This is a genomic window from Microbacterium sp. SSM24, assembly GCF_025989145.1.
In the GTDB taxonomy this organism is placed as follows: domain Bacteria; phylum Actinomycetota; class Actinomycetes; order Actinomycetales; family Microbacteriaceae; genus Microbacterium.
Genome location: NZ_JAPDNQ010000002.1, coordinates 57672 through 113060 on the forward strand (window position 1 = coordinate 57672; position 55389 = coordinate 113060).

At 69.5% G+C, this 55389-nt stretch carries 56 protein-coding genes, 2 tRNA genes and 1 other RNA gene (2 of these 59 running past the window's edge); 42 read left to right on the forward strand and 17 right to left on the reverse strand.

Annotated features, from left to right (window positions below):
- The 4 genes in view from OL358_RS12215 to OL358_RS12230 are tightly spaced (at most 42 nt apart) and all read left to right on the forward strand, a layout consistent with a single transcriptional unit that may run on beyond the window.
- Nucleotides 1-415, forward strand: partial view of an ATP-binding cassette domain-containing protein gene (locus tag OL358_RS12215; protein WP_264710342.1) — the 3' end only. Its footprint begins 959 nt before the window's first position; only the last 415 of its 1374 coding nucleotides appear in the window; the start codon falls outside the window, past its left edge; it ends in the stop codon at nt 413-415.
- Nucleotides 391-1758: a hypothetical protein gene (locus OL358_RS12220; RefSeq protein ID WP_264710343.1), complete on the forward strand. Its 1368-nt coding sequence runs from the start codon at nt 391-393 to the stop codon at nt 1756-1758. Before OL358_RS12215 ends, OL358_RS12220 begins: the two co-directional genes overlap by 25 nt.
- On the forward strand, nt 1758-1958 hold the full coding sequence (locus OL358_RS12225; RefSeq protein ID WP_264710344.1) for a hypothetical protein: 201 nt from the start codon (nt 1758-1760) through the stop codon (nt 1956-1958). Before OL358_RS12220 ends, OL358_RS12225 begins: the two co-directional genes overlap by 1 nt.
- 42 nt (nt 1959-2000) lie before the next feature.
- Nucleotides 2001-2264 (forward strand): DUF3039 domain-containing protein, encoded by a 264-nt coding sequence (locus tag OL358_RS12230; protein ID WP_264710345.1) that lies wholly within the window; start codon nt 2001-2003, stop codon nt 2262-2264.
- A gap of 3 nt (nt 2265-2267) precedes the next feature.
- On the opposite strand, the gene OL358_RS12235 is transcribed toward OL358_RS12230, so the two are convergent.
- On the reverse strand, nt 2268-3599 hold the full coding sequence (locus tag OL358_RS12235) for a nicotinate phosphoribosyltransferase (protein ID WP_264710346.1): 1332 nt from the start codon (nt 3597-3599) through the stop codon (nt 2268-2270).
- Between the two features lie 30 nt (nt 3600-3629).
- Here OL358_RS12235 and murI point away from each other — a divergent pair, with 30 nt between their 5' ends.
- From murI to OL358_RS12255, 4 genes are all read left to right on the forward strand, one after another.
- Nucleotides 3630-4520, forward strand: a complete 891-nt coding sequence (gene murI / locus OL358_RS12240) for a glutamate racemase (RefSeq protein WP_413631534.1) — start codon at nt 3630-3632, stop codon at nt 4518-4520.
- Nucleotides 4517-5269, forward strand: coding sequence for a ribonuclease PH (gene rph, locus OL358_RS12245; protein WP_264710348.1), 753 nt, complete (start codon nt 4517-4519; stop codon nt 5267-5269). The genes murI and rph overlap by 4 nt, the downstream gene beginning before the upstream one ends.
- A gap of 8 nt (nt 5270-5277) precedes the next feature.
- Complete coding sequence (gene rdgB / locus OL358_RS12250; protein WP_264711012.1) at nt 5278-5880, forward strand: RdgB/HAM1 family non-canonical purine NTP pyrophosphatase; 603 nt, start codon at nt 5278-5280, stop codon at nt 5878-5880.
- A 109-nt stretch (nt 5881-5989) separates the two neighbouring features.
- Nucleotides 5990-6904 (forward strand): cation diffusion facilitator family transporter, encoded by a 915-nt coding sequence (locus tag OL358_RS12255; RefSeq protein ID WP_264710350.1) that lies wholly within the window; start codon nt 5990-5992, stop codon nt 6902-6904.
- A 6-nt stretch (nt 6905-6910) separates the two neighbouring features.
- On the opposite strand, the gene OL358_RS12260 is transcribed toward OL358_RS12255, so the two are convergent.
- Entirely contained in the window at nt 6911-9484 is a 2574-nt protein-coding gene (locus tag OL358_RS12260; protein WP_264710351.1) for an ATP-dependent DNA ligase, read from the reverse strand.
- 46 nt (nt 9485-9530) lie between these two features.
- Between OL358_RS12260 and OL358_RS12265 the strand changes: the two genes are divergently transcribed.
- A complete protein-coding gene (locus OL358_RS12265) occupies nt 9531-10475 on the forward strand; it encodes a Ku protein (protein ID WP_264710352.1) in 945 nt (314 codons plus the stop codon).
- A 9-nt stretch (nt 10476-10484) separates the two neighbouring features.
- On the opposite strand, the gene OL358_RS12270 is transcribed toward OL358_RS12265, so the two are convergent.
- The 3 genes from OL358_RS12270 to OL358_RS12280 all read right to left on the reverse strand — a co-directional run bounded on the left by OL358_RS12270 (nt 10485) and on the right by OL358_RS12280 (nt 11663).
- Nucleotides 10485-11255, reverse strand: a complete 771-nt coding sequence (locus OL358_RS12270) for a DedA family protein (protein ID WP_264710353.1) — start codon at nt 11253-11255, stop codon at nt 10485-10487.
- Between the two features lie 57 nt (nt 11256-11312).
- Nucleotides 11313-11394: transfer RNA gene (locus OL358_RS12275), tRNA-Leu, on the reverse strand.
- Nucleotides 11395-11447: 53 nt separating this feature from the next.
- Nucleotides 11448-11663 carry a PLDc N-terminal domain-containing protein gene (locus OL358_RS12280; protein WP_264710354.1) on the reverse strand — a complete coding sequence of 72 codons (216 nt, stop codon included), beginning with the start codon at nt 11661-11663 and terminating at the stop codon, nt 11448-11450.
- A 113-nt stretch (nt 11664-11776) separates the two neighbouring features.
- On the opposite strand from OL358_RS12280, the gene OL358_RS12285 reads away from it, so the two are divergent.
- The 8 genes from OL358_RS12285 (at nt 11777) to OL358_RS12320 (ending at nt 16772) form a co-directional block, all read left to right on the forward strand.
- Complete coding sequence (locus OL358_RS12285) at nt 11777-12919, forward strand: CpaF family protein (protein ID WP_264710355.1); 1143 nt, start codon at nt 11777-11779, stop codon at nt 12917-12919.
- Entirely contained in the window at nt 12916-13773 is an 858-nt protein-coding gene (locus OL358_RS12290; RefSeq protein WP_264710356.1) for a type II secretion system F family protein, read from the forward strand. Before OL358_RS12285 ends, OL358_RS12290 begins: the two co-directional genes overlap by 4 nt.
- Entirely contained in the window at nt 13761-14702 is a 942-nt protein-coding gene (locus OL358_RS12295) for a type II secretion system F family protein (protein WP_264710357.1), read from the forward strand. The genes OL358_RS12290 and OL358_RS12295 overlap by 13 nt, the downstream gene beginning before the upstream one ends.
- A 22-nt stretch (nt 14703-14724) precedes the next feature.
- On the forward strand, nt 14725-14928 hold the full coding sequence (locus tag OL358_RS12300) for a hypothetical protein (RefSeq protein WP_264710358.1): 204 nt from the start codon (nt 14725-14727) through the stop codon (nt 14926-14928).
- A gap of 12 nt (nt 14929-14940) precedes the next feature.
- Nucleotides 14941-15342, forward strand: coding sequence for a TadE/TadG family type IV pilus assembly protein (locus OL358_RS12305; RefSeq protein WP_264710359.1), 402 nt, complete (start codon nt 14941-14943; stop codon nt 15340-15342).
- Nucleotides 15317-15805 carry a TadE family protein gene (locus OL358_RS12310; RefSeq protein WP_264710360.1) on the forward strand — a complete coding sequence of 163 codons (489 nt, stop codon included), beginning with the start codon at nt 15317-15319 and terminating at the stop codon, nt 15803-15805. The genes OL358_RS12305 and OL358_RS12310 overlap by 26 nt, the downstream gene beginning before the upstream one ends.
- Complete coding sequence (locus OL358_RS12315; RefSeq protein WP_264710361.1) at nt 15802-16227, forward strand: pilus assembly protein TadG-related protein; 426 nt, start codon at nt 15802-15804, stop codon at nt 16225-16227. Before OL358_RS12310 ends, OL358_RS12315 begins: the two co-directional genes overlap by 4 nt.
- Before the next feature lie 95 nt (nt 16228-16322).
- Complete coding sequence (locus OL358_RS12320; protein WP_264710362.1) at nt 16323-16772, forward strand: hypothetical protein; 450 nt, start codon at nt 16323-16325, stop codon at nt 16770-16772.
- 113 nt (nt 16773-16885) lie between these two features.
- Here OL358_RS12320 and OL358_RS12325 read toward each other — a convergent pair whose 3' ends face one another.
- Entirely contained in the window at nt 16886-20722 is a 3837-nt protein-coding gene (locus OL358_RS12325; protein WP_264710363.1) for a S8 family serine peptidase, read from the reverse strand.
- A gap of 107 nt (nt 20723-20829) precedes the next feature.
- On the opposite strand from OL358_RS12325, the gene OL358_RS12330 reads away from it, so the two are divergent.
- A complete protein-coding gene (locus OL358_RS12330) occupies nt 20830-21789 on the forward strand; it encodes a transcriptional regulator TrmB (protein WP_264710364.1) in 960 nt (319 codons plus the stop codon).
- Nucleotides 21790-22164: 375 nt separating this feature from the next.
- Here the strand turns inward: OL358_RS12330 and OL358_RS12335 are convergent, their stop codons facing one another.
- Entirely contained in the window at nt 22165-23478 is a 1314-nt protein-coding gene (locus tag OL358_RS12335; protein ID WP_264710365.1) for an MFS transporter, read from the reverse strand.
- A 20-nt stretch (nt 23479-23498) separates the two neighbouring features.
- Between OL358_RS12335 and prfB the strand changes: the two genes are divergently transcribed.
- From prfB to smpB, 4 genes are all read left to right on the forward strand, one after another.
- The gene (gene prfB / locus OL358_RS12340; RefSeq protein ID WP_264710366.1) at nt 23499-24608 is read left to right on the forward strand and encodes a peptide chain release factor 2; all 1110 of its coding nucleotides are present in this window, start codon (nt 23499-23501) and stop codon (nt 24606-24608) included.
- Between the two features lie 78 nt (nt 24609-24686).
- Entirely contained in the window at nt 24687-25964 is a 1278-nt protein-coding gene (gene ftsE, locus OL358_RS12345; RefSeq protein ID WP_264710367.1) for a cell division ATP-binding protein FtsE, read from the forward strand.
- Nucleotides 25961-26875, forward strand: coding sequence for a permease-like cell division protein FtsX (gene ftsX / locus OL358_RS12350; protein ID WP_264710368.1), 915 nt, complete (start codon nt 25961-25963; stop codon nt 26873-26875). Before ftsE ends, ftsX begins: the two co-directional genes overlap by 4 nt.
- 102 nt (nt 26876-26977) lie before the next feature.
- Complete coding sequence (gene smpB / locus OL358_RS12355; RefSeq protein ID WP_264710369.1) at nt 26978-27454, forward strand: SsrA-binding protein SmpB; 477 nt, start codon at nt 26978-26980, stop codon at nt 27452-27454.
- A 33-nt stretch (nt 27455-27487) separates the two neighbouring features.
- Here the strand turns inward: smpB and OL358_RS12360 are convergent, their stop codons facing one another.
- Complete coding sequence (locus tag OL358_RS12360) at nt 27488-28162, reverse strand: SIMPL domain-containing protein (protein WP_264710370.1); 675 nt, start codon at nt 28160-28162, stop codon at nt 27488-27490.
- A gap of 294 nt (nt 28163-28456) precedes the next feature.
- Here OL358_RS12360 and OL358_RS12365 point away from each other — a divergent pair, with 294 nt between their 5' ends.
- The 6 genes from OL358_RS12365 (at nt 28457) to OL358_RS12390 (ending at nt 34409) form a co-directional block, all read left to right on the forward strand.
- Nucleotides 28457-30025 (forward strand): glycosyltransferase family 2 protein, encoded by a 1569-nt coding sequence (locus OL358_RS12365; RefSeq protein WP_264710371.1) that lies wholly within the window; start codon nt 28457-28459, stop codon nt 30023-30025.
- Nucleotides 30018-31433, forward strand: a complete 1416-nt coding sequence (locus tag OL358_RS12370) for a glycoside hydrolase family 26 protein (protein ID WP_264710372.1) — start codon at nt 30018-30020, stop codon at nt 31431-31433. Before OL358_RS12365 ends, OL358_RS12370 begins: the two co-directional genes overlap by 8 nt.
- A 35-nt stretch (nt 31434-31468) precedes the next feature.
- The gene (locus OL358_RS12375; RefSeq protein ID WP_264710373.1) at nt 31469-32878 is read left to right on the forward strand and encodes a UDP-glucose dehydrogenase family protein; all 1410 of its coding nucleotides are present in this window, start codon (nt 31469-31471) and stop codon (nt 32876-32878) included.
- 40 nt (nt 32879-32918) lie between these two features.
- Complete coding sequence (locus tag OL358_RS12380; protein ID WP_264710374.1) at nt 32919-33401, forward strand: nitroreductase family deazaflavin-dependent oxidoreductase; 483 nt, start codon at nt 32919-32921, stop codon at nt 33399-33401.
- Nucleotides 33402-33527: 126 nt separating this feature from the next.
- Nucleotides 33528-33896: a transfer-messenger RNA gene (gene ssrA, locus OL358_RS12385) on the forward strand.
- A 240-nt stretch (nt 33897-34136) separates the two neighbouring features.
- The gene (locus tag OL358_RS12390) at nt 34137-34409 is read left to right on the forward strand and encodes a hypothetical protein (RefSeq protein WP_264710375.1); all 273 of its coding nucleotides are present in this window, start codon (nt 34137-34139) and stop codon (nt 34407-34409) included.
- Nucleotides 34410-34458: 49 nt separating this feature from the next.
- Here OL358_RS12390 and OL358_RS12395 read toward each other — a convergent pair whose 3' ends face one another.
- The 5 genes from OL358_RS12395 to OL358_RS12415 form a co-directional block, all read right to left on the reverse strand.
- On the reverse strand, nt 34459-36201 hold the full coding sequence (locus OL358_RS12395) for a SulP family inorganic anion transporter (protein WP_264710376.1): 1743 nt from the start codon (nt 36199-36201) through the stop codon (nt 34459-34461).
- A gap of 107 nt (nt 36202-36308) precedes the next feature.
- Nucleotides 36309-36536, reverse strand: a complete 228-nt coding sequence (locus OL358_RS12400) for an RNA-binding S4 domain-containing protein (protein ID WP_264710377.1) — start codon at nt 36534-36536, stop codon at nt 36309-36311.
- Between the two features lie 9 nt (nt 36537-36545).
- Nucleotides 36546-37883 (reverse strand): flavin monoamine oxidase family protein, encoded by a 1338-nt coding sequence (locus tag OL358_RS12405; protein ID WP_264710378.1) that lies wholly within the window; start codon nt 37881-37883, stop codon nt 36546-36548.
- Nucleotides 37884-37939: 56 nt separating this feature from the next.
- On the reverse strand, nt 37940-38785 hold the full coding sequence (locus tag OL358_RS12410; protein ID WP_264710379.1) for a helix-turn-helix transcriptional regulator: 846 nt from the start codon (nt 38783-38785) through the stop codon (nt 37940-37942).
- 58 nt (nt 38786-38843) lie between these two features.
- Nucleotides 38844-39782, reverse strand: a complete 939-nt coding sequence (locus OL358_RS12415) for an SDR family oxidoreductase (protein ID WP_264710380.1) — start codon at nt 39780-39782, stop codon at nt 38844-38846.
- A 211-nt stretch (nt 39783-39993) separates the two neighbouring features.
- On the opposite strand from OL358_RS12415, the gene OL358_RS12420 reads away from it, so the two are divergent.
- Together OL358_RS12420 and OL358_RS12425 are read left to right on the forward strand one after the other, a co-directional pair.
- Nucleotides 39994-40497 carry an SRPBCC family protein gene (locus OL358_RS12420; protein ID WP_264710381.1) on the forward strand — a complete coding sequence of 168 codons (504 nt, stop codon included), beginning with the start codon at nt 39994-39996 and terminating at the stop codon, nt 40495-40497.
- On the forward strand, nt 40494-41954 hold the full coding sequence (locus tag OL358_RS12425; protein ID WP_264710382.1) for a phytoene desaturase family protein: 1461 nt from the start codon (nt 40494-40496) through the stop codon (nt 41952-41954). The genes OL358_RS12420 and OL358_RS12425 overlap by 4 nt, the downstream gene beginning before the upstream one ends.
- A 26-nt stretch (nt 41955-41980) precedes the next feature.
- Here OL358_RS12425 and OL358_RS12430 read toward each other — a convergent pair whose 3' ends face one another.
- Together OL358_RS12430 and OL358_RS12435 are read right to left on the reverse strand one after the other, a co-directional pair.
- The gene (locus OL358_RS12430) at nt 41981-42565 is read right to left on the reverse strand and encodes a hypothetical protein (protein WP_264710383.1); all 585 of its coding nucleotides are present in this window, start codon (nt 42563-42565) and stop codon (nt 41981-41983) included.
- 39 nt (nt 42566-42604) lie between these two features.
- Entirely contained in the window at nt 42605-43432 is an 828-nt protein-coding gene (locus OL358_RS12435) for an inositol monophosphatase family protein (protein WP_264710384.1), read from the reverse strand.
- Between the two features lie 94 nt (nt 43433-43526).
- Between OL358_RS12435 and OL358_RS12440 the strand changes: the two genes are divergently transcribed.
- From OL358_RS12440 to OL358_RS12465, 6 genes are all read left to right on the forward strand, one after another.
- A tRNA-Lys gene (locus OL358_RS12440) sits at nt 43527-43602 on the forward strand.
- Between the two features lie 200 nt (nt 43603-43802).
- Nucleotides 43803-44660 (forward strand): hypothetical protein, encoded by an 858-nt coding sequence (locus tag OL358_RS12445; protein ID WP_264710385.1) that lies wholly within the window; start codon nt 43803-43805, stop codon nt 44658-44660.
- Nucleotides 44661-44711: 51 nt separating this feature from the next.
- Nucleotides 44712-45566: a hypothetical protein gene (locus OL358_RS12450; protein ID WP_264710386.1), complete on the forward strand. Its 855-nt coding sequence runs from the start codon at nt 44712-44714 to the stop codon at nt 45564-45566.
- Nucleotides 45567-45841: 275 nt separating this feature from the next.
- Entirely contained in the window at nt 45842-47296 is a 1455-nt protein-coding gene (locus tag OL358_RS12455) for an HNH endonuclease signature motif containing protein (RefSeq protein ID WP_264710387.1), read from the forward strand.
- A gap of 198 nt (nt 47297-47494) precedes the next feature.
- The gene (locus OL358_RS12460) at nt 47495-48250 is read left to right on the forward strand and encodes a 3-hydroxybutyrate dehydrogenase (RefSeq protein ID WP_413631545.1); all 756 of its coding nucleotides are present in this window, start codon (nt 47495-47497) and stop codon (nt 48248-48250) included.
- Between the two features lie 47 nt (nt 48251-48297).
- Entirely contained in the window at nt 48298-49164 is an 867-nt protein-coding gene (locus tag OL358_RS12465; RefSeq protein WP_264710389.1) for an alpha/beta fold hydrolase, read from the forward strand.
- Between the two features lie 139 nt (nt 49165-49303).
- On the opposite strand, the gene OL358_RS12470 is transcribed toward OL358_RS12465, so the two are convergent.
- A complete protein-coding gene (locus OL358_RS12470) occupies nt 49304-50098 on the reverse strand; it encodes an IclR family transcriptional regulator (protein WP_264710390.1) in 795 nt (264 codons plus the stop codon).
- 103 nt (nt 50099-50201) lie between these two features.
- Between OL358_RS12470 and OL358_RS12475 the strand changes: the two genes are divergently transcribed.
- The 4 genes from OL358_RS12475 (at nt 50202) to OL358_RS12490 (ending at nt 53328) form a co-directional block, all read left to right on the forward strand.
- Nucleotides 50202-50975 (forward strand): CoA transferase subunit A, encoded by a 774-nt coding sequence (locus OL358_RS12475; RefSeq protein ID WP_264710391.1) that lies wholly within the window; start codon nt 50202-50204, stop codon nt 50973-50975.
- A 1-nt stretch (nt 50976) separates the two neighbouring features.
- On the forward strand, nt 50977-51630 hold the full coding sequence (locus OL358_RS12480; protein ID WP_264710392.1) for a CoA transferase subunit B: 654 nt from the start codon (nt 50977-50979) through the stop codon (nt 51628-51630).
- Nucleotides 51627-52811, forward strand: a complete 1185-nt coding sequence (locus OL358_RS12485; protein WP_264710393.1) for an acetyl-CoA C-acetyltransferase — start codon at nt 51627-51629, stop codon at nt 52809-52811. Before OL358_RS12480 ends, OL358_RS12485 begins: the two co-directional genes overlap by 4 nt.
- Before the next feature lie 76 nt (nt 52812-52887).
- Nucleotides 52888-53328: a GNAT family N-acetyltransferase gene (locus tag OL358_RS12490; RefSeq protein WP_264710394.1), complete on the forward strand. Its 441-nt coding sequence runs from the start codon at nt 52888-52890 to the stop codon at nt 53326-53328.
- On the opposite strand, the gene OL358_RS12495 is transcribed toward OL358_RS12490, so the two are convergent.
- Nucleotides 53325-53588 carry a hypothetical protein gene (locus OL358_RS12495; RefSeq protein ID WP_264710395.1) on the reverse strand — a complete coding sequence of 88 codons (264 nt, stop codon included), beginning with the start codon at nt 53586-53588 and terminating at the stop codon, nt 53325-53327. The two genes, OL358_RS12490 and OL358_RS12495, sit on opposite strands and share 4 nt — an antisense overlap.
- Before the next feature lie 137 nt (nt 53589-53725).
- Between OL358_RS12495 and OL358_RS12500 the strand changes: the two genes are divergently transcribed.
- Nucleotides 53726-55168: an alpha,alpha-trehalose-phosphate synthase (UDP-forming) gene (locus OL358_RS12500; protein ID WP_264710396.1), complete on the forward strand. Its 1443-nt coding sequence runs from the start codon at nt 53726-53728 to the stop codon at nt 55166-55168.
- Nucleotides 55165-55389, forward strand: the start of a protein-coding gene (gene otsB / locus OL358_RS12505) for a trehalose-phosphatase (protein WP_264710397.1). 570 nt of this gene lie beyond the right edge of the window; 225 of the gene's 795 nt are visible here — the first part of the coding sequence; its start codon is at nt 55165-55167; its stop codon lies off the right edge, out of view. Before OL358_RS12500 ends, otsB begins: the two co-directional genes overlap by 4 nt.

Sequence of the window (55389 nt, forward strand, 5' to 3'; positions counted from 1 at the left end):
GGCCGACCTCGCGCGGGCGTTCGACCTCACGGACGCCCTCGGGCGCGTCGTCTCCGACTACTCCGCCGGCATGGCCAAGAAGGTCATGCTCGCCGGTGCGCTCATCCACTCTCCGCGCGTGCTGGTGCTCGACGAGCCCTTCGAGGCGGTCGATCCAGTCTCGAGCGCGATCATCCTCGACATCCTCTCCACCTATGTCGCCCACGGCGGCACGGTGATCCTGTCCAGCCACGGCATGGAGCTGGTCGAGCGCGTGTGCACGCGGGTCGCGGTCATCGTCGCGGGCCAGGTGCTCGCCGAGGGGACCGTCGATGAGGTGCGCGGCGAGCTGAGCCTCGAGCAGCGGTTCATCGAGCTGGCGGGCGGACTCAGCGACGTGGAGGGTCTCGAGTGGCTGCACACGTTCTCCGACTGAGGATCGCGCTGCTGTTCGGCGCCCTCCGCGGTGACCGTGGACAGGTCGTGCGCACCACCCTCGCGCTCGTCGGCGTCGCGGCGGCGACCGTCGCGGCGTGCTGGGCGCTGCTGACGCTGGCGGATGCCGACACCGGCGTCGTGCTCGCCGTGACCGTGCTCGGCGGCTCGGCGGTCACGCTGGGGTTCGCCCTCGCGCCCCTGATCGGCGCGGCGAACGACCCCCTCGATCCTCGGCGGTTCGCGCTGCTCGCCTTGCCGCGGTTGCCGCTGACCGCCGTTCTGGCGGTCGCCGGGCTGATCAGCGTGCCGATCTTCGCGCTCCTGGCCATCGCGATCACCGACGCGATCGTGTGGGGCGAGCACGGGGTCGGCTGGCCCGCAGGGGCGGCCGGAGTCCTTCTCGGCGTCCTCACGTGCGCGCTGCTGGCGCGCGTGTGCATGGCCGTCGCGTCGCTGTTCCTGCGCGAGCGGCGGTCCCGCGAGCTGTCCGGCCTCTTCCTGCTCGGCATCCTCGTGGTCGTCGTCCCTGTCGGGGTGTTCCTCGCGTCGCTCGAATGGAAGGGGACGGTGCCGACGCAGCTCGCCGAGGCGGTGTCCGCTCTCTCGCTCACGCCCGTCGGCGCGGCGTGGGCGTTCCCCGGACTCTTCGCACTCGGGGACGACCGCGCGTGGATCTCGCTGCTCGTCGCGATCGGCACGCTTGCCGTGCTCGGCCTGCTGTGGACCTGGGTGGTCAAGCGTCTGCTCACGACGACCGAGCGTCCGGCCTCGGTCCGCGAGCGCGCCGGGCTCGGCTGGTTCGCCGTCGCCCCCGGCACCCCCGGGGGCGCAGTGGCAGCCCGCAGCCTCGTCTACTGGTTCCGCGATCGCCGCTACGTCGTGAACGTGCTCGTGATCCCGATCGCGGCCGTCGTCACTGTCGTGCCCCTCATCATCGCCGGAGTGCCGCTCGAACTCGCCGCACTCGTCCCCGTGCCGTTCGCCGCGCTGCTGCTGGGCTGGCTGCCGCACAACGATCTCGCCTACGACTCCACCGCCGTCTGGATGCACATCGCCAGCGGGATGCGCGGCGTGTCCGACCGCGTCGGCCGCCTCGTGCCGGTGCTGCTCATCGGCATCCCGCTGCTCGCCGTCGCGGTGCCCGTCGCGATCTCGTTCCACGGCCGTGGGCTCTCCTGCCGGCGATGGTCGGTGTGTGCGCGTCGCTGTTCTTCGCCGGCCTGGGGCTGTCGAGCGTGTCGTCCGTCGTCGCGCCCTACGCGGTCTCCCGCCCGGGAGAGAGTCCGTTCCAGCAGCCGCAGCGCACCGGTGCGGGAGGTGCGATCTCGCAGGGTCTGGTGATGCTCGGGGCGGTCGTGGTGAGCGCGCCCGCGCTGTGGTGCGCGTGGATCGCGCTGACGACCGACATCGACGCCGCCATGCCGGCGCTGTGGGCCGGCCTCGCTGCGGGGATCGGTGTGCTCCTGGTGGGCGTCACGGCGGGGTCGATGATCTTCACCCGTCGCGGAGGACGGCTGATGGAGTTCGCCGAGTCGACCTGACGCCGGTGCCGGCATCCGATCCGCGGGCTAAACTGACTCACCATGAGCACCCCTCTCGAAGGCCCGGACCAGGGCGGTCTGGCCACCCTCGACCGAGAGCTCGAAGAGCTCATCCGTGAAGAGAACATCGAACCGGGCGACCACGAGCGCTTCTCGCACTACGTCAAGAAGGACAAGATCCTCGAATCTGCCCTCACCGGCAAGCCGGTGCGTGCGCTGTGCGGCAAGAAGTGGACTCCGGGGCGCGACCCCGAGAAGTTCCCGGTGTGCCCCACGTGCAAGGAGATCTACGACTCCCTGCAGTGACCGCTACCGCGCGTCCCGGTAGACCGTCGGGATCGCCGGATCGGACTTGCTGAGCGCCAGACCGCGCACGGGGAGTTCCTCCCGAGCGTAGGCGTGGTGCTCCCGCGCGGCCTCGACGCCCGCATGTCCCTCGAAGGCGGCATCCGGAATGCCGTCGGTGACGAGCGTCACCTGGAGAGCGCGTGCGTCGGGATGCGCAGCCGCGGTGTCGACGTCCTCGAAGCCGTCGGACACCACGATCAGCTCGCTGGTCGCGGTCCCGCGGTCGAGGGTGCGGAACGCCGCTTTGCGGCCCCCCTTCGAGCCCTTGTCGGTGGAGGCCTTCGCCACCGCGACCCAGCCGCCGCCGGCGTCCTGGCGCGCGACGAGCTTGTAGACCATTCCGGCTGTCGGGGTCCCGGAACCAGTGACGAGAGAGGTTCCCACGCCGTAGGCGTCGACGGGGGATGCCGCGAGAGCCGCGATCGCGTACTCGTCGAGGTCGCTCGTCACGGTGATCCTGGTCGCCGTCGCACCGAGTTCGTCGAGCTGGGCGCGCACCTCCGCGGCGACCGACGGCAGGTCGCCGGAGTCGATGCGGACCCCGCCGAGGCCGGTACCGGCGACGCGCACGGCCGTCTCGACGCCCGCGCGCGTGTCGTATGTGTCGACGAGGAGGGTCGTGTCCACGCCCAGCGCTTCGATCTGCGACCGGAAGGCGTCCTCCTCGGTGTCGTGCAGCAGCGTCCAGGCGTGCGCCGCCGTGCCCATCGTCGGGATGCCCCAGCGGCGGCCGGCCTCCAGGTTCGAGGTCGCGCCGAATCCCGCGATGTACGCCGCACGCGCGGCGGCGACCGCGGAGCCTTCGCCCGCGCGCCGGGATCCCATCTCGGCGAGCGGTCGATCTCCCGCCGCGACGCTCATGCGGGCGGCGGCCGTCGCGATGGCCGAGTCGTGGTTGAGGACACTGAGCGCGAGGGTCTCGAGGACGACCGCCTCCGCGAAACTCCCCTCGACGGTGAGGATCGGCGAACCCGGGAAGTACAGTTCGCCTTCGCGGTAGCCCGTGATCGTGCCCGTGAACCGGTATTCCTCGAGGAAGTCGAGGGTCGCGGCATCCACCACCTTCTCGTCACGCAGCCAGCGCAGCTCGTCGTGCCCGAAGCGGAAGTCGCGGATCAGACCCAGCAGGCGGCCGGTGCCGGCGACGACGCCGAAGCGCCTTCCGCCGGAGAGACGGCGGCCGAACAGCTCGAACTCGCAGCGCCGGTCGGCGGTGCCGTCGCGCAGCGCGGCGTCGAGCATCGTGAGCTCGTAACGATCGGTGTGCAGTGCGGTGCTCCGGAGGTCGCTCATGCGGGTCAGCCTAGTGACGGGCGTGACGGGATGCGCCCTGGCGTAGGCTGGACGATCGTGACCCTTCGACAGGCTCAGGGCGGCGCCGACTTGCCGATCGGAATCTTCGACTCCGGTGTCGGCGGACTCACCGTGGCCCGCGCCGTCTCGGCCCAGCTGCCGCGCGAATCGATCCTCTACATCGGCGACACCGCCCGCTCGCCGTACGGCCCGAAGCCGATCGCCGACGTGCGGCGGTATTCGCTCGAGATCCTCGACACGCTCGTCGACCAGGGTGTGAAGATGCTCGTGATCGCGTGCAACACGGCTTCGGCGGCGATGCTGCGCGACGCGCGGGAGCGCTACGACGTGCCGGTCGTCGAGGTGATCGGCCCGGCCGTGCGCACCGCGATGTCGACGACCCGCAACGGACGCATCGGCGTCATCGGCACCGCGGGCACCATCTCGTCGGGCGCGTACCAGGACATGCTCGAGGTGAACGAGCGTCTCACCGTCTTCGCGCAGGAGTGCCCGCGATTCGTGGAGTTCGTCGAGGCCGGGGTGACCGATTCCCCCGAAGTGCTCGCGATCGCCGAGGAGTATCTCGCGCCGCTGCGGCACGCGGCCGTCGACACGCTCGTGCTGGGGTGCACGCACTACCCGTTCCTCGAAGGCGCCATCAGCTACGTCATGGGACCCGAGGTGTCGCTCGTCTCGAGCGACACCGAGACCGCGAAGGACGTCTACCGTCAGCTGGTCTCCCGTGACCTTCTGGCGGGCCCGGATGCCGCCTCCCGCCACGTCTACGAGGCCACCGGCGATTCCGCCGACGACTTCCTGCGACTCGCGCACCGCCTGATGGGGCGCGAGGTGACCGACGTCCGTCTCGTGCAGACCGGCGCGATAGACCTTCCCACCCGAACTGAGGAGCACCCTCGATGACCGAACTCGTCCGCGCAGACGGCCGATCCGCCGACCAGCTGCGTCCCGTCACCATCGAGCGGGGGTGGAGCAGCCAGGCCGAGGGCTCGGCGCTCATCTCGTTCGGCGGCACCAAGGTGCTGTGCACGGCATCGTTCACCAACGGCGTGCCGCGCTGGCTCACCGGCAAGGGCAAGGGCTGGGTCACCGCGGAGTACGCGATGCTGCCGCGTGCGACCAACAGCCGCAACGACCGCGAGAGCATCAAGGGCCGCGTCGGCGGACGCACGCACGAGATCTCGCGGCTCATCGGCCGCGCGCTGCGCGCGGTCGTGGACACCAAGGCCCTCGGCGAGAACACCATCGTGATCGACTGCGACGTGCTCCAGGCCGACGGCGGCACGCGCACCGCGGCGATCACCGGCGCCTACGTCGCCCTCGCGGACGCGATCGAGTGGGGCAGGGAGAAGAAGTTCATCGCCCAGCGGTCGCAGGTGCTGCTCGACTCCGTGGCCGCGATCTCGGTCGGTATCGTCGACGGCGAGCCGCTGCTCGATCTCGCCTACGTCGAGGACGTGCGCGCCGAGACCGACATGAATGTCGTCGTCACCGGACGCGGCCTGTTCGTCGAGGTGCAGGGAACCGCCGAGGGGGCTCCGTTCGACAAGCGGGAGCTCGATGCTCTGCTCGAGCTCGGTGTCGCCGGCTGCGCTTCGCTGCGCGCCGCGCAGCTCGCCGTGCTCGCCCCCGCGGAAGTGCCCGCTCCGTGACGGACGCGCTGCGCAAGATCGTCCTGGCGACTCACAATCCGCACAAGGTCGAGGAGTTCCAGGCGATCGTCGCTGAGACCCGGCCCGACCTTCAGGTGGTGGCGTACGACGGACCCGAGCCCGTCGAGGACGGCGTGACCTTCGCGGAGAACGCGCTCATCAAGGCGCGCGCTGCCGCCGCGCACACGGGGCTCCCTGCTCTCGCCGACGACTCCGGCATCTGCGTCGACGTGCTCGGCGGAGCGCCGGGGGTGTTCTCGGCCTATTGGGCGGGCCACGCGAAGGATGCCGCGGCCAACCTGACCCTCCTCCTCGATCAGCTGTCCGACGTCCGCGATCCGCATCGCACCGCCCAGTTCGTCTCCACGATCGCGCTGGTCGTCCCCGGCGACGCATCGCGGGAGAGCGTCGTGGAGGGTGTGTGGCCGGGGCGGCTCGCTGCCGCCGCGTCCGGCGGCGGCGGCTTCGGCTACGACCCGATCTTCGTCCCCGACGGTCAGGAGCCCGACGCGGAGCGCACCGTGGGGGAGTGGACGGCGCACGAGAAGAACGCGGCATCCCACCGTTCCCGGGCGTTCCGCTCGCTCGTGCCGCTGCTCGAGACGCTCTAGCCCTCGTCGCCTCTCGTCGCCGCGGCCACCCGGGCAACTGAGAATCAGACTCATTCCCGACTAGCGGGATAGAAGACCTCAGCCGGGAATCCGGGCCTAGCCTGGGCTCATGCACGACCACGCGCCCGCTGGCGGCATTCGCGGAGCGAGCAGCCGACGGCTGCTCGCGATCTCGCTCGCGATCACGAGTGTCGTGATGATCGTGCAGGTCGTCGGGGCGCTCCTGTCGGGGTCGCTCGCGCTCCTCGCGGACGCGGTGCACATGTTCACGGATGCCGCGGGCCTGGTCATCGCGCTCATCGCTGCCGCCGTCGCCGCCCGGCCGGCGAACGACCGCCGCACCTTCGGCTACCAGCGCGCCGAGGTGTTCGGGGCGCTGGTGAACGGTGTCATCCTCATCGCGCTCTCCGTGTGGATCGCGATCGAAGGCGTGCAGCGGCTGCTGAATCCCGGCGAGGTCGAGGTGGCGGGCGGGCTCATGCTCGTGGTCGCCGTGGTCGGGCTGGTGGCGAACGGCGCGGCGATGTGGCTGCTGAGCTCGGCGCAGCGCCGCAGCATGAATGTCCGGGGCGCCTACCTGGAGGTCCTGGGAGACCTGATCGGATCGGCGGCCGTGATCGTGGCGGCCATCGTGATCGTGACGACGGGCTGGGTGCAGGCCGACGCGGTCGCCTCGCTGCTGATCGCAGCCATGATCGTGCCACGCGCCGTCGGGCTGCTGCGCGAAGTGGTGTCGGTCCTGTCCGAGTCGGTCCCGGTCGGCACGCACGTTCACGACATCCGCGAGCACATCCTGCAGACTCCCGGCGTCGTCGACGTGCACGACATCCATGTCTGGCAGCTCACGCGCGGAGCGCCCGTCTTCACCGCCCATGTCGTGGTGGATGGAGCAGCGATGGCGGACGGGCGGGCGAGCAGCATCCTGAGCCAGCTCCAGTCGTGCCTCTCGCAGCATTTCGACGTCGAGCACTCGACCTTCCAGCTCGAGCCGGCGGGTCACGTCGAGCACGACGCACACGCCTAGCGCGGGTCAGTCCTCGCGCTGCACCTCGGCAGGGCTCTTGTCGGGGCGCAGTCCCCGCCAGCGCGGATGGCGGAGGATCCCGCCGGGTGTGAACTCGCCGTACTCGACCTCGCCGACGAGTTCGGGCCGCACCCACAGGGCGTCGCGCGCATCGAGCGCGGGAACGCCGACGAGGGGGTTCTCATCGATGCGCAAGGGGGTCAGCGTGCGCAGGAGCGACGCGAGAGTCTTGTCGCTGAAGCCGCTGCCGACGCGGCCGGCGTACTGCAGCCCATCGTTCGTCGGGATGCCGAGGAGCAGCGACCCGAACGTATCGCTGCGCCCGCCTTTGCCGGGACGGATGCCGGCGATCACGACTTCCTGCGTGCGTGTGTGCTTCACCTTCAGCCAGGACTCCGAGCGGGCGCCGCGCACGTAGCGCGATGCCGGATCCTTCACGACGACGCCCTCGAGCCGCAGCTTCTCGCTCGCGTCGAGTGCGGCATCGACGTCGTCGAAGACCGGCGGAACCGAGATCGGCGCGATCGCATCGCAGGCAACCGTCTCCAGGATGCTGCGCCGCTCGCTCAGCGGCAGACCGGCCACGTCGCGGCCGCCGTGGGAGATGATGTCGAACAGGTAGTACCGCACGGGGATGCGGCGTGCTTCGCGGGCGATCTCGCCCGGCTTCTCGAGGTTCATGCGGCTCTGGAGGAGCGGGAAGCTCGGACGCCCGTCCGGCTCGAGCGCGACCAGCTCGCCGTCCACGACCGCGGGTTCGGGGCCGAGGCCGGCGTCGATGCCGGTGAGCTCCGGGTAGCGATGCGTGATGTCGTTGCCGCTGCGCGCGTACAGGCGCAGGCGCGCGCCGTCCCACACGCCGACGGCCCGGATGCCGTCCCACTTGCCTTCGACCCAGGGTGTGCGCCACCGTGCCGCGGCCTGGCGTGCGAGTGCCGGGGTCGCCGTCGTCGAGAGCATGGGGCGGAGGTCGTGCACGTCGCCGGTCGCCGCCTGCGCAGTGCCGTCCGATCTCTCGTGTGAATACGCGCTCACACGACCCTGGCGTGGTGCGGCGCTGCTGTGTGAGCCCGAACTCACATGCGCTTTCGGCGAGGGATCGAGCTCGGACGCGTCACGAGCCGGCTCACGATCGGCCTGCGGACTCGGCTCGACGGGGTCTCCGTCGGGCTGCGGCCGGCCCGCGGCATCCGTCTTCATGCGATGGAGGAGCCACGACGACTTCTCGCCCTCGCCCTCGGTGCGGATCAGCGCGAGGCGCACGCGCCCGAGCGGACCGCCGGGCCGGCCTTCGAGGGTCGCGATGATCTCGTCGTCCCGCCACTTCTCGAGGTCGTAGCGGCCGTCGTCCCAGATCGTGACCGTGCCGCCGCCATACTCGGCGGCGGGGATCGTGCCCTCGAAGGAGGCGTACTCCATCGGATGGTCCTCGGTCATCACCGCGAGATTGTTGCGCGTGTAGCTGTGCGGGACGCCGCGAGGGACGGCCCAGCTCACGAGCACGCCGTCCCGTTCGAGGCGGAAGTCCCAGTGCAGCCGGCTGGCGTGATGCTCCTGGATGACGAACGTCGGACGTTCGCCGTGCGGCTGCGCCCCGAGCGGGTTCGCGGGTACGGGCTCGGGGGTCTTCGACGCGGTGCGCTTGGCGATGTACGCCGAGAGCGGGCCGGCTTCCGCGTCGCGTCCGCCGGCATGGAATCCGAGCGGCGCCATCGGGTCGCCGAGCTGCTCCGCTCGCTCCAGCACCTCGTCGAATCGCAGATGCCGCAGGTCCGGATCGTCGAGCTCGTCCCAGTCCCTGGGTGCGGCCACGGTCGGCTGCATCCGGCCGCGCAGCGAGTAGGGCGCGATCGTCGTCTTCGCGCCGTTGTTCTGGCTCCAGTCGATGAGCACTCTGCCGTGTCGCTCGGCCTTCTTCATGCTGCTGACGACGAGATCCGGGTGATCGGCTTCGATGGCGCGCGCCAGCTCCTTCGCGATCGCCGACGCCTGCTCGGTCGTCTGCCCGTCCGGAAGCGCCGTGTAGAGGTGGATGCCCTTGCTCCCGCTGGTCACGGGGAACGGTTCGAGCCCCATGTCGGTCAGCAGGGTCCGCGCCCATCCGGCGACGACGGCGCACTCGGCCAGGCCGGCGCCCGGTCCGGGATCGAGATCGAGCACCAGACGATCGGCGAATCCGCGCTCTCCCGCCGGCGTGAAGCGCCATTGCGGCACGTGCAGCTCGAGGCTGGCGACCTGCGCCAGGTAGACGAGGGTGGGGATGTCGCCCACCAGCGGATACTCCTTGGTGCCGGTCGAGTGCGGGATCGGCATCCGCTTCACCCACGACGGAGCGCCGCGCTCGAGATCCTTCGCGAAGAACACCATGCCGGGGTCGTCGTCGGTGCCGACGCCCTCGGGCCAGCGCTTGCGTGTCACGGGCCGGCCGATGACATGCGGGATCAGCAGCGGCGCGATGCGCGTGTAGTAGTCGATCACCTCGCCCTTCGTGGTCCCCGTCTCGGGGTACAGCACCTTGTCGAGGTTGGTGATGCGCAGACGCCGGCCGCCGACGCTCACCATGCTGGGGCCGCCGGACATGGGTTCAGGCTAGCCGTGACGGGCGTGGCCGGTGTGTACTGGTGTGATGAGAGCGATCTGGAAGGGTGCGCTGACCTTCGGACTGGTCAACGTGCCGGTCAAGGTGTATTCGGCGACCGAGGACCATGACGTGTCGCTGCACCAGGTGCACGCCGCGGACGGTGGGCGCATCCGGTATCAGCGCATCTGCGAGATCGACGGCGAGGTCGTGCCCTTCCAGGACATCGACAAGGCGTACGACGACGGTGACAAGACCGTCGTGCTGACGAAGGAGGACCTCGCGTCCCTGCCGTCGGAGAAGAGCCGCGAGATCGACGTCGTGGAGTTCGTGCCCAGCGAGCAGGTCGACCTGCTCACGCTCGACAAGGCCTACTACCTCGAACCGGACTCGGCCTCGCCGAAGGCCTACGTGCTGCTGCGCAAGACCCTCGAGCAGACCGATCGCACCGCGATCGTCCGGTTCTCGCTGCGCCAGAAGACGCGCCTCGCCGCCCTGCGCGTGCGCGGGGACGTGCTCGTGCTGCAGACGCTGCTGTGGGCCGACGAGGTGCGAGAAGCCGCGTTCCCGTCGCTGGATGAGACGGTGCGGATCTCGGCGAAGGAGCTCGAGCTGTCGGCATCCCTCGTCGAGAGCTTCGCGAGCGACTTCGACCCGACCGAGTTCGCCGACGAGTACCAGGAGGAGCTGCGCATCCTCATCGACGCGAAGCTCGAGAAGGGCGACGCCCTCGACACCTCCGAGACGTTCGGCGATCGCGAGGAGGAGGAGTCCGGCGGCGAGGTCATCGACCTCATGGCCGCGCTCCGGGCGAGTGTCGAGCGCTCGCGCGCCGCGCGCGAGGGCAAGGGGACGGATGCTGCGCCCGCCGACAAGCCGGCGGCGAAGAAATCCGCCGCGACGTCATCGGGCGCGAGCGCGGCAAAGAAGCCCGCTGCGAAGAAGCCGGCCGCGAAGAAGCCCGCGGCCAAGAAGACCGCGAAGGCCTCCTGACGCGGTCGGTCAGACGCGGGGCGCGTCGCCCTCGTGGTGACCGTGCTCCGGGCCGCGGTCGAACACGTCGGCATCGAGCACGAGGGCTTCGGCCTCCTGGTGGTCGGTGACGACGTCCTTGCCCGCTGCGGCGGCCTTCTTGGCCTTGCTGCGCTCGCGGAGGTAGTGCCACAGCGTGACGAGGGCGGTGCCGCCGACGGCGACCAGCAGGATCAGGTCGATATAGTTCTCGACGAAGTGGGCGACCGGCGGGATGAATCCGAGCAGGTAGCCGAACATCGTGAGTCCGAAGCCCCACAGCACGGCGCCGATGAAGTTGTAGAGCGTGTACTTCCACTTGTTCATGTGACCGACCCCGGCGGCGACGGGGGCGAACGTGCGCACGATCGGGACGAAGCGGGCGAGGATGATCGTCAGGCCGCCGAAGCGCTCGAAGAACGCGTTCGTGCGCTCGACGTTCTTGACGCTGAAGACGCCGGATTCCTTCTTCTCGAAGACGGACGGGCCGCCCTTGTGGCCGATGTAGTACCCGACCTCGCCGCCGATGAAGGCCGAGAGCCCGATCAGCAGCGAGACCAGCCAGATGTTGACGCCGAAGATGTTGCTGGTGTGCGTCAGCAGCCCAGAGATGACGAGCAGGGTGTCGCCGGGGAGCAGGAAGCCGACCAGCAGCCCGGTCTCGGCGAACACGATGAAGCACACCACCAGGAGTGCCCAGGGACCGGCCCATTCGATGATCGCGGCAGGGTCGAGCCAGGGGATGAGGGCGATGGAGTGCAAGGGGTCGTTCCCGTCGGTCGGAGCGGTCGGCGAGGAGTCAGCGCGATGGATGCCTCGTGCGGAAGGTGGGACTTGAACCCACACGCCCGGAGGCACAGGAACCTAAATCCTGCGTGTCTGCCAGTTTCACCACTCCCGCGGGTGGGTTCAGTCTACTGACGGGTCTGGGCGGTCGCTGTGGGGCTGACCCGGTCAGCGGCGGATGCCGAAGAGGAAGTAGCTGGCCGGTCCGACCCAGTTGACGAGGATCGCCGGGATCCACACCGGCTTCGGTCCGCGCACCTCGTCGGGGTCGCGGTGGGCGAGATCCCAGAACGCGAGGAAGGCGAACGCGACCTGCACGAGGCCGATCAGTCCGAACACCGCCTTGCCCGCCGCGGGAAGTTCCTTCTTGTCGCCTGCCATCATGCCTCCGCGCTCGTTGGTGTCAGCTGCTCCTCCCCATCCTGCCTCGCACGGGAGCCTTCCGCACCTGTGGATAACTTCGGGATGACGCTTGCCCGACTTGCGAGGATGCTTGCGTGTCCGGTTCCACCGCCCCCGTCGCTCTCGTCGCAGAGCGCGTGCGGGAGCGCCTGCGGGCCGAACGTGCCGATCCGGCCCGCGATCCGGAGTTCGCCGCCCATATCGCCCGGACCGAGGTTCGTCGTCACAACGACTTCGCGCTCGCCCGCGGTCTCACGCCGGTCGACGACGAGGCGGCGTGCGTGCGCGAGGTGCTGGCGTCTGTCGCGGGCTACGGTCCGCTCCAGCCGTATCTCGACGATCCCACGGTCGAGGAGCTGTGGATCAACGCGCCCGATCGCATCTTCGTGGCGCGCGGCGGGGTACCCGAGCGCACGCCGCTCACCCTGTCGGACTCGGCCGTGCGCGACCTCGTCGAGCGGATGCTGCAGTCCACGGGGCGGCGCGTCGATCTGAGTCAGCCCTTCGTCGACGCATCGCTGCCGGACGGCTCGCGACTGCACGTCGTGATCCCCGACATCACACGGCGGCACTGGGCGGTCAACGTCCGGAAGTTCCTGCCGGCGTTCCGCGACCTCGAACGGCTCGTCGCGGTGGGTTCGCTCACGCGCGGTGCCGCCGAGCTCCTCCGCGAGGCGATGGCGCACGGCGCGTCGGTACTCGTGTCCGGTGCGACCCACGCCGGGAAGACCACGCTGCTCGGCGCGCTCATCGCGGCCTGCCCGCCCGACCACCGCATCGTCACGGTCGAGGAGACGTTCGAGCTCGCCGTCGAGTCGACGGATATCGTCTCTCTGCAAGGCCGCCAGCCCAGCCTCGAGGGCACCGGCGAGGTGACGCTGCGACGGCTCGTGAAAGAGGCTCTCCGCATGCGTCCCGACCGGCTCGTGGTGGGGGAGGTGCGCGATGCCGAGGCGCTCGATCTCGTCCTGGCGCTGAACACCGGGGTGCCCGGTGCCGGCACGATCCACGCGAACTCCGCGCGGGAGGCATTGGGCAAGCTCGCGGCGCTTCCGCTCCTCGCCGGGCGCAACATCGATGCGGCGTTCGTGCTGCCGGCGGTCGCGGCATCCGTCGACCTCGTCGTGCACTGCGAACGCGATGCCTCCGGGGCGCGCCGCGTCGCCGAGATCGTCGCCCCCACCGGCGTCGAGAACGGCGTGATCACCGCACGCACCCTGTCTGGGGGCACGGCGTGACGTTCGTGTGGGGAGCGGTGCTCGCCGCGGGGATCCTGCTCGCCATCTCGCCGTGGGTGTGGCCGCCGCGACCGTCCGCACGCCGCGCGGAGGAGCCCGGCCGCCTCGCACGCCTCCTCGAGGCTGCCGGGCTGGCCAGGCTCTCACCGGGCTCCGTCGTGATCGTCGCCCTCTGCTGCGCGCTGGTCGCCGCCGCGACTGCGTGGCTCGTGGCGCAGGTCGCCGCGCTGAGCCTCGTTGCGGCGGTAGCGGGCGCGTCGGTGCCGTTCGTGTGGCTGCGCGCGCGGCGCTCACGCCTCCTCCGTACGCGTCGCGCACTGTGGCCCGACGTGTGCGACCTGTTGATCGCTTCGGTGCGGGCGGGGATGTCGCTCCCCGACGCCGTGGCGAGTCTCTCCGAGTCCGCGCCCGCCGATCTGCGCCCGGCCTTCTCCGCGTTCGCACGCGACTTCGCGGCATCCGGTCACTTCGATTCGAGCTCGAAGCGGTTGAAGATCGCTCTCTCCGATCCGGTGGCGGATCGGATCGTCGAGACACTGCGCATGGCGCGGCAGGTCGGGGGCACAGAGCTCACGCCGGTGCTGCGGGCGCTCGCGGCGTCGGTGCGGGCGGATGCCGCGCTGCGCGCCGAAGTGGAGTCCCGGCAGTCGTGGATCCGCGGTGCCGCTGTGCTGGGGGTCGCGGCACCGTGGGTGATCCTCGCTCTGCTCGCCATGCGGCCCGAAGGCGCCAGCGCGTACGGCAGCCCGGAGGGCATCGTGCTGATCCTCGCGGGCGCGATCGTCTCGTTCGTCGCCTTCCGCATCATGCTGCGACTGGGTCGGCTGCCGGAGCCTCGGCGGTGGTTCGGGTGATCCCGGTCCGTCTCGACGACGTCGCGTCCGCGGTCGTGCTCGGCTGCGCCCTCGGCGGCGGTGTGTGCCTCGCGTTGTCGACGGCGCCGCGCTGGGGTGCGCCGTCGCTCGCTCGGCGCATCGCGCCGTACATCCGTGACGTCACCGATCCGCGGGGGACCGGCCTCATGCCGACGGTCGCGCCGCACGACGTCTCGCTGGTGTGGCACGCCGCGCAGCGCCGCTTCGCCGGCCTGCTGGGCGGCGACGAATCCCTCCGGCGGCGATTGCGTCAAGCGGGGTCGCGGAGGGACGCGGCGGCCTTCCGAGGGCGCCAGCTCGCGGGAGGAATCGCCGGTCTCGCCGTCGGCGGGCTCGTCGTCGTCGCCGCCGTGCTGCTCGGCCGCGGCTCGACCGCCCTCGCGCTTCTTCCGCCGCTGTTCGCGGTGGTCGCCACGCTGATGCAGGACGCCTGGCTGACGCACCGGGCGCGGGCGCGGGTCGCGCGCATCCAGGACGAGCTGCCCACGGTGCTCGAATTCCTCGCACTGTGCCTTTCGGCGGGTGAGGGCATCCTCGATTCCCTGCGGCGGGTGAGCGATATCGGGGCGGGCGAGCTCACGGCCGAGCTGGGTGAAGTGGTCGTCGCCGTCGGCACCGGGTCCCCGTTGCCCGAGGCGCTGGCGAAGCTCTCCGACCGGCTGCACATCCCCGCGCTCTCCCGTACCGTCGACCAGCTCGTGGCTGCGATCGATCGGGGGGCTCCACTCGCCCATGTGCTGCACGCGCAGGCGCTGGACGCGCGGGAGGAAGCCAAGCGCACGCTCATCGAGCGCGCCGGCCGCAAGGAGATCTACATGCTCGTGCCGCTCGTGTTCCTCATCCTCCCGCTGAGCGTGCTCTTCGCCGTGTTCCCGGGAATCTTCATGCTCAGACTCGGCCTCGGCTGAGCGCATCCCTGAAGGAGAGAAAATGATCCGTCGACACCTCGATCGCACCGTGGCCCGACTGCGCCACGTCGGCCGCGCCCTTCACGACGACGAGCGCGGAGACGTCCCCGGCTGGGTTCTCATCACGCTCATGACGGCCGGCCTGGTGGTGGTCATCTGGGCGCTCGCCGGGCCTGCGCTCACGACGCTGTTCGAGCAGGCCATCGCGCGGGTGTCCGGCTTCTAGGCCGTGCTCGGCATGCGGTCGTTCCTGAGGCAGGCCCTCGCTGACGACGAAGGCTCGAGTCCGGTCGAGTTCGTTCTCGTCGGAGCCCTCCTCACCGTCCTCACTCTGGGCGTACTGCAACTCGGCCTCGCGGTCTATGTCAGAAACGTGGTCCACGATGCGGCGGTCGAGGGCGCGTACCACGCGGCTCTCGCCGACACGTCGCTCGCGGACGGCGCCGAACGCACGAAGGAGATCGTGGCGCGAACCGTCGGCGCCGGCTATGCCGTGGAGGTCGAGGTGCGCGAGTCCGACCGCCTGGGGCATCCGGTCGTCGAGGTCAGCGTGCAGACCGTGCTTCCGCTCGTCGGGCTCCTGGGCGCGCCCCGGACGCTGGAGGTGACGGCCCATGCACCCGTGGAATCGTTCGACTGAGATCTCGACCGGGGATCCCGAAGCCGTGTGCGCAGGAGAGCGCGGCTCGGCGGCACTCGAGTTCATCGTGGTCGGCCTGCTGATGCTCGTGCCGATCCTGTACCTGATCGCCGCGCTCGCCTCGATCCAGGGCCAGTCGCTCGGCGCCGAGGCGGGCGCGCGGCACATCGCGCGGGCGATCGTCACGGCAGACGACGTCGACCACGCCGAGGAGCGGGCCGAGGCCGTGCTCGCCTCGATCGCGGAGGAGTACGGCCTCGACCGCGACGAGGTCGCCGTCTCGCTGACCTGCCGTCCGGCGAGCGCCGGGTGCCCGGCCGCAGGGGCGACGCTCACCGTGACGCTGCGCACGGCCGTCACGCTGCCGCTCGTCCCACCGGTCCTCGGCCTCGACCGCGCCGCGCGCATCCCGATCGAAGCGACGGCCGTGCAGAAGGTGTCCCGCGTGTGGGGACTCGGATGATCCGTCGAGCGCGGCGCGCCGTCGACGATGAGGGCAGCGTCCTCATCCTGACGCTCGGCTACGCCGTGCTCGCGCTCGCCGCCGTGTTCGTGTGCGTGGATGCGACCAGCCTGTACCTTGCGCAGAAACGTCTGGATTCCGTGGCGGATGCTGCGGCGCTCGCCGCCGCGGACGGCTTCGAGTTCGATGTCGACGCCGGTGAGGCGGTGATCGTGCTCACCGACGCGGGGGTGCGGGCGCAGGCCGAGGCGATCGTGGCCGACGTCGGGGGAGACGCCGCGCTCGTGTCCGCGGCGACGCCGGACGGCGTATCCGCGCGCGTGACGGTGGCGGGGTCGTGGCATCCGCCCGTCTTCGCATTCTTCGTGCCCGACGGCGTCGCACTCGAGGCCACGGCCACGAGCCGCACCGCCCTGAGATAGGCGGATCAGGTTCCTCCACCCGCCGGGGAGCGCCCGGATCCGTCGCGGGTTATCTACGAGCCGGGAGTCATTCATGAAGGTATCGGCGAGTTCCCATGACCAATTCTTCTAGCGACCCGCAGAACGGTTCGCCTCAACAGCTGAGAGATCTCGCTCGAACGGGCGATGAGCACGATCGCTGGTTGCTCGCGGGGCGCGACGACGTCGACAGCGACCTGTTCATCCTCCTAGCCGAAATCGGGGAGGAGGATGTGCTCGTCATGCTCGCACGCAACACTGCGACCCCGGGGCCGGTGCTCGAGCTGCTTTCCGAGCGTGGTGGAGTGCTGGCAGACGAAGCGCGACTCAACACCAACGCCCCCGCGGACCTCAAGGACGACTCGCCGATTGGCTCTCACAGCGCACACTCCATCGGGCTCTATCTCGACGAACGACAGGCAACGCCATCGCAGCGTCGGGCACTGAACAGGGAGTATGAGCGATCGGCCCACCCTGGTGGGAGACGACTGGGAGAGGTGTGGGAACAGGTGCGATCGCGAGTCTGAAGCTCGTTCCGGCCCGGTGCGTGGCGCGCCGGCGATGCCGGAATGAATCACGCCCCCAAACGGGAAGGGTCCCGCCGCTGAAGAGCGGCGGGACCCTCCCCGGGTTCGTCAGGTCAGCGTCGGACGCCCTTCGCGGGGGTCGCCTGGAACGCCTTCTCGATCGTCTGCGAGAACGTGTTGCCCGCGGCATCCTTCGCGGTCACGCGCAGGTCGACCCAGCCGCCCTTGTCCGACACCGGGATCTGCGCCGAGAAGCCGCGGACCCACGCACGGGACGGGACGAAGATGTCGCCGGAGCCATCGACGGCGCCGGTGGGGGCATCCGTCTTCGCGTTCTTCAGGCTGATCTTCTTCCAGTGACCGCCGGCGGTGCGCGCTTCGAGCGTCGCCGTCGTGATCGCGCCGGCCGGTACCGTACCGGCGACGTGACCCACTTCCAGACCCAGCGTGATGCCGGAGCCCTTCTTTCGGCCCTCGCCCACCTTGTTCTGCGCGTTGACGTCGACGTCGTAGTACGCGGTCATCATCGGCAGCAGCCGGGGGGACCAGTCTCCGAGCTTTCCGGACGAGCGGAACGTCCAGTCGGTGACGGTCTTCGTCGACCCCGCGAGGTGCGAGCCGTCGTGGGTCGCGGTGCTCACCACGCGCCACAGCTGGTTCTCGCCGTCGGGCAGCTCGTACACGTTCGCGCCCTGGTGCTCACGCTGCGCGATCAGCTTTCCGTCGATGTAGATGTCGGTCAGCTGCTTCACAGTCGACGGCTCGCCCCACGTCTCGAACGTGCCGGTGCGGTCGCCGTTGCCGCCGTCCGCCCAGCTCGGCACGTTGATCTGCGCGTAGTCCGACTGGCGGTAGGGCACCCAGAAGCCGACGCCGAGGTTCGGGCGCACGATGCCGCCGAAGTACTCCGCGCTCGTGCGCTTGCCCGCCTTGTAGGTGCGCAGCTTGTCGCGCATCTCCCACATCACCGAGCTCACGCCCACCCACTGGTTCCAGCGGATGCCGTCGGTGTTGATCCACTCCTCGCGGTCCATGCCGCGCTGGGTGCGGAACGGGATGCCGTTGCCATAGGTCGCGCCCGGGACGAAGTCATACCGGAACTCGCCGAGCTCCTCCTTCTGACCGTGGAACCGCGTGTCGATGCGCGCGAGGTCCTTCGGCTTGAAAGCGAGGACGGCCGGGATCTTCCCGTCCGCGTACTCGGCGATGTCGTACAGCACGTCGCTGTTGGCCGTGCCCACCGCCGTGATCGTCACCTTCGTGCGTGCGAGGTCGGCGAGGAGCTTCTTGCCCTGCACCCCGCTGATGCCGGCGACCGGGATCGGCGCAGGCTTCTCGTAGTCCGCGGAGCCGACCCACTCGTTGAACTCGCCGTCGGCGTCGTTCACCACGATGAGGAGCTTCGCACCGGCGGCGACCGCGTTGGCCGTGCGCTCGGATGCCGGCACCTCGGCGGATCGGGTCACCACGGCGACCTTGCCCTTGACGTTCACCTTCGCGAAGTCGGCCGCGCTGCCGAGCCCGGCGACGACTGCCGCAGAATTCAGCTTCAGGTCCGTGAACGTGCCGCCGATCTGCTCGATGAGGTCGAGCGGGTTCTTGCCGGCGGTCACCGCGAGGAGCGGCTTCTGCAGGCGCCAGCGCGCGGTGAAGCCGAAGTCGGCGTCGTCGACGACCATCGGCACGGCCCACATCTCGTCGTTCCACACCGGGGCGATGACGCTCGAGAAGAAGTCGTCCACCTTCACGTCCATGCGGGTGAACGCCGACGTGAGTCCCCTGCGCTTCACGTCGACCGTGACCTGCTTCGCCTTGCTCGCGTCGAGCGTGACGGTGCGGTTCTGGTCGAGGGTGATCGTCGGCTCACCGGTGAGCACGGTGGCGATCGTGTCGGGGGTGCGGTTGAGCTCCATGTAGGACATGACTGTGTAGTCGCCCTTCATGAGGCGCAGCGTCGTCTCGCCGTCGACGTAGACGGGCTCGGCGAACTGGGCGGCAGGGTTCCACAGCACCGCGTAGGTGGAGGTGGGGCTGCCCGTGAAGTCCTTCGCTGCGATCGTGAGGTCGTAGCGCTCGGCCTCGGCGATCGTGCCGAGGGCCGTGCGCGTGACCGCCGTGCCGTCGACCGAGCCGACCAGCATGCCCGACAGCTGCGTGCCGGCGGGGACCTTCGAGGGGTCGACCGTCATCGTGACCGACGCCGTGGCTCCGGCGGCGATCGTCAGCGAGTCCGCGTCGAGGGTGAGCGCATCGAACGCGATGCCGGCCGACATCGGTCCCGCGCCGCCCGCGCCCGGCGTGGTGTCAAGGAGGGTTGCCTCCAGTGCCACGGTGATCTCGGCATCCGTCCGGTTGGTGAACGCGACCGCGCGCTCGACCGGGGTCGGCTCCTCGCCCCACGTCAGCATGCCGAAATCACCGGAGCCGTCGGCCACGACGGGTGCCTCGAGGGCCGCGTCGACGTCGATGACGCCGGTGCCGCCCTGATAAGCGGTGTAGCCCACGTCGGTCGCCGTGCTGGCGAGGGCGGCCTTCAGCTGGTCGGTCGTGTAGTCGGGGTTCGCCCCGAGGAGGATCGCGGCGGCTCCGGCGACGTGCGGCGTCGCCATCGACGTGCCGCTCATCGAGACGTAGGCGCCTTCGCCGCCGCTGTCGGACGAGCGTGCGGCGGTGACGTCCATGCCGGGTCCGGTGACGTCGGGCTTGAGCGCGCCCGAACGCGACAGCGGTCCCTGGCTGGTGAAGTACGACAGCTCGCCGGACGGGTCGTCGACAGAGCCGACGGTGAACGCCTCGACGGCCGAGCCGGGAGCTCCGATCGTCTCGGGGGCGCCGTTGTTGCCGGCGGCGACGACGAAGAGCGCGCCGGTCTCCTCGGCGATCGCGTTGAGCGACTCCGCCATCAGGTCCTTGCCGTCGGAGGCTTCCATGGAGCCGAGGCTCATGGACACGATCGGGGCGTTCTGGCCCGCCCACTCCATCGCCTCGATGATCCACGAGTCCTGGCCGGAGCCGTCGGCGCCGAGCACCTTGCCGACGAGCAGCTGCGCGCCGTCGGCGACGCCGCGGTGGGTGCCGCCGCTCGCGGCGCCCGTGCCGGCGATGGTGGACGCGACGTGCGTTCCGTGGCCGTTCGCGTCGACGTCGACCTCTTCGTCGGGCACGAAGCTCTTGGAGCTTGCGAGCACGCGGCCCTGCAGGTCGGGGTGGGTGTCGTCATAGCCGGTGTCGAGGACGGCGACGGTGACGCCCTCACCGGTGTAGCCGTCGGCCCAGGCCTCGGGGGCGTCGATGTAGTCGGTGCTCGAATCGAGCGTCGCGCGCACCTTGCCGTCGAGGTGGATGGCTTCGATGCCGCCCGCGAGGCTCGGGGTCGCCGAGAAGGTGCTCGCGCCCTGCGCGGTGAGCGACTGCCACGCCGAGGCGGCGTCGTCGTGCCCGAGAGTCGCGGCGGCCGCGTCGATGCTCTCGAGCTCGGTCTGCACATCGAGGCCGGGCACCGGTGCGGAGAATGTCTGCGCCGAGGACTGCTCGACGATGATCGGCGTGGCGTCGACGGATGCGTCGTCGTAGCCGTACTCGATGAGGCGCGAGACGTTGAAGAGGTCCTGGTCGAGGACCCCGGCCGCAAGGAACGGCATCGCCGCGTCGGGGATCACGCGCAGCTCGTCACCGAACTCGTAGGTGCGCACACCGGCTCCGGCGACGGCGGTGTCGACCTGGACGGTGTGCACCCCCTCGGGGAGGTCGCTGACCGTGACGCGATCGCCGGTGATCAGGGTGACGGTGTGAGAACTGCCGGCAGCCGCGCGAGGGGCGGGGGGACCGTCGACGGACTGTGCGGCCGCCGGCAGGGTGGTGAGGCCGATACCGGCGATTCCGATCGCCAGACCGCTTGTGGCGGCGACGACCGAACGCAGGCGGTGACCTGTGGAGTGGGGACGGGGCATGGCTGAACCTCTCGGGGGTAGGGGATCCGCTTGGAAGCCTCACACGGCGAATCCCCTAGAGTGATGGCGGAGAAGTGACATGGCCACCATCCGCCAGAAAGGCCGTCATGCTCGACGCACTCGGACTCGATGACGCGCACACCGCGGTGTACCGGTGCGTTGTGCAGCAGACGTCGGCGTCGGTCCCCGAGCTCGCGGCCGCGCTCAGCATGTCGGCCCCGCGTGTGCGGCCCATCGTGGCCGAGCTCGAGCGCCTCGGCCTCCTTGCGCGCCAGGCCGCCAGCAGCGACCGGTTCGTGGCCTCACCGCCGTCGGTGGCACTGCGACCGCTTCTCCTCGAGCGCGAGCGCGGTCTCACGCGTGCGCACGAGGCTCTCGTCGAGCTGAACGACCTCTATCGGCACTCGGCGGAGCAGCGCAGCGTCGCCGACGTGGTGGAGGTCGTGCTCGGCGACGACGCCGTGCGACAGCGCGTCGCGCAGCTGCAGGCGGCAGCCAACCAGCAGGTGCGGGTCCTCGTGCTGAACGAGATCGCGCTCCTCAGCGGCGAGGAGAACGTCGAGGAGGATCGTGCGCTCGAACGGGGCGTGCGGTACCGGGTGATCGTGGAGAGCGCGGTGCTCGAGCGCCCCGGCTTCCTCGCCGCGGCGCGCGAGATGTCGGAGATCGGCGAGGAGGTGCGCGTGCTCCCCACGCTCCCCACTCGCATGTTCGTCGCCGACGATCAGATGGCGCTCGTCCCGATGCGGGCCCACTCCGAGGACGAGGGGTTCGGCGCCCTGCTCATCCACCCGAGCGGCCTGCTCGATCTGGTGATCTCGATCTTCGAGGAGTACTGGCGCTCCGCGACGGAGTTCCTTCCGATCGCCGCCGTCCACACCACCGAGGACGTCGACCGCGACCTCCTGCGCCTGCTCCTGCTGGGTGTGACGGATGCCGCGGCGGCGACCCAGCTCGGAATCTCGCTGCGCACCGTCCAGCGCCGCGTCGCCGACCTCATGGAGGTCGCAGGCGTCACGACCCGCATGCAGCTCGGTGCGGAGGCCGTGCGGCGCGCCTGGGTCTGACGCGGCGCGTCCACGATCCGGATGCCGCGCGAGGCCGGCGTCGGAGTGCCGCTCACCCGGCGGTGTTGAACCAGTTCCGGCGCTGGGCCGCTTCGTGCTCCGTCTCGCCGGGGTCGGAAGTGTCGTGGTCGGCGAGGTTCCCGGCCTCGAGCGGGACGAACCGGAGGCATCGCACGCACAGGCCGCGGCCGTGCGGGTAGCCGTTAGGGGAGGGGGCCGCGGGTTGTGCCGGGGATCCGGATCCGGCGCAGCGGGGCGGGTCGGCCGCGGCATCCGTCCACATGATGGTCCGCTGGCGATGCAGACCGGGGTGGTCGAGCGGTCTCGTGCACCGACGCCCGTGACTCCTGCTGCGGCAGAACCGGAGCGGCTCGGTCACGGCCGGGCCCGTGGCACGAACCGGGGGACCCACCGGACGAAGGCGACAGCGCCGAGAAGGCCGATGGCGCCCATGGCCCCCGTTGCAAGCGAGAGGGTCGACACGGCGGCGATGCCCGAGACGAGAAGCGGCGACACTGCGCCGCCCGCGTCGGTGAGGGTGCGCCACGAGCCGAGGAAGGGTGCGGGGTCGGACTTCGGTGCGACGTCGGCTCCGAGGGTGAGGAGGATGCCGCTGGAGAGCCCGTTGCCGACGCCGAGCACGGCGGCGAACATCGCGAACCACATCGCGTTCTGTGCGGAGTCGTGCGTGAAGGCGAGCGCGATGAATCCCGCCCCCATGAGGACCATTGCGGGCAGGGCGGCCCAGAGCCGGCCGAAGCGGTCCATGACCTGACCGCTCGCGTAGAAGAGCGCGAAGTCGATGGCTCCCGAGATGCCCACGACGAGCGCGATGGTCTGCGCGTCGAGACCGATCGAGACTCCCCACAGCGGGAGGACGACCTGCCGTGCCGAGCGGACTGCCGCGAGGGATGCCGCGGCGACGCCGAGTCTCGACAGCACCCGGCGAAAGTGCCACATCGTGCGGAAGACGCCGGCGCGCTGTCCGTCGACTGCGGGTGCGACGCGCAGGGATGCGGTGATCGCCTCACCCGTGTCTTCGATCAGGCCGATGCCGCTCCCGCGGACGGTGTCTGCGCCGGGAGCGGGCATCGCGGACTCCGGATCCGGTCCGAGCAGCACCAGCAGGATCGTCGCGACGAGGCATGCGGCGAAGAACCAGATGGCGGCGTGGGCGTCGCCGAAGAGGGCGAGCAGGCCCGCGGCGACGAACGGTCCGACGAACATCCCCAGGCGGAAGGTTCCGCCCAGCAGTGACAGCGCCCGTGCGCGGAACGCGATCGGCACGCGGGTCGTCATGAAGGAGTGCCGGGCGAGACCGAACGCGGCGGCACAGAAGCCGATGAGGAAGATGGATGCCGCGAACACGCCGAGCGAGGGTGCGAAGGCGAGGGCGACGGCACCCCCGAGCGAGAGGAGACCGGCGATCGCCATCGTCAAGCGCTCGCCGATGCGGGCAACCGCCCACCCTGCCGGGATGTTGCCGCACAATTGACCCACGACGAGCGCGGAGGCCACGAAGGCGGCCGTGGCGACATCGGCACCCAGCTGCGCCGCGATGACGGGGATCAGCGGGATGACCGCGCCCTCGCCGAGGGCGAACAGCACGGTCGGTCCGTAGATCATCGGCGCGAACCGCCACAGCACCTCCCGGACGGGCGGGGAATCCGGGCGTTCGCTCACGTCCATCCACGTTAGTCTGGAGTGTCATGCTCGAGCTCGATCTGTCCGCCGATATCCAGGCCCTGCGCTCCACGTTCGCCGACATCAAGGCGGTCGTGGACGTCGAGGCGCTCACCAGCGAGATCGCGCGACTCAGCGAGGAGGCCGGCGCCCCCGATCTGTGGGACGACGTCGAGAAGGCGCAGAAGGTCACGAGCGCGCTCAGTCACCGGCAGTCGTCGCTCAAGCGTCTCACCGACATCGAGCGCCGTCTCGACGATCTCGACGTGCTCGTCGAGCTCGCGAACGAGATGGAGGACGAGGACTCCGCCGAGGAGGCTCGTCGCGAACTCGCCGAGCTCGAAGACATCGTCAGCCAGCTCGAAGTGCAGACGCTTCTCGACGGCGAGTACGACGATCGGTCGGCGGTCGTCACGATCCGCTCCGGCGCGGGCGGCGATGACGCGACCGATTTCGCGGAGATGCTCATGCGGATGTATCTGCGCTGGGCGGAGCGCCATAAATACCCCGTGAAGGTCATGGACACGTCGTACGCCGAGGGGGCGGGCATCAAGTCCGCCACCTTCGAGATCGATGCACCCTATGCCTACGGCACGCTGTCGGTCGAGGCGGGCACTCACCGTCTGGCGCGGATCAGCCCGTTCGGCTCGGCCGACAAGCGGCAGACCTCGTTCGCCGCGGTCGAAGTCATCCCCGTGATGGAGGAGGCTGTCGAAGTCGAGATCCCCGAGGGCGACATCCGTGTCGACGTCTTCCGTTCCTCCGGGCCCGGAGGACAGTCGGTCAACACGACCGATTCGGCCGTTCGACTCACGCACCTTCCCTCGGGCATCGTCGTGTCGATGCAGAACGAGAAGTCGCAGATCCAGAACCGCGCGGCCGCGATGCGCGTGCTGCAGACGCGTCTCATGCTGCTCCAGCGCGAAGAAGAGGCCGCGAAGAAGAAGGAGCTCGCCGGGGTCATCACGGCGAGCTGGGGCGATCAGATGCGCTCGTACTTCCTCTATGGTCAGCAGCTCGTGAAGGACCTGCGCACCGGGCACGAGGTCGGCAACCCGGCCGTCGTGTTCGATGGCGACCTCGACGGGTTCATCTCTGCGGGCATCCGCTGGCGCAAGCGCAAAGACGACGACTGACCTGCCGGTGAATCCACCGCGGTCTCTCCGGGTGTCGCAGGGGCCCTGGCGAAGTCGCCCGCTTAGGCTCGTTAGGCCATGATCCGGTTCGAGAACGTCACGAAGCGCTACAAGGGCACCTCCCGGCCTGCCCTGAACAACGTCGATTTCGAGGTGCTGCGTGGGGAGTTCGTCTTCCTCGTCGGTGCCTCCGGATCGGGGAAGTCGTCGTGTCTGCGCATGGTCCTGCGCGAGGAGACGCCCTCCGACGGGCGCGTCGTCGTGCTCGGGCGCGACCTGCGCACCCTGTCCAACCGCAAGGTGCCGTACTTCCGGCGTCACATCGGCGCCGTGTTCCAGGACTTCCGGCTGCTGCCGAGCAAGACCGTCTTCCAGAACGTGGCCTTCACGCTGCAGGTGACCGGGTCCTTCCGCGGGTACATCCAGCAGACGGTTCCGGAAGTGCTCGCGCTCGTCGGTCTCGATGGCAAGGAGAAGCGACTGCCGCACGAGCTCTCCGGCGGTGAGCAGCAGCGCGTGGCGATCGCCCGCGCTCTCGTGAACCGGCCGCAGGTGCTTCTCGCCGACGAGCCGACCGGAAACCTCGACCCCGCGACCTCGGTCGACATCATGCAGCTGCTGGCCCGGATCAACGGCGGCGGCACCACGGTGGTCATGGCCACGCACGAGGCCGGCTTCGTGGACCAGATGCAGCGACGTGTGATCGAGCTGCGGCATGGCGAGATCGTGCGCGACGAGCGCCACGGCGGCTACGGCGACACCTCCGGCCTGCCGAGCCTCGCTCCCGAGGAGGAGCGCGGCGCCGCCGCCGTCGCTGCTCTCACGGCCGTCCTCCAGGTGCAGCGGGAAGCGGCCGCCGCCGCCGAAGCGGGGCTCGATCCGACGCTCGTCGTCGACGAAGAGCCGACGGATGCCGCACCTCGCGCGAGCGCGGAGGCAGCAGCATCCGTCCCCGCGGGCCACGAGTCGGACGCGGGCCGGGGCGGCGCTGCCGCGCCCGGCACCGACCCTGCCGCCCTGACGTCCGAACCGGCGCCGCCGACCGAGCCGAAGGCGCACCCCGAGCCGGCGTCCGAGGCTCCGGCCGAAGCGACACCGCAGCCGGCCGCGACACCGCAGCCGGCGCTCACTCCCGCACCCGTGCCCGAGCCGCACAGCGCACCCACTCCGGCAGTCGCGCCTCCGCCGGCGGCCGCGCCTCAGCCCGCGCCCGCACAGCACGCGCCGAAGCCGGTCACGCAGACTCAGCCGATCCCGGTTGCCGACATTCCCGAGGTCGACGTGGCGGAACTCGGTCTCGCCGATCGCCTCGGTCTCGATACGGGCGATGAGGAAGAAGTGGGGCCGACGTCATGAGGGTGGGGCTGATTCTCGGCGAGGCCTTCACCGGTCTGCGTCGCAACGCCTCGATGGTCATCTCGGTCGTCCTCGTGACGTTCGTGTCGCTCACGTTCGTCGGTGCGGCCATCCTGATGCAGATGCAGATCGGCACGATGAAGGACTTCTGGGTCGATCGCGCCCAGGTGGCGGTGTACATGTGCACCGCGATCTCGCAGGCTCCGACATGCACTGGGGGAGTAGCGACCGAGGAGCAGCTCGCCGCCGTGCAGGAGAAGCTCGACGGGCCCGCACTCTCGCCTCTCATCCGCGATGTGCGCTTCGAGGACAGCGAAGAGGCCTACCAGAACGTCATCGAACTGCTCGGCGAGGACTACGCCAGCGTCATCACGCCCGACCAGCTCAACGAGACCTACTGGATCAACCTGGTCGATCAGAACCAGTCCGACGTCATCATCGAGGCGTTCGCCGGGACCGACGGTGTCGAGGAGGTGCAGGACCAGCTCCAGTACCTCGAGCCGCTGTTCTCGGCGCTGACCGTGGCGACCTATATCGCCGTCGGGATCGCCGTGCTGATGCTCATCGCGGCGGTGCTCCTGATCGCGACCACGATCAGGCTCTCGGCCTTCGCGCGACGGCGAGAGCTCGGCATCATGCGCCTGGTGGGAGCATCCAATCGCTTCATCCAGACGCCGTTCGTCCTGGAGGGTGTGTTCGCTGCGCTCATCGGTTCGCTGCTCGCCAGCGCGGCCGTGATCGCGGGCGTGCACTTCGGCGTCGACCAGTACCTCCGCGGCCGCGTCGAGTTCGTCACCACCTGGGTCGACCTGGCGGACGCGTGGATCGTCGTCCCGGTGCTGATCCTGATCGGCGTGGTGCTGGCGGGACTCTCGGCGAGCTTCGCGATCCGGCGCTGGCTGAGAGCCTGATCCGGCCCGGCTGCACGCCGGGCGTGTCGTCGGGGGTAGACTGAACGGCTGCCGTGCGCCCGCGCGGCGCGCAACAAGCTCAGCAACCGGAGGGGAGCGGTCATGCCCAGGGAACGCGGGGAGAAGGTCGTCGCGACCAATCGTCGCGCGCGCCACGAGTACGAGATCGAGAAGACGTACGAGGCGGGCCTGGTGCTGACCGGAACCGAGGTGAAGTCGCTGCGACAGGGTCGCGCGAACATCTCGGACGGCTACGCGTACATCGCGAACGGCGAGGCGTTCCTCGACGCCGTGCACATCCCGGAGTACTCGCAGGGTCACTGGACGAATCATGCGTCCAAGCGCATCCGCAAGCTCCTGCTGCACAAGGACGAGATCGTGAAGCTCTCGCACGCCGTCTCGGCGGGCGGCTACACGCTCGTCCCGCTCAGGCTGTACTTCAACGACGGCCGGGCGAAGGTCGAGATCGCGGTCGCGAAGGGCAAGCGCGAGTACGAGAAGCGCCAGACGATCCGCGAGCGCGAGGACAAGCGCGAGGCGGAGCGTGCGATGCGCGCCCGCAACCGACTGGGCGAATAGAGCGGATGCCGCGTCCCGGCCGTCCGACGGGGCTCAGCGGGCGGTGAACCGGGCCTCCACGGCCGCCGTGATCACGATGTCCTCCGGTTGCAGCTGCACCGCAGGGCCCCCGCCGCTGTCGGCGGCGAACTGCGCCTTGGCCATCAGCATCCGGGGCGCCGGCGCGGACTCGGGGGAGTCATTGCGCGTGAGGAGGCCGACGTCGGCGATCTCGAGCGGCGTCACCGTCGAGAGGCCGATGGCGCCGGCATAGGCGTTCGCACGTGCGACGGCCACGGCGACCGCGCCCGCGGCGACATCCCGCTCGACCGACGCGCGCGCGCCCGGCGTCAGCTGCCAGTCGATCCAGCCGAGCTGCACGCCGTCGCGCTCGGCGACCTCGCCGGCCCACCACGACAGCACGGCGAAGTCGGTGAAGCTGGCGGTGAAGTCGACGGTGGCGTAGTGCACCGGCGCCAGGCGCTTGCCCTCAGGGCTCCACGGGCGCTCCGACCACACCGAAACGCGCTGACTGCTCCACTCGGTCACCGTTCCCGCCGCCTTGCGGCTCGCGAGATCGTCGCGCACGGGCTCGCTGTAGGCGGCCATGCGCTCGACGACGGCGCCCCGCTCGGGACCTTCGGCGCGGATCGTGAGGTGCGCGACGGCGCGCTCGGGCACGATCCGCGTCTCGTGCTCGCCTCGGACGGTGATGACGACTTCGCTCATGTCGCCGACTCTACGGTGCGAAATGCGTTACCTGCACGCCGCGGGAGTGTGACGATCACGTAAACCGAACCTGGGAGGCCGCGACGCGGCCGACGCGCGGGGTCTGCAACTTTCGGGCCTCCGACCAGGGATTGATCGACAGCGTGTCCGCCAGAAGGCCGACAGAGCGCGCCCGTAAACGTTGCATGACAGTGCGGGCGTGTCGATTGCGAGGAGCGCCCCGATCGGCGTGGACTCGGAACAACGAACGGCCCCCGACGTGGTGGGTTCCCCCCACCACCCGGAAGGACCGCCGTGTTCATCTTCCTGCTACAGGTCCGCCACATGCTCGGCGGCTATCCGGAGCTCTACCTGTTCGCCGTGTACTCGCTCCTGATCTGGGGCATGTGGCTGCTCAAGGTGCTTGTGAGCATGCGGTACCGGCCCTACACCGAGGCGCATCGCGCAGGGACCAGCGTCATCATCCCCGTCGTCGACGAGCCGCTCGATCTCTTCCGCGACGTGCTGCGCCGGATCACCGAGCAGCGGCCCGACGAGATCATCGTCGTCATCAACGGGGCGCGCAACTTCGACCTCGAGGAGGTGTGCGCCGAGTTCGCGCCGGCCGTGCGCTGGGTGCACACGCCGATCGCCGGCAAACGCAACGCCGTCAAGGTCGGCGTGGAGATGTCGCGCTACGAGATCTCGGTGCTGGTCGACTCCGACACGATCTGGATGCCGGACGCGCTCGACGAGCTCATCAAGCCGTTCAAGGACGAGCGCGTCGGAGGAGTCACCACTCGCCAGCGGATCCTCGAGCCGGAGCGCAGCTGGATCACGCGATGGGCGGACTGGCTCGAGAACACCCGCTCGCTCTACTCGATGCCTGCGCAGAGCGTCGTCGGCCAGGTGGGATGTCTCCCGGGGCGCACGATCGCGTTCCGCCGCAGCATCCTCGTCAGCGTCATGGACAAGTTCATGACTCAGAAGTTCATGGGCGTGTTCCTCGAGATCTCGGACGACCGCACCCTCACCAACCTCACCCTTCAGGAGGGCTATCGCACCGTCTATCAACACACGAGCCTCGTGTACACCGATGCGCCGCTGCAGCTCAAGAAGCTGTACAAGCAGCAGCTGCGCTGGGCGCGCGGCAGCCAGTACAACACGCTGCGGATGATGCCCTGGATGCTGGGTCATGCGCCGATGCTCGCGCTGTTCATGGTCATGGACATCGTGCTCCCCTTCCTCCTCGCCGGTGTGCTGCTCGGCTGGATCTACCGTGCGACCATCGGTGCGGGCGAGAACTTCTACGCGGCGATCCTCCAGGAGTTCGGGATGGGTTCCGGCATCGCGTGGGTCATCGCCCTCATCGTCGTCTCGTCGGTGCTGAGCATGGCGATCCGTCAGCTGCGGCATCTCTCCGAGAAGCCGAGCGACTTCCTGCGGCTGCCCGTCTTCATCATCACCTCCACGATGTTCCTCATGCCGATCCGGCTCATCGGGTTCTTCCGGATGGGGCACGCGAGCGGATGGGGAACCCGATCAGGCGCGTATGCGGGCGGGGACGCGCCGACCTCTGACGAGCAGCTGGAGCGAGGCGCCGCAGATCCCGAAAGCGAGCAGATGCACCGCGAGCTCGAAGACGCCCCCCGATTCGAGCCCGTCGATCGGATCTTCGACGAGGTGCCTCCGGCTGCGGATGCCGCGCCCAGTCGCATCGCCGTCGCCACCGCGACGTCGGTTCAGACGAGAGTGCAACGCCGGCAGCACGTCGCTGCGCATGCCCCCGATCGCCCGCAGCGCCGGCGGCTGAACCCGAAGGCGGCGTGGCCCTACGTCATCGGCGCCGCGATCATCGCCCTGGAGGTCTGGATCATTGTCTGACGTCACCCCCCGCACCTGGTGGGCCGCCAGCGGCCGCGCTTCGAAGCTGACCGCCCTCGGTGGAATCGTGCTCACGGTCGCCCTCGTCGCGACGAGTGCCGTCGTATGGGCATCACCCGGCGGTTTCACTCCCGGCCCGAGCGCCGAGGACCAGCTCGCCGCGGCCCTCGCGGAGAACAAGGCGCTGAAGGAAGACCTCGACGCCGCCGAGAGAGCGGGCGCTGCCCCGACGCCGACGCCGACGCGCACGCCCACCCCGACGCCTACGCCGAAGCCGACGCCGACACCGGGCGCGAAGACTGCTCCCGCACCCGAGCCGGGAACCAGGATCGTGACGGTCTACCGGTCGTCGCCCGAGGGTGGAGGCGAGCAAGCCGTCGATCCCGCTCCTGCGCCTTCGACGCCGCCGACATCGCCGGCGGTGACGGCACCCCCGATCGCGTCGATCGTCGCGCCGACGCAGCGCTACTTCGGGATGTACACCGCGCAGGCGCCCTTCAACTTCGCAACGTTCGACGACGCGGCGGTGAAGAGCGGCAGCCGGCAGTCGCTCGTCGGCTACTTCGGCGGGTGGGATCAGGCGTTCCGCGGCGACGCGGTGGTGCGCTCGTGGGAACGCGGCCTCCTGCCGATGCTCACGTGGGAGTCACGTCCGATCGCGGCGGCCAACGACGTGCCCGAGGATCCGGTCTACGCACTTCCCCGCATCCTCGACGGCGCCTTCGACGACTACCTGCGCACGTACGCGCGAGACATCGTCGCGACAGGCCTGCCTCTGGCGATCCGCCTCAACCACGAGATGAACGGCACCTGGTATCCGTGGAACGAGCAGAAGACCAACGGATCGTCCAACAACGGCAACAGGACCGGCGACTACGTCGCCGTGTGGCGGCACGTGCACGACATCTTCGAGGCCGAAGGCGCGAACGCGTTCGTGATCTGGACGTGGGCGCCCAACATCATCAACAATCTGCCCGATCGTCACCAGACCCTCGAGTATCTGCGCTCGCTCTACCCGGGCGACGAGTACGTCGACCTCGTGGGTGTGTCGGGGTATCTTCGCCAGCCGTTCGTCGCGGCGAACGACTTCACTTTCGACTACACATTCGGAGCCACCCTCGACCAGTTGCGGGCTCTGACCGACAAACCGATCCTCTTGGCCGAGATCGCCGCGACCGAGAACGGTGGCAAGAAGGTCGCGTGGCTGAACAGCGTGTTCGCATCGCTCGGCGAGCCGGAGAACGCCGACATCATCGGCCTCGCCTGGTTCAACATCGCCGTCACCACCGTCAGCCAGGGTCAGCTCGTGACGAACGACTGGCGCATCGACTCGCGCGGCGCATCGCTCGCTGCCTTCCGTGCGGGTCTCGCATCGCCCGCAGCCAACTTCCGTTTCCTAGCTTATTGATTCGCCCCGCTCGGCCTTCAGAAGGAGAGAACCACATGTCCCCTCACCTGCGACCCGCTCCAGTCTCCACCGATGACGCCGCCCCGCTGCGTGTCAGCGTCATCGGCACCGGCTACCTCGGTGCCACCCATGCCGCCGCCGTCGCCGAGATGGGCTTCACCGTCATCGGCGTCGACCACGACCCCGCGAAGATCGCTGCCCTCGAGAAGGGCGAGGTGCCGTTCTTCGAACCGGGTCTCCCCGAGCTCATCCGCAGCCACGTCGAGACCGGCCGCCTGACCTTCACAACTGACCTCGCGGCGGCGGTCGCCGCATCGGACGTGCATTTCGTCTGCGTCGGCACGCCGCAGCAGGCATCCAGCCACGCCGCCGACCTGTCGTTCGTGGAAGGAGCGACGCGCGCGGTTGCGGCGGCACTCACGCACGACGGGCTCATCGTCGGCAAGTCGACCGTCCCTGTGGGGACGGCTGCGCGGCTGAGGGAGATGGTGGATGCCGCCGCGCCGCCGCACGTTCACGTCGAACTGGTCTGGAACCCGGAGTTCCTGCGCGAAGGCTATGCGGTGGACGACACACTTCACCCCGACCGGATCGTCATCGGGGGAGCTTCTGCGTGGGCAGAAGAGCAGCTTCGCACGCTTTACGGGCCCGCTGTCGCCGGCGGCGCGCCAGTTGTGACCTGTGACCTGCCGACGGCCGAGCTCGTCAAGGTGAGCGCGAACGCCTTCCTCGCGACGAAGATCTCGTTCATCAATGCGATCGCCGAGGTATGCGAGAAAGCGGGCGCGGACGTCTCTGTCCTCGCGGACGCGATCGGCTACGACGAGCGGATCGGTCGCCGCTTCCTCAACGCGGGGCTCGGGTTCGGTGGTGGGTGCCTTCCGAAGGACATTCGCGCCCTGACGCACCGTGCGGGCGAGCTGGGAGCCCTGCACGCCGTCGGTCTCATGCAGCAGGTCGATGAGATCAACATGTCTCAGCGGCAGCGTGTCGTCGAGCTGGCGATGTCGACCTGCCCCGTCAACATCCTCAACGCTCGCGTCGCTGTGCTCGGTGTCGCCTTCAAGCCCGACACCGACGATGTGCGCGACTCGCCCGCACTCAACGTGGCCGCTGCACTGCACCTTCGCGGTGCACTCGTGTCGGTCTACGACCCCGAGGCGAACTCCACGGCGAAGAGGTCCTTCCCGACCTTGACGTACGCAGAGAGCCTCGACGCCGCCGTCACAGGTGCCGATCTCGTGCTGGTCCTGACCGAGTGGCCCGAGATCGCCGCCGCGGATCCCGTCTCGGTCGGGCGCCTCGTCGCACACCGGGCCGTCATCGACGCGCGTCGGTGCCTCGACGCGGATGCCTGGCGGGATGCCGGATGGCGATGTGTCACGCTCGGCAGCGCTGAGGGCGAGCAGCCCGTCTCGCCCGCACGTGCGAGGGCTGCAGCGTAGATCGCTCAGCCGTTGCGCGCACGCGTCGATCCCCGGGAGGATGCTCAGCGTGAGCGAATCCTCGACGGCCGGCAGCGCGCGGATCCCGCCGCGATGGGTGATCCGCACCGCCTGGGTCGTGCACCGCGCCCTCTACCGCGTGAGTGGGGGCCGGTTCGGGCTGCGGCGTCCCACGGCCACCGTCTACGGGATGATGCGGCTGCACACGATCGGCCGCCGCAGCGGCAAGGAGCGCGTCGCGATCGTCGCGTACTTCGAAGACGGTCCCGATCTCATCACGATGGCGATGAACGGCTGGGACGAGCCGTCGCCCGCGTGGTGGATCAACCTGCGTGCGACGCCGGAGGCCACCGTCGACCTGCCCGGTTCGCAGCGCCGGGTCCGCGCCCGCGAGGCGACCGGCGCCGAGCGCGAACGCCTGTGGGGTGTGTTCCGCGGACTGGAGGAGGGGTCGGACCTCGACGCGCTCGCGCGACTGCGCACCCGCGAGACGCCGATCGTCGTCCTCGAGCCGGTCGCCTGAGCCCGATCGAGCTCCGCGGAATGGCGGGGGCGCGGCATCCGTTGTATCCTGATGTGCTCGGTTGCTTCGGCTCCGGGTGTTGGAAACTCCACAGTGTGACAGCGGCCCTTCGCAAGAAGGTTCCATGGGGATGATCGGTTTCGACATCGCCTGCGAATCTGCGAGAAGCGGGCCGAGGATGCAGGGTTATCTCGTAAACGCTCTCTGCAAACCAATAAGTGCCGAACCTAAGCGCACTGAACTCGCCCTCGCTGCCTAAGCGAGCCTGAGTTCCGTCAGACCGTAGGCGTTCCCGCTACGGATCCTGGCGTCATCTAGGGGACTTGCTGCGTGACGGCGTCTGGACGTCACGCGGGACTCTTTCCAGGCTGGGCTCGTCGACTTAGGTGTCTGTGACAAAGGTCGGAGCCGAGTAGAACGCTTTCATAGACTGCGCCCGGAGAAGACGCAGTATCCCAGCGATGGACGGGGGTTCGATTCCCCCCATCTCCACAATCCGCTGTCACGGAACAAGGCCTCGAGAACTGCGTGAATACGCGGATCTCGGGGCCTTCGTTCGTTTGTCGCAATGGCGTCGAGTGCGTGCTCGCGTGTCCGTCGCGGAAGCCGTTTTCGTGATCGCACAGCACTGACGCCGGCAGCACATCCGCGGACGGTGCCGACCATCTACACTGTTGCCCACATCTTCATCGTCTCGATGATCATCGGGCGTGGTCGGTACCGGCGGGAGCGAATATGAGCGGCGAGTGGCAGCGTAAGCACCTCGGAGACGACGTGCCGGAGCAGGCCCCGGGCGAGGAGACGCTGCTGGGAGCCGCGGGCGACGAGGTGCCTCCCGGGGGAGTCGTCGCAGGCTCGTTCAGTGACGAGTTCCCCGTAGCCGACCCGTACGCGGGCATTCCGGCCGACGAGGTCGGCCTCCCGCCCCTGAGCGAGGCCGAGCAGGAGGCCGTGGCGCGCGAGGCGGACAGGCTCGCCGACGACCCGGACGCACGCCGCAACCTCTGAGTGAAGGACCTCTGAGCGCACCACGCTCCGGTCTCGACGTCGGATCTCCTCAGTTGCTGCTCATCGTGACGTGAGAGTCGGGAGTCGTCGGGTCGTCGCTCGCGCGATCACGCCGGAGCTTGTGCTTGACCCGGTCGAACCAGTGCTCGGGCGCGGTGAGCGCGGTGACGGCGTCACGGTTCGTCGGGTACACCGACGCGCCGTCGTCGATGATGCCGAACCGTCGGAGACGCGGCATCGCGCCCGACCTCACGCGGCTGAAGGCGATCTCGATCTTGTGCTGCGTGAGCCACGTGCGCAGGCCGTCGAAGGCTTCGGACGCCGTGACGTCGACATCCGTGACCGCCTCCATGTCGATGACGACGTGATGCACGGTGCCCTCACCCGCCGAGGTCACCGCCTTGCGCACCGCCTCGGCGAAGACCGTGCCGTTAGCGAAGAAGAGCGGCGCCGCCATGCGCACCACGATCACGCCGGGCGCCGTCACCTCGCCTGCGGGTGCGGGGTCCAGCAGCGACGCGGTCGGGTTGTCGTTGCGGGCGAGCACATCGATCGCGGGACTGGACGCGCGCTTGGCGAGATTGACCAGCGCCAGCACGAAGGCGACGAGGATGCCCGGGATCGACCCGATGAGCAACGTGACGAGGAAGCAGACGGCGCCGATCCAGAACTCGAACCGGTCGAGGCGCCACAGATCGATGAAGTCGCGGATGCCGAGAAGCGGCAGGATCGCGACGGCGACGATCGCGCCGATGGCGGGCGAGGGGATGTCGGCGAGCAGCGCAGTGCCGAACACCAGGAGAAGGAGCGAGCCGGCGGCGAGCACGAGCGAGGGCAGCTGGGTGCGGGAGCCCGCCTGGTCCATCGCCGCCGTCCGGCTGGTCGAGGATCCGACCGCGAAGCTCGCGGAGGCGCCGGCTGCCACGTTCGCGATCCCGAAGGCGAAGAGGTCGCGGTTCGGGCTCGTCGAGTACCGCCTCTTCTCGGCGTACGACCGCGCGACCAGGAGGCCCTCGGCGACGGTGACCAAGGTGAGCGCGATCGCCGAGGGCACCAGTGCGAGCCATTCGGTCCACGAGATGACCGGCCAGGTCAGCGCGGGCGGGCCCGCGGGCACGTCGCCGAGGACGTCCACGCCGGCCTCGTCGGCGCCGGTGAAGACGACGACGACCGTCGCGAGGACGAGGACGACGAGAGCCCACGGCACGACCGGAAGGAATCTCCTCCCGACGAGAAGGACAGTGACGGATGCCGAGGCGATCAGCATCGACCACGGGTTCGTCGTGCCCAGCCCCAGGATCAGCTGCGAGGACTTCTCGACGAACTCCGCGCCGCTGTCGATCTTCACGCCGAGCATCTTGGCGATCTGCGAGACGAGGATGCCGAGCGCGAGCCCGCCGACGAATCCGACGAGTATCGGCTTGGAGAGGAAGTTGGCGAGGAACCCGAGCTTGAACACGGCGAGGAGCATGAACAGGATGCCGCTGATCACCGCCTGCGCCATCGCCAGCGTCGCGTAGTCTGCCGAGCCCGCCACCGCCAGGCCGCCGATCGACGACGCGACCAGGGCGGCGGCCGCGGCATCCGGAGACGCGACGAGCTGGCGAGAGGACACGACGAGCGCGTACAGCACGGTCGGGAGGATCAACGCGTACAAGCCGGCGGTCGCCGGAAGGCCGGCGATCTGCGCGTAGCCGATGTTCAGCGGGATCGCGATGGCCAGCAGCGTCACACCCGCGAGAAGCTCGCGGCCGACGTTTCGGCGAGTCAGACCGGCAAGGGGCTTCTGCACGTCCACTCCCGTCGAGTCGGCGTCGCAGGGCGGCGACGCCTCCACGCTAGCGGGGCGCGACTCGCGCGCGGCGCTTCCTCGATCGTGTCGCGGGATCGCCAGGCGTGTCAGAGAGCGACGCGCACCCGGCGTCCGTCGAAGCCGACGACGTCGCCGATCTGCAACTGGCGTCCGCGGCGACGATCGACCTCGCCGTTCACCGTCACGAGGCCGTCGATGATCGCCTCCTTCACGTCGCCGCCGGAGTCGAGGACACCGGCGAACTTCAGGAACTGGCCGAGGCGGATGCCGTCGCCGCCGATCGAGACGTCGTCGATCGGGGCGGGCTTCGTCATGTATCGATGCTAGCCGCGCGCGAGCCCGGCCCAGGCATCCTCGATCGGCACATCCTGTCCGAGGACGTTGACCGCGGCGCGGTGGCCCGAGAACATCGCTGCGGGCACCGTCGCCGGGTCGTCCGTCCACGTCGCCTCGCCGGCGAGGTGGAGCACCCCGCCGATCGGAGTGGCAAGGGTGTCGTGGTCCTCGGTCCGCGACCCCACGGTCATATAGGCGTAGGAGCCGTGCGAGAACGGGTCGTCCTGCCAGTCGGTGACGTGCACGTGCGTCGGCTTCGGCACGCGGTCCCCGTACAGGCGTCGCAGCTGCTCCAGCACCGACTCGACGATGCGCTCCTCCGACCAGTGGAGGGTCTCGACGGCAGCTGGACCGGCGGCGAACGTGAGCAGCGTGGGTTCGTCGTGCAGGGCGGTCAGGTCGTACCACGAGTGCCACCACCGCCCCTCGGGACCCTGCTGACGGATGACGTACACGTCCTCGTCCCAGAACTTCGTGGAGAAGCGCAGGAAGACCTTCTCGAACGCGTTCATCGTGAAGCCCGCGAGCGCCCCGGCCACGGGCTCGGGAAGCGACGGTTCGATCAGGAAGTCGTCCGACTGCAGCACCCCCACCGGGACCGTCACGATCGCGGTATCGGCGCCGAACGAGCCGAAGTCGGTGTCGACGACGACACCCTCCGGCGACCACCGCACGCGCGACACCTCGTGCGTGAGCCGGATGTCGAGCCCTTCCGCCAGGCGCCGAGGGAGGATGTCGTATCCGTCGGGGAAGACGACCTCGTCGCCGTCGATGGAGTCGTCGTCGAGGCCGTGCGCGGCGAGGTCGTCGATCCAGGCGCCGTACTGCTCCTCGGAGCGATGCTCGAGGTACTCCCGCACGCGCTGCGTCCGCTCCTCGTCCCACCCCTGCGCGGCCAGCGCCTCCTCGGTGACGTCGCGGTAGGAGGCATCCGGAGCAGACTCTGCCACCACGTCGCGAAGCGTCGCGTCGACCGTGTGGATGTCGGCGACATACCTCGCGGCCGCCTCGGCCGAGAGTCGCACGCCGTCCGGGCCGTAGTGAGCGATCGGGCGGCTGTCGGGCTGATAGCCCCCGACGGTGAACTCGATCGTGCGCATGCCCAACGCCTCCGCAGCCGCGGCGACCGGTGAATCGGTGACACCGTGGATCCACGACGCGCCCATGTCGGTCGCCCGTCCGAGCCTGTGGTCGGTCGAGACGCGTCCGCCGACGCGATCCCTCGCCTCGAGCACGAGAACCCTGCGCCCGTGTCTGGTCAGCAGCCGGGCGGCGGTGAGGCCGGAGACGCCGGCGCCCACCACGATCGTGTCGAATCTCTCCATCGCCGACCTCCGATGCTCGGACGCGCCGTTCGGCGCTCTTCCGACCATACCCAGCCTCAGCGGGCGGATCCGACCTCCTGCGTGCCGATGACGGAGAGCAGCTGCAGCTTCTCGTAGCTCTCGGTGCCGGGCGTCGCCGTCAGCACGAGCAGCGTCTGCCCCTGTTCGGGGTCGAGGAGGATCTGGCACTGCATGTCCATCACACCGACCTCCGGATGCTGCAGCCGCTTCTCGCGCGGATGCGTCGAACGCACCTCGTGCGCCTCCCACAGCTCGCCGAACTCGGGACTCTCATCGAGAAGGGCCCGCACCATCTGGCCTGCGCGCGAGCGCGGGCCGTGCTTGGCGTAGACGGTGCGGATGTCCGCGGTGAACGACCGCGAGTGCATCGGGTGATCATCGACCGGATACACGTCGCGCGTGCCGGGCTCGAGGAACCAGCGGTACCCGACACTGCGTCGGAACCCCTCGAAGCGCGTCTCGTCGCCGAAGAGCGCTCGTGCGGGCGGCGTCTGGGCGAGCGTCTCACCGAGCTCGGTCATCACCTGGGCGGGGGTGTCGGCGAGCCGATCGAGCACGCGCATGAGTCCGGGGGAGACATGCTCGCTGCGGAGCGCGCGAGCCGGAGCGGTGTGCCCCGCCAGGCGGAAGAGGTGATCCCGCTCCTCGAGGGTCAGCCGCAGCCCGCGAGCGATGGCGGCGAGCATCTGCTCCGACGGCTGCGGGCCGCGGCTCTGCTCGAGGCGGCTGTAGTAGTCCGTCGACATGTCGCTGAGAGCGGCGACCTCTTCACGGCGAAGTCCTTCGGTGCGCCGTCGTGGCCCCCGCCGCAGGCCGACGTCCTCCGGCTGGAGGGTCGCGCGGCGGCGACGGAGGAAATCCGCCAGCTGTGCTCTGTCCACGCTTCGAGTCTGCGTCATGGCGGGCCCGCTAGCCAGGGACCGAGGATCCGCCTCTGCCTCAGACGGCGACGCGCACGCCGGTGAGGCGCTCCGACAGCTCCCATGCGCGCTGCGCCTCGGACTCGCTGCGGAGCCGCGTGTACAGCGCCTGCTCCGCGGGGAGCCCGCTCAGGTGCCGGAAGCCCTTCGGGCCGTAGAGGCGACCGCCTCGCGCGTCGGGGCTGGTCGCGGCATGCACGGCGGAGAGAGCGGCCGACTGCGGCGTGCCGAACAAGAGCCCGCGCCGGGACATCGCGCGGATGAATCGGACCGCCGCGGTGTCGTCCGGCCGGCCCATTCCGGGCTGAGCGGCGAGGAGGTTGGTGGGCGTCACGCCGGGGTGGGAGAGGTTGCTACGCAGACCCCAGGACGCGGCATCCGAACGCCTCTGCAGCTCTGCCGCGAAGAGGCCGAACATGATCTTCGATGAGCTGTACGCCTTCATGGCGTCGTAGCCCCGTTCCCAGTCGGGGTCATCCCAGTTGATCGCTCCCTGATCTGCCGCGACGCTGACCTGGCTCGTCACGTGCGCGCGGCCGGCGATCAGCAGGGGGAGCAGGTGCGCGACGAGCGCGAAGTGGCCCAGATGGTTGGTCGCGAGCTGGAGCTCATGACCGTCGGCGGAGGCCCGCCGGGTCGGCGGTGTCATCACGCCGGCGTTCGCGATGAGGATGTCGATCGGGCGACCGACGTCGAGCGCCTCCCTCGAGAAGCGGGCGACCGATTCCCGTGACGCGAGGTCAAGCGAGCGGATCCGGATGTCGGCATCCGGTGTCCGCTCTCGGATGCGGTCCGCTGCTGTGTCGCCCTTCGCGCGGTTGCGCACGGGAAGGACGAGGTCGGCGCCGCTGCGTGCGAGGCGCGCGGCGATCTCGAAGCCGACGCCGTCGCTCGCTCCGGTGACGACGGCGAGTCGCCCGGAGAGGTCGGGGACGGAGATGTCGAGGATCTTCGGCATGGGGTTCCTGTCTGTCGGTGGGATGATCCCAGCGTCGGGGAACGGCGCCGGCGGATTCAGGGCGGGTTCACCCTGGGATCGCCGATCCCTGTCTCGCCCATGGCCGAGTACGAGGCGCTTCTCGAGCACACCGTCGGCACCCGCGCAAGCGGCTGCGCCGCGGCATCCGTCGCTCGTACCGTCGGAGCAGATCACGGGGAGGGCGAAACGGATGTCACGGAACACCAGGATGCTGCGCTGCACGCCGGAGGACGTGTTCCGCGTTCTCGCGGACGGCTGGCTCTACCCGTCGTGGGTCGTCGGAGCGTCGCGTATGCGCAAGGTCGACGAGACGTGGCCGGCGGAGGGATCGCAGCTGCACCATTCCTTCGGTGTCTGGCCGGCGCTCATCGACGACCGCACCGTGGTGGAGGCGAGCGAGTCTCCTCACCACCTCGTCATGCTGGCGCGTGGGTGGCCCGTCGGCGAGGCGCGCGTGACGATCAACGTGAAGAAGCGCGGCGACGGGTGCGTCGTACGCATCCAGGAGGAGGCCGTCGCCGGGCCCGGGCGGTTCGTGCCCGAGCCGATCATGGACCTGCTGTTGCACTGGCGGAACACCGAGACACTGCACCGACTGGCGTACCTTGCTGAAGGGACGGCTCCGCGCTCGCAAGGCGCGACGACCGCGGAGGACGAACTGACCCGCAGCGGAGAGGACGCGAACACGACGTGAGCGACAGCGATCTCGACGCCGTGGTCGTCGGTGCCGGGCCGAACGGTCTGGCGGCGGCGGTCGTGCTCGCGCGCGCAGGACTCCGCGTTCGCGTGTACGAGCGAGCCGACCAGGCCGGTGGGGGAGCGGCGACGCGTGAACTCACGCTCCCGGGCTTTCGGCACGACGTGTGCTCGGCGGTGCATCCGCTCGCGTTCGAATCCCGGTTCTTCCGCGAGTTCGGTCTGCGTGACCGCGTCGAGTTCGTCACCCCCGACCTGTCGTACGCGCACCCGCTCGACGGCGGACGGGCGGGCATCGCGTACCGCGACCTCGCACGCACCCTCGACGAGCTCGGCCGTGACGGCCCCGCCTACGAGAGGCTCATGGCGCCCCTCGTGCGCCACGCGACCCGCGTCGCCGAGTTCACGGGCTCACCGCTCCTTCGCGTGCCGAGCGACCCGGTGACCGCGGTGACTTTCGGGGTTCGCGCCCTCGAGCAGGGTAGTCCGGCCTGGAACCTCCGGTTCCGTGAGGATGCCGCGCCGGCGCTGCTGACGGGTGTCGCGGCCCACACGATCCTGTCGCAGCCGAGCATCGCGGCTGCGGGGGCCGGCCTCGCTCTCGGCGCATACGCGCACGCACGGGGGTGGCCCATCCCCGTCGGCGGCAGTCAGGCGATCGTCGATGCGCTGGTCGACGATCTGCGCGTGCACGGCGGCGAAATCGTCCTCGACCACGACATCACGTCGCTCGCGCAGCTGCCGCCCGCGAGGGTGAAGCTGCTCGACGTCACGCCGCGTGCCCTGCTCCGACTCGCCGGGACCGACGTGCCGCCGCGGTACCGGCGTGCGCTCGAGGGATTCCGCTACGGCGGCGCGGTCGCCAAGGTCGACTTCGCACTCAGCGAGCCGGTGCCGTGGACTCATGCAGCGGTCCGCGCCGCCGGCACCGTCCACGTCGGCGGCACCAGGGCGGAAGTCGCCGCGGCCGAGAACGAGGTCAACCGCGGCCGGCTGCCGGGGCGGCCCTACGTGCTCGTGTCCCAGCCGTCCGTGTTCGACGCGACCCGCGCGCCCGCCGGGAAGCACGTGCTCTGGACGTACACGCATGTGCCGACGGGCAGCGACGTCGATCGCCGCGAGGCCGTGATCGCGCAGATCGAGAGGTTCGCGCCGGGCTTCCGCGACACGATCCTCGCGACGAGTTCACGCACCGCCGTCGACGTCGAGCTGCACAACCCGAACTATCCCGGAGGCGACATCGCCGCCGGAGCCCCGACGCTTCGCCAGATGGTGCGCCGGCCCGTTCTCAGCGCCGATCCGTGGCGGACCCCCCTTCCGGGCGTCTATCTGGCCTCGGCATCCGCCCCTCCCGGCCCCGGCGTGCACGGCCTCGTGGGATGGTTCGCCGCGCGCAGCGCGCTGCGCCACGAATTCGGGCGACGCGCGATCCCCGACCTCTCGCCGCGGGACTGACCGATCGGCGAGGATCTGAGATCAGGTCAGGGCTTCGGCCACTCGATGAGCAGGATGCCCTGCTTCGTGTCGGCGAACTTCACCCATCCGTCGCCGAAGAGATAGGTCATGCCGTAGCCGTCGTCGTCGACGACGATCGCCGTGCCCTTCGGCGTGGTGATGTAGACACCGGAATCGGAATCCTCGCGGATCCAGCCCTGGGAGACGAGCCACGCCTGCGATTCGGATGCGTCATCGGCCGAGATCCTGCCCCAGCCGAACATCTGAAGATGGTCGCCCGCCGGCCCCTCGAAGTCCGCCCACACGCACTGCAGGCCCTCGTCGAGCATCCGATCCCCGATGTAGAGCTCCTCCGCCTGCGAGGTCCAGCCGACGCTCTCGAAGTCGGCGACGATCTCGGGCCCGATCAGGGTTTCGCACGTCGGGTCCTCGGCGGCGGCATCCTGGGTCGGCGTCGCCGACGGCTCCGGCGCGGACGCGGTGGGAGTGCCAGCCGTGGTCTCAGTGACCTGCGGCGCGGGTGCCGGCTGCGCGGCACAGGCCGTCACGCCTGCGCCGGCGAAGAGTGCGAGGACGAGCGCGGCGCCGAGTCGGTGTCGTGGGGGGAACATCGAGCGGTCTCCGGAGGGGGGTGAGAAGGCAGGGGTGAGTCACTGGGCGCGGAGCAGGTCGAGATACGCGTCGTGAAGCACGCGATTGGTGGCGAGGGACGATCGCTCGGAGAGCGAGTCATTGCCGGCGTACGAGGTGAACCGGCCTCCCGCCTCGGTCACGATGGGCACAAGTGCCGCGATGTCGTACTCCTTCACGCCGAACTCGGCGACGAACTCGAGCCGACCCTCCGCGAGGAGCATGTACGGCCACGCGTCGCCGTACCCGCGATCCCGCCACACGGCCGACGTCAGACGCTCGAGGGCGTCGAGCTCACCGGCGTCCCGCCACTGGCCGATGCTCTGGAAGCTCACGCTCGACTCGGCGATCGTCGCGACCGACGACACGGCGAGTCGACGAGGCGCTCCCGATGTCGTGTTGGTCCAGGCTCCGAGTCCCGTGGCGGCCCACCAGCGGCGGCCGATCGCGGGCTGGCTCGCGACACCCACCCGGGGGATCCCGTCGATCGCCAGCGCGATCAGCGTCGTCCACATCGGAATGCCCTTGAGGTAGTTGGCGGTGCCGTCGATCGGATCGATGATCCACTGGCGCTGCGCGTCGCCGCTGACCCCGTACTCCTCGCCGAAGACGCCGTCACCCGGACGCTCGACCTCGAGGATCGCGCGGATGGCGCGCTCCGTCGCGAGATCAGCCTCGGTCACGTGCGTCGCGTCAGCCTTCGTCGACACCTCCAGATCAGCGGCGTCGAAACGGCTCATGGATGCTGTGTCCGCTGCGTCTGCGAGCCGCAGCGCCAGCTCCAACTCGGCGCCGAGATCACCCTCGTACGGCGCATCGAAGGGCGTCGCAGCGGAGGAGGAAGTCACGCGATCCAGGATATCCGGAGGGACGTGGCCTCGATTTCCGGTGACGCAATCGTGATGCTAATGTTGACCCTCGGTTCGCCTCGTCGCGGATCACGCACCTCTAGCTCAATCGGCAGAGCAACTGACTCTTAATCAGTGGGTTCTGGGTTCAAGTCCCAGGGGGTGCACCACCAGAGAAGAGCGGTCCTTCGGGGCCGCTCTTCTGCGTTTCCGGGGTGTGGTTTCGGGGCGCCAGCCAGGAGAGCCCGGAATCTCTGAGGTAAATCAGAGTCCGGGCCTTCCGCCATTTCCGGCCGGATCGGGCAACAGCGCGGAAACAGCGCGTGTGTCTCAGCGGATCTGTGTCGGGCGGCTCAGCCAGAATGTAGCCATGGCTTGGGTACCAATGGGGATGTCGCCAGAACAGCACGCAGAGCTGGTTGACGGGATACAGCCGTGGATGCGCGAGGACATGAAGGGTTGGCTTGCCCGCGCGATCAGCATGAATACGACGAGCGGCCCGACTGTTGACCATGACCTCATTCGCGAGTTTGACCGGCGCGCGCGATCGGCCGATCCGATCGCGGAATACTTGCAGCGCGGGGGCGGCTCGGCTTTTGAGTACCACCTCTACAACGACAGCGCGCTATACATTCGCTTTGTCGACTTCCTTGTCTGGAAGCGTTCGCAGGAGCCTCAGTCCGAAAGAAGTGCTGGAATTCTTGCGCTGCTCAACGCAATCCTGGAAGCGGGCGGGTCACGCTGGAAGGTCGGTGATCGGCGCGGAGTCCCAGGCTTGGAGTTGCGAGTACCGGAAGGCGTGCAGCAGGCCGCTGAGACCGCGATGTCAACACCGGGTCATGCCGGGACGCTGCTTTCGGAGGCTTGGCACGCGGTCTTCGGTGTGAATCCGATGCCTGAGACGGGCTACCGCCAGGCGGTTCTCGCCGTTGAAGCCGCCGCCATCCCAGTCGTGATCCCGACCGACCCAAGCGCCACCCTGGGCAAGGTATTCACAGTGATGCGGGACCAAAAGGACTGGGCTCTCGACATCAAGAAGCAGCACAAGGACTACCCGACGACAGCGGTGCTGCTGAGCATGATTCAGATGCTCTGGGCTGGTCAGGGTCGTCACGCGGGTCAGCCGGACTGGGCGCCCAACACGCAAGCGGAGGCCGAGGTCGCGGTAATGCTGGCGGTTCCGCTGGTTCAGTGGTTCTCCTCGGGCGCTATCGCTCGTCGCCCGTAACGCCGAGTGTCGGAAGGTGTATGAGTGACCGCGCGCCGTTACCCCGTCTTGATGACGTCTCTCAATCCGGGAGAGAGCATCAAGGGAGAGCACTCGTTTGTCACGGTATGCGCGTCGCAAGCTCAGATCGCCCTGATTCACTTGCACCGCATATGGGCGCGAGAGGGCGAGCCGCCAGACCTGGAGGTGTGGAGAAACGTTCACGACCCTCTGGAGGTCTGGGCCGACTTGCAGGGTGCGCTGACGGCAGGCATCGTGCTGTCGCGTTTGCTCAAGCCCGCGGGTATTCGAGCGCGTGGGGACTTGAATCAGAAGCAAGCGCGAGCGAATTCAAACGCAAGAGGCGAGCGGCTTCGGGCTCTGCTTGATGTCCGCGAGGACTCCGTGCTGCTCACCATCAGCGATGTGCGCGACCCGGTTGAGCACATTGACGAACGGCTCGACCAGGCAGTCGAGGACAACGACATCTATTCCACGAGCGACCTATACATTGCCGACATCGTGTATCAGGCCGACCGACTCAGCGAGCCAACGCGGGCGAGTGGTCCGTTGCATGCCAACATGCGCACGTTCCTGCCGATGTCCGGCGAGGTCGTCTACGGCGCAGTCCGATTCGATCTCTTCCGATATGAGGCAGCACTGCTCGAACTCCTGCGTGCGGTCCCGGCTGCTAGAACGACCATCGATCGCGACCGGCCACGCAGCGGGCAGCGAAGCATAGGGTCCTCTCATCCAGTAATGAGCGATCCTGCCCTCATTCGAGAGCGCAGAAGTGGACTCGCGAACATGCGCAAAGCACGATCGGCGCAAGGATTGCGGGAATCGAGAGTGGTCGATCCGCAGTCCGTGGTGATGGTCATCACGCCGTCAAGCGACGGGGCCACCGGCTCTAACCCAGACGTCTAATCGCTCACGCTTAATCCTCCTCGTTGACACCTCGGGCTGGCACAGACGGCTCAGCGTGGGGGTGAAGGGTTGCAGTCCGAGATTTCCAGCCTGGTGGCGCGTGGCGGGTGGCTCCCGTCGCTCGGTCCTCATCTGGCCTGGGACTTGCTGCTGGGGTGACGGGTCTACTCCTCCACAGGTTGGGTGCTTTCGGGTTGTCCACAGGTTTCGTTTCGGTCGTTGATCTGGGGGTTTCCAGGGCCTCGGATGTCGGAGGTGGGCGGCAGACTGTGGGTATGGACGCCCTCGCCGACACCCTGCAGCAGGTGGAACGCCTGCTCGGCGACGCGGCCACCGGGGTGTTCGACGGTGCCGGGTTGCGCGCAGCGGACGATCCTGAGTTGTTGGGGTTGTTGGCGCAGGTCGCCGCGGTCTCACGGCTGGTCGACGCGGTGCTGGTCGGGGTGGTCGCGGAGGTGGGGGAGCGGGCGGATGCTGCGCCGCACGCGGAGCGGATCACCACCGTGCACGGCTGCCGGTCGGTGAGAGAACTGGTGCAGCGGGTCACCCGGCAGTCATCACGGACAGTCGGGGAGGTGCTGCGGGGGGCGCGGGCGGTGGCCCGGCCGGTCGCCGTCACCACCGGGGAACTCCTGCCGGCGGCCTATCCCGCGATGCGCGACGCACTCGCCTCCGGCGCGGTCGGAGTGGACGGCCTGGTCGCGGTGGTGGCTGCGTTGGACGGGGCGGGGTGTGCGGCCCAGGCGCGCCGGGCGGCCGACGAGGAACTGGGTGCGGCGGCCCGGGGTGCCGGGTGCGATGGGGCACCGGCTCCGGGCGCGGATGAGTTGCGGGTGCAGGCGCAGGTGTGGGCGATGTTCCTGGACCAAGACGGCGCCGAGCCCCGCGAGACCCGGGCGCTGCGCAAACGAGGGCTGACCCTCGGGGTGTGCCGGGATGGGCTGGTCCCCATCCGGGGGCAGCTGCTCCCCGAAGTCGCCGGGCAACTCGAGACCCTGTTCCACAGCATTCTCAACCCCAAGACCGGGGGACCCGCGGCGCCTGCCGGACCGCACTTCACCGTCGTCGACGCTGCCGTCGATGACCGGGAGGTGCCGTTCCAGGATCAGGCCGACCCGCGCACCCGCGTGCAGCGGCAGCACGACGCGTTCGCGACCGTCCTCTCGGTCGCCGCCCGCTCCGCCGAAGTGCCGACGATCGGGGGCGCCGCCCCCACTCTCGTGGTCTCTGTGATCGAGGGCGATCTGCGGTCCGGGACCGGGCACGCCCACCTGGACGGCTGCGACGAACCCGTCTCCCTCACCGTGGCCCGGCACGTTGCCTGCACCGGCACGATCCAACGCGTCACCAGCGACCAGACCGGCCGGATCCGGGCGATCCACACCATCGACCGGGTCTTCGGGCCGCACCAGCGCAAAGCCATCACCCTCCGCGACGGCGGCTGCATCATCCCCGGCTGCCACGTCCCGGCCGCATGGTGCGAGATCCACCACGTCCACGAACACGCCCACGGCGGACCCACCCACACCGACAACGGTGTCCTGTTGTGTTGGCACCACCACCGCACCCTCGACACCAGCGGCTGGACCATCCGCATGCGAAACGGCATCCCCGAAGTCCGCGGCCCCTCCTGGTGGGACACCGCCGGCCGATGGCGACCCACCACCACCTCACCCACCCGCCTCCGACAACACCACACCACCCGAACCGCAACTAGCGGAGGGCCATGAACACGCGGCCACACCATGCACCACACCACCCGCACCGCAACCGGTGGGCGGACATGAGAGCGCGCGCCCAGGACCGGAACATGAACGCGTCCGTGAGGGTGGAAGCAGACAGCGGGTGCGACACTGATCATGCATTCGCCTCTCACGGCTGCGGGACGCATCCATCCGTCGTGGATCCGAATGAGAGCGGAGGAACCTGTGACGTCTGACAACGATCTCGCCGGTCGGCGTGCGCTCGTGACCGGCGGTGGGAGCGGCATCGGGCTGGCCTGCGTGCACGAGTTCGCGAAGCGCGGAGCGCACGTGATCGTCGCGGATCTGAACGAGGAAGCCGCGACCACCGCCGCAGACGAGGTGGGCGGCGAAGCCTGGATCATGGACCTGTCCGACACTGCGGCGCTCGACGATCTTCAGCTGGACATCGACATCCTCGTCAACAACGCGGGCATCCAGCGGGTGAGCCCCATCACAGAGTTCGATCCCGACACGTTCCGCCTCCTGCTGCGGTTGATGCTCGAGTCGCCGTTCCTGCTCATCCGCGCCGCACTGCCGCGGATGTACGAACGGGGGTGGGGACGCGTCATCAACATCTCGAGCGCGCACGGTCTGCGCGCGAGCCCCTTCAAATCCGCCTACGTCGCAGCCAAGCACGGCCTCGAAGGACTCTCGAAGGTCACGGCGCTGGAAGGTGGATCGCACGGCGTGACGAGCAACTGCATCAACCCCGCGTACGTCCGCACACCGTTGGTCGAGAAGCAGATCGCCGACCAGGCCAAGGTGCACGGCATTCCGGAGAGCGAAGTCGTGGAGAAGGTCATGCTCACCGAGACCGCGGTCAAGCGCCTCGTCGAGGCCGAGGAGGTCGCGTCGCTCGCGGGCTGGCTCGTGTCCGAAAACGCCGGCATGGTCACGGGCGCGTCCTACACGATCGACGGCGGCTGGACGGCCCGCTGATGTCGGCGGGCTCGACGCACCACCGCTCTCGCACGCTCGACGTCCCCGTGGCAGACGGCGACCTGCGCGTCGCGGTGTGGGATCCCGACTCGCAGGTCCCGGATGCCTCCGACGTGCTCCTGATCCACGGGGTGACGGCATCCCACCTCGCGTGGCCCTTCGTGGTCGACCGGCTGCCCGGCATCCGCGCAATCGCGCCCGATCTGCGCGGACGTGGCGCGAGCAACGGGCTCGTCGGCTCATCCGGCATGCGCGCACACGCGGACGACATGGCGGCAGCACTCGACGCACTCGGCATCGAGCGCGCGCTCGTCGCCGGTCACTCGATGGGCGGATTCGTGGCCGTTGTGTTCGCGCACCTGTATCCCGAGCGCGTGTCCCGGCTCGTGCTCGTCGACGGCGGGCTGCCCCTCGACGTGCCGCCGGGCGTCGACGCGGACGCCCTCGTCGCCGGCATACTCGGACCGACGGCGGCACGCCTGTCGATGCGATTCTCCGGCGCGGAGGAGTATCTCGACTTCTGGCGTGCGCACCCGGCATTCGGCGATGACTGGACGCCCGAACTCGAGGCGTACCTGACGTACGACCTCGTCGACGCCGGCGACGGCTCCTACCGCCCCGCCACGAGCTACCGCACCACCGCCGACGACACCGCTGACATGATCACCGGAACCGCCCTGACAGACGCGCTGGCCGGGCTGCGGCATCCGACGCGCATGATCACGGTGCCTCGCGGCCTCCAGAACGAGGAGCCGGGACTGTACGCTCCCGCGCACCTCGATCGTGTGCTCGCAGCGAACCCGTCCGTGCGGCACGAACGCGTCGAAGGCGTCAATCACTACACGATCGTCATGTCGCCCGCCGGGGCGGATGCTGTCGCCCGGGTCATCCGCGAGGAGCTCAGCGCGACGTGACTCCCGCGCGATAGGACCCATCACGACGTAGCCCCATCACGACGTAGCCCCAGCGCGAGTCGCCGAGGCGCGACGGCGACCTGCGGGCAGCCCCGCCCACGAGGCGCTTCCCGACCCGCACGGCCCGGGAACGACACGTTCAGCGTGCGGCGGCGATCCGCGTCGTGAGCTGATGCGCGTGCGCCAGCAGGGTGCGGCCGAGCTCGGGCAGCCGGTCCGGACCGAAGCGGAACTCCACGCCGGTGAGACTGAGCGCCCACTGCGGATGCCCCTCGCGACTGAACACCGCGGCACCCACGCCGTACGACCCCTCGACGATCAGCCCGGAGTTGACCGCGTACCCGCGCTCCTGCGTGTCCCGGAGTCTGCCCCGCAGCCGCGTCTCGCTGTGCGGAGCGCCCCACTCATCCGCGAGTCCCGGATGCCGCTCGAAGTACGCGTCCACATCGTGGGGAGGCAGGAACGCCAGGATCGCAAGCCCGGCGGACGCGACTCCGAGAGGAAAGCGCACGCCCTCCGACAGCACGAACGACCGGATCGGGAAGCTTCCTTCCTCGCGCAGGAGGCATACGGTCTCGTCCCCCCGCCGCACCGACAGGAACGCACTCTCCTCGGTGCGGACCGCGAGCGATCGGACGATGTCGCGGGCGATGCCGGTGATGTCGTACCGGGATGCCGCCACCGACCCCATGAGGAAGAGCTCAGGTCCGGGCATCCACAGACCCGAGCGATCGTCCTGATCGACGAGCCCCTCGTGCTGGAGCGCCGTCAGAAGCCGATGGGTCGTGGGCCGCGTGAGTTCGGCCCGTCGCGCGAGCTCGGCCACGGGCACCCCGTCGTCGCCCGCGGAGGTCACGAGGCGCAGCAGACGCGCAGCGCGCGCCACCGACTGCGCACCCGGCACGCTTCGCCGCTTCGATCCCTGGTTGTCCACGATGTGGACACTACGCGCGCCCTCCTCCACATGGCAAACACGGCGATGCGCCGGCGGGGGAACGGGCGCAGGATGGAGGCATCCGCGAGCGAAGGAGCAGCACGTGATCGACAAGACGTGGGGGTCGGCCGCCGAAGCCGTCGCCGACATCCCGGACGGAGCCTCTCTCGCCGTCGGCGGCTTCGGGCTCTCGGGCAATCCCATCGCCCTCATCGATGCCCTCCTCGCGCAGGGGACGGGCGACCTGAGCATCGTGAGCAACAACTGCGGCGTGGATGACTGGGGTCTCGGCGTCCTGCTGAACGCCAAGCGCATCCGCAAGATGACGTCGTCGTACGTCGGCGAGAACAAGGAGTTCGAACGCCAGTTCCTCTCCGGCGAACTCGAACTGGAGCTCACGCCGCAGGGCACGCTCGCCGAGAAGCTGCGCGCCGGCGGGTCGGGCATCGCGGCGTTCTACACGCAGACCGGTGTCGGCACGCAGGTGGCGGAGGGCGGCCTGCCGCGCCGCTACGACGGCGACGGCGGCATCGCGGTGGCATCGCCGGTCAAGGACGTCCGCACCTTCGACGTCTCCGGACAGCCCCGTGAATACGTGCTCGAGGAGGCCATCGTCACCGACTTCGCGCTCGTCCATGCGCTCAAGGGCGATCGCCACGGCAACCTGATCTTCAACAAGTCCGCGCGCAACTTCAACCCTCTCGCCGCCATGGCGGGTCGCGTCTGCATCGCGCAGGTGGAGGAGCTGGTCGAGCCCGGCGAGCTCGACCCCGACGGCATCCACCTTCCCGGCATCTACGTGCACCGCATCGTGGAGGTCGGCTCCGATATCGAGAAGCGCATCGAACGGCGCACCGTCCGAGAGGCAGGCCGCTGACATGGCGCTCACCCGTACTCAGATGGCGGCGCGCGCCGCCCGCGAGCTCGCCGACGGCGCCTACGTCAACCTCGGCATCGGCCTGCCCACGCTGGTCCCCAACTTCGTTCCCGACGGCGTCACAGTGGTGCTGCAGTCAGAGAACGGCATCCTCGGGGTCGGTCCCTACCCGGCCGACGAGCACGTGGACCCCGACCTCATCAACGCCGGCAAGGAGACCGTCACCACGCTCGCGGGCGCCGCGTTCTTCGACTCGGCGACGAGCTTCGGCATGATCCGCGGCGGCAAGATCGACGCCGCCATCCTCGGTGCGATGCAGGTGTCGGCCACGGGCGACCTCGCGAACTGGATGATCCCGGGGAAGATGGTCAAGGGCCCCGGCGGCGCGATGGACCTCGTTCACGGCGCCGCGCGCGTGATCGTGCTGATGGAGCACGTCGCGAAGGACGGCACCCCCAAGATCGTCGTCGACTGCTCGCTGCCGCTCACCGGCCGAGGCGTGGTCGACCGCATCATCACCGACCTCGCCGTCATCGACGTGACCTCCGACGGGCTCGTGCTCGTGGAGGTCGCCCCCGGCGTCACCGTCGAAGAGGTCATCGCCGCGACGGAGCCCCCGCTCATCGTCGCCGCCGCACTCCAGGAGGAATCATGAACCACGACGACGTCGTCATCATCGCTGCCGCACGCACGCCGCAAGGGCGCCTCAAGGGCCAGCTGGCACCGCTCACCGCGGTGCAGCTCGGCAGTGCGGCGATCCGCGGAGCGCTCGCACAGGGCGGCATCCCGGCCGAGGCGGTCGACGCCGTGCTCGTCGGGCAGGTGCTCCCCGCGGGTGCCGGTCAGAACCCCGCACGCCAGGCCGCGATCGGTGCCGGCATCGGGTGGGATGTGCACGCCGGATCCATCAACAAGGTGTGCCTCTCCGGTCTCACGGCCATCATCGACGGCGCGCGCATGCTCGCCGTGGGCGACGCGACCGTGGTGGTCGCGGCGGGCATGGAATCGATGACCCGCGCGCCGCACCTGCTCATGGGCTCCCGCGACGGCTGGACGTACGGCTCGGTCGAAGTCCTCGACCACATGGCCGTCGACGGGCTCACCGACGCCTACGATCGCGAGAGCATGGGCGCATCGACCGAGCGTCACAACGACCGCTTCGACGTCACGCGCGAAGCGCAGGACGCGGTCGCGGCACGCTCGCACCAGCGCGCCGCCCAGGCGCAGGCCGACGGGCGCTTCGACGCCGAGATCGTGCCCGTCGAGATCCCGCAGCGCAAGGGCGACCTGGTCGTCGTCACGAAGGACGAGGGCGTGCGGCCCGAGACGACGGTCGACACGCTCGCCGGACTGCGACCCGCGTTCGCGCAGGGAGGCTCGATCACCGCGGGCAACTCTTCGCAGATCTCCGACGGCGCCTCGGCCGTCGTGCTCACGCGCCGCTCGCACGCCGACGAGAACGGCTGGCCCGTCCTTGCCGTCGTCGGCGCATCGGGACAGGTCGCCGGACCCGACAACTCGCTGCACGCGCAGCCCGCCCGTGCGATCGAGAAGGCCGTGGCCAAGCAGGGCATCGCGGTGTCCGACCTCGACCTCGTCGAGATCAACGAGGCGTTCGGCGCCGTCGTCGCGCGCTCGCAGGCCGAGCTCGGACTCTCGGACGACGTCGTCAACCCGCACGGAGGCGGCATCGCGATCGGCCACCCGATCGGAGCATCCGGGAACCGGCTGGTCGTGCACGCGGTGCACGAGCTCGTCCGTCGCGGAGGTGGCACCGCAGCGGTGGCGCTGTGCGGCGGCGGCGGTCAGGGCGACGCCCTCATCCTCACGCGCTGAACGACGGCATCCGCTTCTCGCCCACCGGTGCGCGCGCCGGGTGGCACCGGCGAGCGCGCCGGGATACCGTCGCGACATGACGACCATCACCCCGATCACGGCGGACGACCGTCCGGCCTGGGACGCCCTGTGGCAGGCGTACCTCACTTTCTACGAGTCCGAGATCCCCGACGACGTCACAGATTCGACGTTCCGGCGGATCCTCGCGGACGAGCAGCTCCACGGGGTTCTGGCGAGGGATGCCGACGGCCGGCCGATCGGACTGGTGCACTGGCTCACGCACCCCAGCACGTGGACCACCGCGGTGTACTGCTATCTGGAGGACCTCTACGTCGATCCGGCGGCGCGAGGCGCGGGCGCCGGCGCCGCCCTCATCGATCACGTCCGCGACTGGGCGGTCCTGTTCGGCGCGGAGAAGGTGTACTGGCTCACGAAGCACGACAACGCGACCGCACGGTCGCTGTACGACCGGGTCGCCACGTCGACCGGGTTCGTGCACTACGAGATCGAGCTCTAGACGCGGTGCCGGCGCGCGCGCTCGCGCACCAGCTTCTTCTCCTGGCCGTGCACGGGGGAGTCTTCGTCGATGACGTGACCCGTCGATGCGCGGCGCACGTCGATGATCGCGCCGACCACGAGCGCGACCGAGATCGCCCAGCTCAGCCACCCCAGCGCGCTGCGCCACGTGAAGGGCGCGTCCTCGCGCATCCCGCGCAGCAGGGTCAGCCCTCCGGTGATGGCGGTCAGCAGGCCGGTGCCGAAGAGGTACTTTCGCATGCGCCCACGCTAGCGCGCGGCATCCGTCATCGTCTGCCCTTGACAGGCAAGACCGCCCGCGTCAAGGCGACGGAGCGGGCTCGCAGGCCGCGATAGCCTGGGGATGCCTCGTCCCCCAGCCACCGTCAGGAGCCCGAGTGACCCAGGCAGAGCTCGTCGTCGTTGCGAACCGTCTTCCCGTGGACCGCGTGGTCGACGGTTCCGGAGAGCCCTCATGGCGGCGCTCGCCCGGAGGCCTCGTGACGGCGCTCGAGCCCGTGATGCGCCGGGCCGACGGCGCGTGGGTCGGTTGGCCCGGCCAGCCCGACATCGACGTCGATCCCTTCGAGTTCGAGGGCACGCACCTCGTGCCGGTGCGCCTCAGCGCCGACGACGTCGAGAAGTACTACGAAGGCATGTCGAACGACACGTTCTGGCCGCTCTACCACGATGTCATCGCCGAGCCGCGCTACCGCCGCGTGTGGTGGGACGCGTACGTGCGGGTCAATCGCCGGTTCGCCGAGGCCGCGGCCGCTGCCGCCGCCGACGGCGCCGAGGTCTGGGTGCAGGACTACCAGCTGCAGCTGGTGCCGCGGATGCTGCGCGAGATGCGTCCCGACCTCACGATCGGCTACTTCCACCACATTCCCTTCCCGGCATACGGCCTGTACTCGCAGCTGCCGTGGAGACGCCAGGTGCTGGAAGGACTTCTCGGCGCCGACGTCATCGGCTTCCAGCGCGTCGCCGATGCCGGGAACTTCGCCCGCGCCGTGCGCCGCGTGCTGCGCTTCGATACGAAGGCCTCGGGTATCAGCGTCCCGAACCCGGACGGCACGACGCGCACCGCTCTCGCCAAGGCGTTCCCGATCTCGATCGACGCCCAGTCGTGCGTCGAGCTGGCGCAGCATCCCGAGATCCAGGCACGCGCGGCCGAGATCCGGGCCGAGCTCGGCAACCCGAAGAAGATCCTGCTCGGTGTCGATCGCCTCGACTACACGAAGGGGATCCGCCACCGGCTGAAGGCGTTCGGCGAACTGCTCTCGGACGGCCGGCTCTCCGTCGAGGACGTCACCCTCGTGCAGGTCGCGAGCCCGAGCCGCGAGCGCGTCCAGGCGTACATGCAGCTGCGCGACGAGATCGAGCTGACGGTCGGCCGGGTCAACGGCGACTTCGACACGACGGGGCATACCGCGATCCGCTACCTGCACCAGGCGTACCCGCGCGAGGAGATGGTGGCGCTGTTCCTCGCCGCCGACGTGATGCTCGTGACCGCCCTGCGCGACGGCATGAACCTCGTGGCGAAGGAGTACGTGGCCGCGCGCGTCGACAACCGCGGTGTGCTCGTGCTCAGCGAGTTCGCGGGTGCGGCCGACGAGCTGCCGAGCGCCGTGCGCATCAACCCCCACGACATCGACGGGATGAAGGATGCCGTCATGCGGGCGATCGAGATGCCCCCGGCCGAGCAGGGCCGCCGCATGCGGGCGCTGCGCAAGCGGGTCATCGAGCACGACGTCGCCCGGTGGTCCCAGTCCTTCCTCGCCGCGTTGGACGATGCCAAGGCGGCGAAGCGCCGCAACGACGCGAGAAGGAGCCGCGCGTGAGTACCGAACCCGGACAGACGATCCGCAGCGCGATCGCGCGCATCGCGGCATCCGATCGCCTTCTCGTGGCCCTGGACTTCGACGGCACGCTGTCGCCGCTCGAGGACGAGCCGATGGATGCCCGCATGCTGCCCGCCGCGCGTGCGGCGCTCGACGCGCTGTTCGCGGAGCCCGAGACTCTGGTGGCGCTCGTGTCGGGCCGCAGCCTGTCCGACCTTCGG

Bases quoted from the DNA above. Each gene is read 5' to 3' on its own strand.
- ftsE (WP_264710367.1), top strand. From the start codon at position 24,687: ATGATCCGGTTCGAGAACGTCACGAAGCGCTACAAGGGCACCTCCCGG.
- murI (WP_413631534.1), top strand. From the start codon at position 3,630: ATGCGCCCTGGCGTAGGCTGGACGATCGTGACCCTTCGACAGGCTCAG.
- OL358_RS12490 (WP_264710394.1), top strand. From the start codon at position 52,888: ATGACGACCATCACCCCGATCACGGCGGACGACCGTCCGGCCTGGGAC.
- OL358_RS12335 (WP_264710365.1), bottom strand. From the start codon at position 23,478: ATGGACGTGAGCGAACGCCCGGATTCCCCGCCCGTCCGGGAGGTGCTG.
- OL358_RS12455 (WP_264710387.1), top strand. From the start codon at position 45,842: ATGGACGCCCTCGCCGACACCCTGCAGCAGGTGGAACGCCTGCTCGGC.
- OL358_RS12485 (WP_264710393.1), top strand. From the start codon at position 51,627: ATGAACCACGACGACGTCGTCATCATCGCTGCCGCACGCACGCCGCAA.
- OL358_RS12235 (WP_264710346.1), bottom strand. From the start codon at position 3,599: ATGAGCGACCTCCGGAGCACCGCACTGCACACCGATCGTTACGAGCTC.
- OL358_RS12325 (WP_264710363.1), bottom strand. From the start codon at position 20,722: ATGCCCCGTCCCCACTCCACAGGTCACCGCCTGCGTTCGGTCGTCGCC.
- OL358_RS12320 (WP_264710362.1), top strand. From the start codon at position 16,323: ATGACCAATTCTTCTAGCGACCCGCAGAACGGTTCGCCTCAACAGCTG.
- OL358_RS12305 (WP_264710359.1), top strand. From the start codon at position 14,941: ATGCGGTCGTTCCTGAGGCAGGCCCTCGCTGACGACGAAGGCTCGAGT.
- prfB (WP_264710366.1), top strand. From the start codon at position 23,499: ATGCTCGAGCTCGATCTGTCCGCCGATATCCAGGCCCTGCGCTCCACG.
- OL358_RS12330 (WP_264710364.1), top strand. From the start codon at position 20,830: ATGCTCGACGCACTCGGACTCGATGACGCGCACACCGCGGTGTACCGG.
- OL358_RS12480 (WP_264710392.1), top strand. From the start codon at position 50,977: ATGGCGCTCACCCGTACTCAGATGGCGGCGCGCGCCGCCCGCGAGCTC.
- OL358_RS12260 (WP_264710351.1), bottom strand. From the start codon at position 9,484: ATGTCCGGCGGCCCCAGCATGGTGAGCGTCGGCGGCCGGCGTCTGCGC.
- OL358_RS12265 (WP_264710352.1), top strand. From the start codon at position 9,531: ATGAGAGCGATCTGGAAGGGTGCGCTGACCTTCGGACTGGTCAACGTG.
- OL358_RS12445 (WP_264710385.1), top strand. From the start codon at position 43,803: ATGGCTTGGGTACCAATGGGGATGTCGCCAGAACAGCACGCAGAGCTG.
- OL358_RS12310 (WP_264710360.1), top strand. From the start codon at position 15,317: ATGCACCCGTGGAATCGTTCGACTGAGATCTCGACCGGGGATCCCGAA.
- rph (WP_264710348.1), top strand. From the start codon at position 4,517: ATGACCGAACTCGTCCGCGCAGACGGCCGATCCGCCGACCAGCTGCGT.
- OL358_RS12315 (WP_264710361.1), top strand. From the start codon at position 15,802: ATGATCCGTCGAGCGCGGCGCGCCGTCGACGATGAGGGCAGCGTCCTC.
- OL358_RS12225 (WP_264710344.1), top strand. From the start codon at position 1,758: ATGCTCGGGGCGGTCGTGGTGAGCGCGCCCGCGCTGTGGTGCGCGTGG.
- OL358_RS12420 (WP_264710381.1), top strand. From the start codon at position 39,994: ATGTCACGGAACACCAGGATGCTGCGCTGCACGCCGGAGGACGTGTTC.
- OL358_RS12255 (WP_264710350.1), top strand. From the start codon at position 5,990: ATGCACGACCACGCGCCCGCTGGCGGCATTCGCGGAGCGAGCAGCCGA.
- OL358_RS12300 (WP_264710358.1), top strand. From the start codon at position 14,725: ATGATCCGTCGACACCTCGATCGCACCGTGGCCCGACTGCGCCACGTC.
- OL358_RS12375 (WP_264710373.1), top strand. From the start codon at position 31,469: ATGTCCCCTCACCTGCGACCCGCTCCAGTCTCCACCGATGACGCCGCC.
- OL358_RS12230 (WP_264710345.1), top strand. From the start codon at position 2,001: ATGAGCACCCCTCTCGAAGGCCCGGACCAGGGCGGTCTGGCCACCCTC.
- OL358_RS12415 (WP_264710380.1), bottom strand. From the start codon at position 39,782: ATGCCGAAGATCCTCGACATCTCCGTCCCCGACCTCTCCGGGCGACTC.
- OL358_RS12450 (WP_264710386.1), top strand. From the start codon at position 44,712: ATGACGTCTCTCAATCCGGGAGAGAGCATCAAGGGAGAGCACTCGTTT.
- ftsX (WP_264710368.1), top strand. From the start codon at position 25,961: ATGAGGGTGGGGCTGATTCTCGGCGAGGCCTTCACCGGTCTGCGTCGC.
- OL358_RS12495 (WP_264710395.1), bottom strand. From the start codon at position 53,588: ATGCGAAAGTACCTCTTCGGCACCGGCCTGCTGACCGCCATCACCGGA.
- OL358_RS12390 (WP_264710375.1), top strand. From the start codon at position 34,137: ATGAGCGGCGAGTGGCAGCGTAAGCACCTCGGAGACGACGTGCCGGAG.
- OL358_RS12405 (WP_264710378.1), bottom strand. From the start codon at position 37,883: ATGGAGAGATTCGACACGATCGTGGTGGGCGCCGGCGTCTCCGGCCTC.
- OL358_RS12380 (WP_264710374.1), top strand. From the start codon at position 32,919: ATGCTCAGCGTGAGCGAATCCTCGACGGCCGGCAGCGCGCGGATCCCG.
- OL358_RS12360 (WP_264710370.1), bottom strand. From the start codon at position 28,162: ATGAGCGAAGTCGTCATCACCGTCCGAGGCGAGCACGAGACGCGGATC.
- smpB (WP_264710369.1), top strand. From the start codon at position 26,978: ATGCCCAGGGAACGCGGGGAGAAGGTCGTCGCGACCAATCGTCGCGCG.
- OL358_RS12400 (WP_264710377.1), bottom strand. From the start codon at position 36,536: ATGACGAAGCCCGCCCCGATCGACGACGTCTCGATCGGCGGCGACGGC.
- OL358_RS12430 (WP_264710383.1), bottom strand. From the start codon at position 42,565: ATGTTCCCCCCACGACACCGACTCGGCGCCGCGCTCGTCCTCGCACTC.
- OL358_RS12280 (WP_264710354.1), bottom strand. From the start codon at position 11,663: ATGATGGCAGGCGACAAGAAGGAACTTCCCGCGGCGGGCAAGGCGGTG.